The organism is Arthrobacter sp. P2b (assembly GCF_900168295.1).
GTDB lineage: Bacteria > Actinomycetota > Actinomycetes > Actinomycetales > Micrococcaceae > Arthrobacter.
In genome coordinates this window covers 57,672-115,084 of the sequence record NZ_FVZL01000003.1, presented here as the reverse complement: position 1 = coordinate 115,084, position 57,413 = coordinate 57,672, and the positions used below count along the sequence as shown (strand labels likewise).

Annotated in this window: 52 protein-coding genes and 1 pseudogene (1 of these 53 only partly in view); 30 read left to right on the top strand and 23 right to left on the bottom strand. The window is 65.4% G+C overall.

Annotation, left to right across the window (positions count from 1 at the left end):
• From B5520_RS07785 to B5520_RS07720, 14 genes are all read right to left on the bottom strand, one after another.
• Positions 1 to 121, bottom strand: the beginning of a protein-coding gene (locus B5520_RS07785) for a M20/M25/M40 family metallo-hydrolase (RefSeq protein ID WP_079596513.1). It extends 1,253 nt beyond the left edge of the window; the window shows 121 of its 1,374 coding nt (coding positions 1-121); the start codon lies at positions 119 to 121; its stop codon lies off the left edge, out of view.
• Entirely contained in the window at positions 121 to 1,899 is a 1,779-nt protein-coding gene (locus B5520_RS07780) for an N-acetylglutaminylglutamine amidotransferase (RefSeq protein ID WP_079596512.1), read from the bottom strand. Before B5520_RS07780 ends, B5520_RS07785 begins: the two co-directional genes overlap by 1 nt.
• Positions 1,900 to 1,920: 21 nt before the next feature.
• The gene (locus B5520_RS23165; protein WP_079596511.1) at positions 1,921 to 3,399 is read right to left on the bottom strand and encodes an aminotransferase class I/II-fold pyridoxal phosphate-dependent enzyme; all 1,479 of its coding nucleotides are present in this window, start codon (positions 3,397 to 3,399) and stop codon (positions 1,921 to 1,923) included.
• Positions 3,400 to 3,433: 34 nt separating this feature from the next.
• Positions 3,434 to 4,549 (bottom strand): glutamate--cysteine ligase, encoded by a 1,116-nt coding sequence (locus B5520_RS07770; protein ID WP_104443457.1) that lies wholly within the window; start codon positions 4,547 to 4,549, stop codon positions 3,434 to 3,436.
• Positions 4,550 to 4,767: 218 nt separating this feature from the next.
• The gene (locus B5520_RS07765; RefSeq protein ID WP_079596509.1) at positions 4,768 to 5,604 is read right to left on the bottom strand and encodes a gamma-glutamyl-gamma-aminobutyrate hydrolase family protein; all 837 of its coding nucleotides are present in this window, start codon (positions 5,602 to 5,604) and stop codon (positions 4,768 to 4,770) included.
• A gap of 77 nt (positions 5,605 to 5,681) precedes the next feature.
• Complete coding sequence (locus B5520_RS07760) at positions 5,682 to 5,978, bottom strand: hypothetical protein (RefSeq protein WP_079596508.1); 297 nt, start codon at positions 5,976 to 5,978, stop codon at positions 5,682 to 5,684.
• 74 nt (positions 5,979 to 6,052) lie between these two features.
• A complete protein-coding gene (locus B5520_RS07755) occupies positions 6,053 to 6,703 on the bottom strand; it encodes a PglD-related sugar-binding protein (RefSeq protein ID WP_079596507.1) in 651 nt (216 codons plus the stop codon).
• 600 nt (positions 6,704 to 7,303) lie between these two features.
• Positions 7,304 to 7,825: a hypothetical protein gene (locus B5520_RS07750; RefSeq protein WP_079596506.1), complete on the bottom strand. Its 522-nt coding sequence runs from the start codon at positions 7,823 to 7,825 to the stop codon at positions 7,304 to 7,306.
• Positions 7,825 to 8,334 (bottom strand): signal peptidase I, encoded by a 510-nt coding sequence (locus tag B5520_RS07745; RefSeq protein ID WP_368483721.1) that lies wholly within the window; start codon positions 8,332 to 8,334, stop codon positions 7,825 to 7,827. Before B5520_RS07745 ends, B5520_RS07750 begins: the two co-directional genes overlap by 1 nt.
• A gap of 124 nt (positions 8,335 to 8,458) precedes the next feature.
• Positions 8,459 to 9,070, bottom strand: coding sequence for a hypothetical protein (locus B5520_RS07740; RefSeq protein WP_079596504.1), 612 nt, complete (start codon positions 9,068 to 9,070; stop codon positions 8,459 to 8,461).
• 70 nt (positions 9,071 to 9,140) lie between these two features.
• A complete protein-coding gene (locus B5520_RS07735) occupies positions 9,141 to 9,698 on the bottom strand; it encodes an alternate-type signal peptide domain-containing protein (protein WP_079596503.1) in 558 nt (185 codons plus the stop codon).
• Between the two features lie 153 nt (positions 9,699 to 9,851).
• Positions 9,852 to 10,772 (bottom strand): LssY C-terminal domain-containing protein, encoded by a 921-nt coding sequence (locus B5520_RS07730; protein ID WP_079596502.1) that lies wholly within the window; start codon positions 10,770 to 10,772, stop codon positions 9,852 to 9,854.
• Positions 10,769 to 11,473: an esterase/lipase family protein gene (locus B5520_RS07725; protein WP_079596501.1), complete on the bottom strand. Its 705-nt coding sequence runs from the start codon at positions 11,471 to 11,473 to the stop codon at positions 10,769 to 10,771. The genes B5520_RS07730 and B5520_RS07725 overlap by 4 nt, the downstream gene beginning before the upstream one ends.
• Before the next feature lie 17 nt (positions 11,474 to 11,490).
• Positions 11,491 to 12,708, bottom strand: coding sequence for an MFS transporter (locus tag B5520_RS07720; protein WP_079596500.1), 1,218 nt, complete (start codon positions 12,706 to 12,708; stop codon positions 11,491 to 11,493).
• 153 nt (positions 12,709 to 12,861) lie between these two features.
• Between B5520_RS07720 and B5520_RS07715 the strand changes: the two genes are divergently transcribed.
• Positions 12,862 to 13,203, top strand: a complete 342-nt coding sequence (locus tag B5520_RS07715; protein ID WP_079596499.1) for a hypothetical protein — start codon at positions 12,862 to 12,864, stop codon at positions 13,201 to 13,203.
• On the opposite strand, the gene B5520_RS07710 is transcribed toward B5520_RS07715, so the two are convergent.
• On the bottom strand, positions 13,196 to 15,076 hold the full coding sequence (locus B5520_RS07710; protein ID WP_079596498.1) for a hypothetical protein: 1,881 nt from the start codon (positions 15,074 to 15,076) through the stop codon (positions 13,196 to 13,198). The two genes, B5520_RS07715 and B5520_RS07710, sit on opposite strands and share 8 nt — an antisense overlap.
• Before the next feature lie 213 nt (positions 15,077 to 15,289).
• Here B5520_RS07710 and B5520_RS07705 point away from each other — a divergent pair, with 213 nt between their 5' ends.
• A complete protein-coding gene (locus B5520_RS07705) occupies positions 15,290 to 15,613 on the top strand; it encodes a hypothetical protein (RefSeq protein ID WP_079596497.1) in 324 nt (107 codons plus the stop codon).
• Between the two features lie 145 nt (positions 15,614 to 15,758).
• Here B5520_RS07705 and B5520_RS07700 read toward each other — a convergent pair whose 3' ends face one another.
• On the bottom strand, positions 15,759 to 17,549 hold the full coding sequence (locus B5520_RS07700) for a sensor domain-containing protein (RefSeq protein ID WP_079596496.1): 1,791 nt from the start codon (positions 17,547 to 17,549) through the stop codon (positions 15,759 to 15,761).
• Positions 17,546 to 18,382, bottom strand: coding sequence for an alpha/beta fold hydrolase (locus B5520_RS07695; RefSeq protein ID WP_079596717.1), 837 nt, complete (start codon positions 18,380 to 18,382; stop codon positions 17,546 to 17,548). Before B5520_RS07695 ends, B5520_RS07700 begins: the two co-directional genes overlap by 4 nt.
• 229 nt (positions 18,383 to 18,611) lie before the next feature.
• Here B5520_RS07695 and B5520_RS07690 point away from each other — a divergent pair, with 229 nt between their 5' ends.
• Positions 18,612 to 20,294, top strand: coding sequence for a sensor histidine kinase (locus B5520_RS07690; protein WP_254865517.1), 1,683 nt, complete (start codon positions 18,612 to 18,614; stop codon positions 20,292 to 20,294).
• A 408-nt stretch (positions 20,295 to 20,702) separates the two neighbouring features.
• Positions 20,703 to 21,446, top strand: a complete 744-nt coding sequence (locus B5520_RS07685; RefSeq protein WP_079596494.1) for an SDR family oxidoreductase — start codon at positions 20,703 to 20,705, stop codon at positions 21,444 to 21,446.
• Between the two features lie 22 nt (positions 21,447 to 21,468).
• On the opposite strand, the gene B5520_RS07680 is transcribed toward B5520_RS07685, so the two are convergent.
• Together B5520_RS07680 and B5520_RS07675 are read right to left on the bottom strand one after the other, a co-directional pair.
• Entirely contained in the window at positions 21,469 to 21,795 is a 327-nt protein-coding gene (locus B5520_RS07680; protein WP_079596493.1) for a hypothetical protein, read from the bottom strand.
• Between the two features lie 133 nt (positions 21,796 to 21,928).
• On the bottom strand, positions 21,929 to 22,330 hold the full coding sequence (locus tag B5520_RS07675; RefSeq protein ID WP_079596492.1) for a VOC family protein: 402 nt from the start codon (positions 22,328 to 22,330) through the stop codon (positions 21,929 to 21,931).
• 176 nt (positions 22,331 to 22,506) lie between these two features.
• On the opposite strand from B5520_RS07675, the gene B5520_RS07670 reads away from it, so the two are divergent.
• The 5 genes from B5520_RS07670 (at position 22,507) to B5520_RS07650 (ending at position 30,411) form a co-directional block, all read left to right on the top strand.
• Positions 22,507 to 24,027 (top strand): SulP family inorganic anion transporter, encoded by a 1,521-nt coding sequence (locus B5520_RS07670; protein WP_079596491.1) that lies wholly within the window; start codon positions 22,507 to 22,509, stop codon positions 24,025 to 24,027.
• A gap of 93 nt (positions 24,028 to 24,120) precedes the next feature.
• Positions 24,121 to 26,088, top strand: a complete 1,968-nt coding sequence (locus B5520_RS07665) for a helix-turn-helix domain-containing protein (protein ID WP_176156815.1) — start codon at positions 24,121 to 24,123, stop codon at positions 26,086 to 26,088.
• 164 nt (positions 26,089 to 26,252) lie between these two features.
• Positions 26,253 to 27,503: an iron-containing alcohol dehydrogenase gene (locus B5520_RS07660; RefSeq protein ID WP_079596489.1), complete on the top strand. Its 1,251-nt coding sequence runs from the start codon at positions 26,253 to 26,255 to the stop codon at positions 27,501 to 27,503.
• A 20-nt stretch (positions 27,504 to 27,523) separates the two neighbouring features.
• Positions 27,524 to 28,999 carry an NAD-dependent succinate-semialdehyde dehydrogenase gene (locus tag B5520_RS07655; RefSeq protein ID WP_079596488.1) on the top strand — a complete coding sequence of 492 codons (1,476 nt, stop codon included), beginning with the start codon at positions 27,524 to 27,526 and terminating at the stop codon, positions 28,997 to 28,999.
• A gap of 38 nt (positions 29,000 to 29,037) precedes the next feature.
• Positions 29,038 to 30,411, top strand: a complete 1,374-nt coding sequence (locus B5520_RS07650) for an MFS transporter (protein WP_079596487.1) — start codon at positions 29,038 to 29,040, stop codon at positions 30,409 to 30,411.
• A 63-nt stretch (positions 30,412 to 30,474) separates the two neighbouring features.
• Here B5520_RS07650 and B5520_RS07645 read toward each other — a convergent pair whose 3' ends face one another.
• Positions 30,475 to 31,722: a cation:proton antiporter gene (locus tag B5520_RS07645; protein ID WP_079596486.1), complete on the bottom strand. Its 1,248-nt coding sequence runs from the start codon at positions 31,720 to 31,722 to the stop codon at positions 30,475 to 30,477.
• Between the two features lie 199 nt (positions 31,723 to 31,921).
• Between B5520_RS07645 and B5520_RS07640 the strand changes: the two genes are divergently transcribed.
• The 12 genes and pseudogenes from B5520_RS07640 to B5520_RS07585 all read left to right on the top strand — a co-directional run bounded on the left by B5520_RS07640 (position 31,922) and on the right by B5520_RS07585 (position 43,869).
• Complete coding sequence (locus B5520_RS07640) at positions 31,922 to 32,305, top strand: hypothetical protein (protein WP_079596485.1); 384 nt, start codon at positions 31,922 to 31,924, stop codon at positions 32,303 to 32,305.
• On the top strand, positions 32,298 to 34,355 hold the full coding sequence (locus B5520_RS07635) for a matrixin family metalloprotease (RefSeq protein ID WP_079596484.1): 2,058 nt from the start codon (positions 32,298 to 32,300) through the stop codon (positions 34,353 to 34,355). The genes B5520_RS07640 and B5520_RS07635 overlap by 8 nt, the downstream gene beginning before the upstream one ends.
• 230 nt (positions 34,356 to 34,585) lie before the next feature.
• Positions 34,586 to 34,984, top strand: a complete 399-nt coding sequence (locus tag B5520_RS07630; RefSeq protein ID WP_079596483.1) for a DUF7793 family protein — start codon at positions 34,586 to 34,588, stop codon at positions 34,982 to 34,984.
• Positions 34,981 to 35,628, top strand: coding sequence for a LysE family translocator (locus tag B5520_RS07625; protein ID WP_079596482.1), 648 nt, complete (start codon positions 34,981 to 34,983; stop codon positions 35,626 to 35,628). The genes B5520_RS07630 and B5520_RS07625 overlap by 4 nt, the downstream gene beginning before the upstream one ends.
• A gap of 311 nt (positions 35,629 to 35,939) precedes the next feature.
• A complete protein-coding gene (locus B5520_RS07620) occupies positions 35,940 to 37,373 on the top strand; it encodes a GH32 C-terminal domain-containing protein (protein WP_079596481.1) in 1,434 nt (477 codons plus the stop codon).
• Between the two features lie 43 nt (positions 37,374 to 37,416).
• Positions 37,417 to 38,751, top strand: coding sequence for an ABC transporter substrate-binding protein (locus B5520_RS07615; protein WP_079596480.1), 1,335 nt, complete (start codon positions 37,417 to 37,419; stop codon positions 38,749 to 38,751).
• 80 nt (positions 38,752 to 38,831) lie between these two features.
• Positions 38,832 to 39,710 carry a carbohydrate ABC transporter permease gene (locus B5520_RS07610; protein ID WP_079596716.1) on the top strand — a complete coding sequence of 293 codons (879 nt, stop codon included), beginning with the start codon at positions 38,832 to 38,834 and terminating at the stop codon, positions 39,708 to 39,710.
• Positions 39,710 to 40,615 (top strand): carbohydrate ABC transporter permease, encoded by a 906-nt coding sequence (locus tag B5520_RS07605; protein WP_079596479.1) that lies wholly within the window; start codon positions 39,710 to 39,712, stop codon positions 40,613 to 40,615. The genes B5520_RS07610 and B5520_RS07605 overlap by 1 nt, the downstream gene beginning before the upstream one ends.
• Positions 40,616 to 40,653: 38 nt before the next feature.
• Positions 40,654 to 41,730 (top strand): LacI family DNA-binding transcriptional regulator, encoded by a 1,077-nt coding sequence (locus tag B5520_RS07600; protein ID WP_079596478.1) that lies wholly within the window; start codon positions 40,654 to 40,656, stop codon positions 41,728 to 41,730.
• Positions 41,731 to 41,838: 108 nt separating this feature from the next.
• Positions 41,839 to 43,113, top strand: coding sequence for a glycoside hydrolase family 26 protein (locus B5520_RS07595; protein ID WP_104443456.1), 1,275 nt, complete (start codon positions 41,839 to 41,841; stop codon positions 43,111 to 43,113).
• Between the two features lie 16 nt (positions 43,114 to 43,129).
• A pseudogene (locus tag B5520_RS07590) lies at positions 43,130 to 43,441 on the top strand (cation transporter); the annotation flags it as partial.
• An 83-nt stretch (positions 43,442 to 43,524) separates the two neighbouring features.
• Positions 43,525 to 43,869, top strand: a complete 345-nt coding sequence (locus tag B5520_RS07585; RefSeq protein WP_079596477.1) for a hypothetical protein — start codon at positions 43,525 to 43,527, stop codon at positions 43,867 to 43,869.
• A gap of 9 nt (positions 43,870 to 43,878) precedes the next feature.
• Here the strand turns inward: B5520_RS07585 and B5520_RS07580 are convergent, their stop codons facing one another.
• The gene (locus B5520_RS07580; RefSeq protein ID WP_176156814.1) at positions 43,879 to 45,672 is read right to left on the bottom strand and encodes a glycoside hydrolase family 5 protein; all 1,794 of its coding nucleotides are present in this window, start codon (positions 45,670 to 45,672) and stop codon (positions 43,879 to 43,881) included.
• A 179-nt stretch (positions 45,673 to 45,851) separates the two neighbouring features.
• Here B5520_RS07580 and B5520_RS22715 point away from each other — a divergent pair, with 179 nt between their 5' ends.
• The 9 genes from B5520_RS22715 to B5520_RS07540 all read left to right on the top strand — a co-directional run bounded on the left by B5520_RS22715 (position 45,852) and on the right by B5520_RS07540 (position 55,698).
• Positions 45,852 to 46,019: a hypothetical protein gene (locus B5520_RS22715; RefSeq protein ID WP_176156813.1), complete on the top strand. Its 168-nt coding sequence runs from the start codon at positions 45,852 to 45,854 to the stop codon at positions 46,017 to 46,019.
• A 405-nt stretch (positions 46,020 to 46,424) separates the two neighbouring features.
• The gene (locus tag B5520_RS07575) at positions 46,425 to 47,765 is read left to right on the top strand and encodes an ABC transporter substrate-binding protein (RefSeq protein WP_079596475.1); all 1,341 of its coding nucleotides are present in this window, start codon (positions 46,425 to 46,427) and stop codon (positions 47,763 to 47,765) included.
• The gene (locus B5520_RS07570; RefSeq protein ID WP_079596474.1) at positions 47,765 to 48,658 is read left to right on the top strand and encodes a carbohydrate ABC transporter permease; all 894 of its coding nucleotides are present in this window, start codon (positions 47,765 to 47,767) and stop codon (positions 48,656 to 48,658) included. Before B5520_RS07575 ends, B5520_RS07570 begins: the two co-directional genes overlap by 1 nt.
• Positions 48,655 to 49,497 (top strand): carbohydrate ABC transporter permease, encoded by an 843-nt coding sequence (locus B5520_RS07565; RefSeq protein WP_079596473.1) that lies wholly within the window; start codon positions 48,655 to 48,657, stop codon positions 49,495 to 49,497. The genes B5520_RS07570 and B5520_RS07565 overlap by 4 nt, the downstream gene beginning before the upstream one ends.
• A gap of 56 nt (positions 49,498 to 49,553) precedes the next feature.
• Positions 49,554 to 50,633, top strand: a complete 1,080-nt coding sequence (locus B5520_RS07560) for an ABC transporter ATP-binding protein (protein WP_079596713.1) — start codon at positions 49,554 to 49,556, stop codon at positions 50,631 to 50,633.
• Entirely contained in the window at positions 50,634 to 51,965 is a 1,332-nt protein-coding gene (locus B5520_RS07555; protein WP_079596472.1) for a glucosylglycerate hydrolase, read from the top strand.
• Positions 51,962 to 53,122, top strand: coding sequence for a glycerate kinase (locus tag B5520_RS07550; RefSeq protein WP_254865516.1), 1,161 nt, complete (start codon positions 51,962 to 51,964; stop codon positions 53,120 to 53,122). Before B5520_RS07555 ends, B5520_RS07550 begins: the two co-directional genes overlap by 4 nt.
• A 31-nt stretch (positions 53,123 to 53,153) precedes the next feature.
• Positions 53,154 to 54,329 carry an ROK family transcriptional regulator gene (locus B5520_RS07545; protein ID WP_176156812.1) on the top strand — a complete coding sequence of 392 codons (1,176 nt, stop codon included), beginning with the start codon at positions 53,154 to 53,156 and terminating at the stop codon, positions 54,327 to 54,329.
• A 142-nt stretch (positions 54,330 to 54,471) separates the two neighbouring features.
• Positions 54,472 to 55,698, top strand: a complete 1,227-nt coding sequence (locus B5520_RS07540; RefSeq protein ID WP_254865515.1) for a glycosyl hydrolase — start codon at positions 54,472 to 54,474, stop codon at positions 55,696 to 55,698.
• Between the two features lie 13 nt (positions 55,699 to 55,711).
• On the opposite strand, the gene B5520_RS22710 is transcribed toward B5520_RS07540, so the two are convergent.
• Positions 55,712 to 55,858, bottom strand: coding sequence for a hypothetical protein (locus B5520_RS22710; RefSeq protein ID WP_176156811.1), 147 nt, complete (start codon positions 55,856 to 55,858; stop codon positions 55,712 to 55,714).
• A gap of 11 nt (positions 55,859 to 55,869) precedes the next feature.
• Positions 55,870 to 57,003, bottom strand: coding sequence for a glycosyltransferase family 2 protein (locus B5520_RS07535; protein WP_079596469.1), 1,134 nt, complete (start codon positions 57,001 to 57,003; stop codon positions 55,870 to 55,872).
• Positions 57,004 to 57,413 lie beyond the last annotated feature (410 nt).

The following is a 57,413-nucleotide window of genomic DNA, read 5'->3' as shown; positions in this document are numbered from 1 at the left end:
GCTGCGACGGGTCGAAGGCCTCCCACGCCATCGCCGGGATCCGCACCAGTGAGGACAGTTCGTCGACGACGGCGGGAAAGTCGGCCGCGACGGCCTGCCGCAGGCCGGGCAGCAGGGACATCAGCCCACCCCGTGGCGCTGCAGCCACATTTCCAGCAGGGCGAACTGCCACAGGACGTTGCTGTTCACCGGGGTCCGCTGGATATTGGGATCCGCGAGCAAACCGTCGATGTAGGCGGGCCGGAAGAGTCCGCGCTGTTTGGCCTCCGGGGCATGCAGGGCATCCCGCACCATGGAGATGAACGGTTCTTCAAGGTGCCGCAGGGCCGGAACGGGGAAGTATCCCTTGGGCCGGTCGATGATGGCTGCGGGCAGCATCTGCCGGCCCAGGTCCTTCAGGATTCCCTTCCCGTCCTGCGAGGCCTTGAGTCCGGGCGGGCAGGCGGCGGCGAGCTCCACCAGCTCATGGTCAAGGAACGGCACACGGGCCTCGATGCCCCACGCCATGGACATGTTGTCCAGCCGCTTTACGGGGTCGTCCACCATCAGCAGGTGGGTGTCCAGCCGAAGGACGGCGTCCAGTGCGGTATCGGCTCCGGGTGTTTCCAGATGGGCGGCCAGGACCTTGCGGCTTACATCGGACCCGCAGAACCATTCAGGTTCAAGGATCCCCATGAGATCCTCGTGGCTGTGGTCCACGAAGGATGCCGAGAAGGTCCGGAGGGCGTCCTGTCGGCCCGCCGCGGCGAGAGGCTGATGGTAGGCGTAGCCGGCAAAGACTTCATCGGCGCCCTGTCCGCACTGCACCACCTTCACCTGCTCCGAGACCGTCCTGCAGAGCAGGTGGAAAGCGGTCACATCGTGGCTGGCCATTGGCTCGGACATCGCACCCACCGCGCCATCGATGGACGGGGCGAACTCGGACGTGCTGACGTGGAGCCGTTCATGGCGGGTACCGAATTCCCGTGCAACCAGGTCGGAGTAGGCAAACTCATTGCCGGCATCCCCGCCGGCGCCGTCGAACCCGATGCTGAAGGTGGACAGGCCGTGCTGTCCCTCCTCGGCCAGGAGCGCAACCAGCAGGCTCGAATCCAGGCCCCCGGAGAGGAGGACACCCACCGGCACGTCGGCGACCATCCGCCGTCGTACTGCCGTCCTTAACGCATCCCGGACGGCGTCCTGCCAGTCCGCAGCCGACCACCCGGACCGTGAAGCGTCGCGCGTGTAATCAGGGCGCCAGTACTCGCGGTCCTGCCAGGTTCCGTCGGCGCGGACAGTACGGATGGTCGCCGCCGGCAGCTTCTGGACCCCGCGCAGGATGGTCCGCGGCGCCGGAACGATCGAGTGCCAGCTGAGGTAGTGGTGCAGCGCAACCTCGTCCAGGGACGTGTCCACGCCGCCGGACGCCACCAGCGCGGGGAGCGTGGAGGCGAAGCGCAGCTTACCGGGCAGGTGGGAAACGTAGACCGGTTTGATGCCCAGCCGGTCGCGGACCAGGAGGACCTCCTGCCGCCGCGGATCGAACAACGCGATGGCGAACATGCCCACCAGGTGGTGGACAAAGTCGCCCCACTTCCGGTAGGCCTTGAGGATCACCTCGGTGTCGCTGGTTGTCCGGAAGGTAAACTCCGGCTCGAGCTCCCTCCGCAGTTCCTTGTAGTTGTAGATGCAGCCGTTGAAGGTGAGGGCCAGGCCGCCGTCGTCCAGCATCGGCTGCGCCCCCGCAGAAGACAGGTCGATGATGCTCAGCCGCTGATGCCCCAACGCAACCCAGCCGGCCTCGTCCCAGATCCCCCTTCCGTCGGGTCCGCGGGAGGTCATGGCCCCCATCATTGCGAGGACAGGCTCCCGGGAGGCCGTCCTACCGTTGAAGGCGATTTCGCCTGCTATTCCGCACATAACTTCCTCGTTTCCTGCGGCCTACAGCGATCTATGCTGCTCTTCGCGGACTACCCTGATGGTGTTCAGGGACGGGTCGGCGGGATCGGGCAGGACCATTCCGGCCTCCACCCCGCTGCGAAGGTAATCGATGGCGGCTTTGTTGATCCTTTCGCCGGGCAGCAACAGCGGAATGCCAGGCGGGTAAGGGGTGGCCATTTCGGCGGCTATGCGGCCGGGTGCTTCCTCCGCGGGGACGTTCTCCACCGGCCCAAAGAAGGCATCCCGTGGCAGCATCACCATCTCGAGGAAAAGGTCCTCCTCATCAGGAATAACGACGGCGGGCGGCCGGGGCAGGTCCGGGGCCGCCGCGGTGAGTGCACGGAGCGCGTCGAGGAGCCGCTGTGCGGTCCCGCTGTCATCGGAGACAGAGATGACGGCTTCGGTCCGGCGGTGGTCTGTGGTGCCCATGTCCACCCGGCAGTTTTCACGCAGCCAGTCGGTGGCCTGGAAACCGCTGATTCCGAGTTCTGAAACGTCGATCATGATGTGCAGGATGTCCAGGTCGTGGGAGGCCTCGGCGTGGACCAGTTCGTCTTCCAGGACATGCAGACCGGGCAGTGCATCGATGTCCCGGCGGAGTCCTCGGGCCAGTTCGAGGGCTTTGTCGATCATCGATTTGCCCTCCTGCACCATCTGCCGGCGCCACCCGTCCATGGCGGCATACAGCATGACGTTGGCGCTGGTGGTGGAGAGGACGTCGGCGCACTGGTTCAGCCGGACCGGGTCCACCAGGTTTCCCTGCAAATGGAAAATGGAGCCTTGCTCAAAGCCGAGCCCCATCTTGTGCACGCTGACCACGCAGATGTCCGCGCCCGCATTCATCGCCCAGGTTGGTGTATTCGGGTGGAACGGCAGTTGGGCGCCCCACGCCTCATCGACGATCAGCGGCTTGCCCCGCTTGTGGCAGATCTCCGCAATGGCTTCGATGTCCGCGCAGGTGCCGTAGAGAGTAGGGCTGACAATCAGCGCGGCGGAGGCATCCGGGTACCGCTGCCACATCTCCTCCACCGTCTCCGGCGCCGGCGGATGGGAGAGCTTGAGCTCGTTGTCCCACTTGGGTTTGATCCACCGCGGCTGCAGCCCGGAGAGCACCAGCCCCGAGACCACGGATTTGTGCGCGTCGCGGCTTATCAGGAGCTCGCCTTCCCCGCGGGTGACGGCCAGGATGGCTGCCTTCACGGACAGGGAGCTTCCGCAGGTCGAGAAGAAGGCCATGTCAGCATTGACGGCCTCGGCCATTAGCTGCTCCGCCTTCTGCAGGTAGCCGTTGGAGGACTTCCTGTCGTCCAGGCCCGAGGAGGCAACGACGTCGGACTTGAAGCTCTGCTCGCCCAGCACCTCCAGCACACGCGGATCGACGCCGCGGCCCTGGCGGTGCGCGGGCGGCGTGAAGCCGTACCTGTCGAGTTTCTGGTGTTCGGCCAGTGCATCGAGCACCGGTGTTTCACTCTGGTCCATCTGCCCTCCCGGGTAGTTCGCCTAAATTCCCTGTTCAGCCGTGAGCAGGGATGTCTGTGAGCTTTCGGATAGGTGTGGCAGGCAGGCAGGTGACGTCGGCGGCGTCGGCGATGACGCCGCAAAGGCTGCCGGTGGTGGCGTGGACGGCCCGCTGCCTGGCGGCCCCTGTTCCCCTGTTCAGGACCTGGAACAGCAAACCCTCCACTGTGCCGAATTCGCCCTGGTCCCGCAGCACGGGCTGGATATGGTCCAGCAGGGACATCGCGACCTCGAAGGCAGCGCGGGGCTTGCCGGTCAGCGGATCCAACAGCTGCCCGTCCAGCCCGTAGCGGCCCGCCTGCCAGGCAGCGAGCCGAAGCTGCGCGGCGGAGGCAGGCACGGGCGGCACGCCGGAGCGCCATTGCCGGGCTGCCGTCTCCGCCAGGGCCCGCACCAGGCCGGCCAGCAGGACGGCGTCGTCGGCAAACAGGCACACGTCGCCCACCCGGATCTCCACGGTGGGATGGCGGTGGCTGAGCCTCGCGTCAAAGTAGATTTGCCCCTTGTCCAACGGAACCCCCGAGGTGAGGATCTCCTGCACCTGCGCGTGGTAGGCCTGCGCGGAGCCGAAAATCTCGCAGGGCCCCGCGGTGGGCCACCTGTTCCAGGCCTGGGAGCGGTAGCTTGCGTAGCCGGAATCCACGCCGTTCCAGAACGGGGAGTTGGCGGTGATGGCCGTCAGGACCGGGAGCCAGATCCGGATCCGGTCAAGGATGGCCACGCCTTCCTCGTCCGACTCGACCTCCACATGCACGTGGCAGCCGCAGGTCAGCTGTTCCACCGCCGTTAGGCCGAACCGCTCCATCATCCGCTGGTACCGCAGGCCCGGCGTAGTGGTGGACTGCACGGGCAGGGGTGACGTCGCCAAGGCAACGGAACGCGCTCCGGCCGCTCGGGCTGTGGCGTCTGCACTCATCCGCCGAGCAGTGATGTCCTGTGCGAGTTCCTCCAGGGTGATCCTGGGAAGGGTGCAGGTTTCAATCTGTTCCTGCTTCATCTCGCTGCTGAGGCCGTCGTCGGCCAGGCTCTCCAGCACTTGGCCCAAAGGAACAGCGTGGCCGTCGGTGAAGTCGAGGATCAGGAACTCTTCCTCGACACCCACGCGGCGCATCAGCGCAGCTCCTTGGAACCGGCGCTTCCCCTGCGGCGGACGTGCCCGGCAGCAGGACGACAGATGGGGACAAGATAAGCCATGACTACTCCTCGGTTGAAACCGTGGGGCGTTGGCTTAACCTCCGTTGGTCACCACATCGTAAGCATGCTTAGTTCCTGTCCGCAAGTCGTGGGGAGTCAACTGCCCCCCAAAGAGGGGCAGTTATGCAGGGCAGGTTAGAAGGCTTCGGGCTGGATGGAGATCGTCGCCGTGGCGGCGGACGTTGCCATCGACGCGGACGACAGCGACGACGGCGTGGCCGGCAGCAGGCGGGACAGGTACTTCGCCCGGGCTGCTTCGACGAACCCGCGGAACAGCCCGAAGTCCTCGGGAAGTTCCTCGGGGTGCCACTGGATGCCGAGCGTGAAGGTGTTGGCCGGGTACTCGATGGCTTCCACCACCTGGTCCTCGCTCCAGGCTGCGGCAATGAGCCCCTCGCCGAGCCGGTCCACCGCCTGGTGGTGCGCCACGGGGACAATTTGGGTGTCAGGGCCAATCAGGCGGGCAAGCTGCGAGTCAGGCCGGACATCGACAGGGATCTGGTTGAAGGCGTAGCCGCCCAACTGGTACTGCCCGTTCCCCACGACGTCGGGCAGGTGCTGGTGCAGGGTGCCGCCCAGCATGACGTTGAGCAGCTGCTCCCCGCGGCAGATGCACAGCAGCGGCACGTCCTGTCGGAGTGCTTCCCGGATCAGGGCCTGTTCCCAAGCGTCCCGCTCACGCCGGGGCTCCCCGGTTTCGGGATGGGCTTCCTGGCCGTAGAGGGCGGGATCAACATCCCAGCCTCCTGGGATGAGCAAGCCGTCCAGCCTGCCCACCAGGGCTTCGACCACGCCGGGGGCCACAGGCTGGGGCGGCAGGAGGGTGGGCACGCCGCCCGCTGCAATGATGGGGGCAAGGTACGTCTCGGGAAGGAACGCCGCGCTGACTGTGCCGCAGCCGGCGGTGCCGGCAGGCTCAAGGTAGGTGCTGAGGCCGATGATGGGCTTCACGGCGGCGTCGGTCGTTTCCAAGGTTTTCCTTCCAGGCGAATTCTCTGCCTTTAAGGATATGAGAGCGCGGGCCCTGCTTTGTTTCAAGCGGATGAAGATCACATCTCAGTTCCGCTGTCGGGCGTTTCATCCATGGCGGCGGCAAGCTCAACATCGTCCAGGTATTTGGCAGCCGGCCATCCGGTGGCGGCGGCGAGCCTGTCCAGGGATGCCAGGTGCTGGCGCGCCAGTTCGATGGCGAGTTGCTCCATGATTGCCGGCCCGTTCCGGACGATCAGGTCGCTGAGGAAGACCTGGAGGCGGCCTGCCAGACGGCCTCCAGCTTCTGCGTCTGCCGCCGCGAGCCGGGTCAGGGCGGCGGCAGCCATGGCGGGCCTGTCGCTGAAGAGTTCCATGAACTGTCCTCCGCATGTGTGTGGATGGGAATCACCGGGACCGGCAATACCCGGCGCAGCTTCTTCGCGGCCCGCTAAAAGGCAAGGCCCCCGCCCGGGAGGGAGGTGCGCGCCGGCACTCCCACCCACGTCTCGTACTCAGGCACGTCCTGCACAACCGCCGAACCCATCCCCACTGACGAATAATCACCCACGGACAAGCCGTCGGCGACGCCGGCGTTCACGCCTATGTGGACGCCACGGCCCACCCGCACGCCCTCTCCCAGCGAGGACCCGACGGAGAACGTGGTGAAGTCCCCAGCCTGCAGGGCCCAGCCCAAGGTCACGGACGGCATCACCACCGTGTGGCTCCCCAGTGACACCTGCGGTCCAACCGCAGCGTGCCGCAGCAGGATGCTTCCCGGGCCGATCCGGCAGTCGTCCGGCAGGCGGATGTCCGGATCCAGCACTGTGCCATACCGGTTGCCTTCCACACCCGACTGGGCAAGCCGCTCCACCACCGCTTCCCTGTCCCGTCCCACGGGCAGGCACACCGCGAAGAGCGCCTTCGGGAACATGGCGGCGTCCTCGAGGGCGCCGAGCACGGGGGCGCCGTCGATCAGGACGTCGAGGAGTTGGGGGTCGTCGTCAAGGATCCCCAGGACGTCGTACTGGCCGCTGGCGCGCACGGTCAGCAGCACTTCGCGCGCCAGTCCAGTGGCGGCCAGCAACAGCAATTCGCTCAAGGGGTGTCGCTTCCGGGCCCGGGGAGGCGGGCGGCAGGTCTGTGGCTTGCCCGGACACCGCTTCTTGGCTCCTGGCTGTTGGTCAGGGCCTCGGCGATTCGAGGATCAATCCGCCAGCGTGCCCAAATACAAGTTAACGCCGCAACAGGTCCCCGGGAAGACGGCACGGGAAACACGGTTGGTTTATGGGGTTTTCCTGCGGATTTAGGGGATTGCCGCTGATGACTCAATCCTGTTGAGAACTTGAAGGTTTCTTGAGTGATTCAGCGCCATATTTTGATCAGTGCAGTGGATAGTTGCTCTTGCCGGGCCCCTGGGCCTCGGCCGGATGGCTCTCCTGAAGCCATAGACTCCTGGCGGCGTCTTGAAGTAGGCGCCGCCAGGTACCCGCCCTGGTCCGAATTACGACGGCGGACGCGCACCGAGTGCCTGGCCTCGGCCCCACCGGAAGGCCCGATACAAATACCGGCTTAGCTCCGCCAAAACTTTCCCAAACTGGCTGAGTATTTCCCGTTTGAACTCACGCCAGCTCGGCAGAAGCTGGTGCCACTATGTGGGGGGGGACATAGCGGCACCTGCTTCCGCCGAGCTGGCTTGTGATTACCCGCGGGAGGGCACGGGAGCCACGGGGCAGATGATCTTCCCGTTGGACATGTGGTTGTTCAAGGTGATGTCCATGGATGCCGTCGTCTGGTCGAGGTAAGTTGCTGTGACCCGCAGCGTCAAGGGACCGGCAGGATTGTCACGCAGGATCGGGGATGCCAGAAGCGGGTTGGTGTTTGACGTCAGAACAATAGTTCCGGGAGTCAACGCAAGGAGGCTAAGCAGGCCCGAGTAGCTTGGCCCGTAGGTACCGGTGGCCTGCAGGGCCGCGTACGTGATGGTGGCGGTGGCCGGGACCGTAACCCTTAGCGTGGCGACCTTCTCCGGCGCATCGTTGGTGCAGGTGAGTGATGCAATTGCCGGACCGGGCCAGGCAGCCGCAGCCGTGACCGTCATGGTCGCCGTGGCGCTCTGCTGCCATAATGCTGACGCGGATGCACCACCCAGGCCCAGCAGCACAGTCAGCACAAATGCACCGACGGCCGTTGCCGCACCTGGAAGATTCCGAATCCGGGCCATTACTTTCCCTCAGCAGCCCGGCTGCGACGCGATGCGCGCACGGACTTGAAAACCAGGATGGCGCCATAACCGATGAGCCCGACAGCGGCGACGATGGTCCATGCGTCACGGTCGGAGTTCCCAAGGGCATTGGCCAGGAAACCAACATACGGAACCGCGTAGAACAGCTTGCCCTTCATCTGGATCTCACGGACAGGGTCGGCGTCGTTGGCACCGTTGTTGTCGCCCTTGGTGATGAGGGTTTTCTCACCCTGTTGGGTGGCACCGAAGCCCACCACCCGGTGCGTTTCGACCTCGGGCCGCCCCGAGTGCAGCTGGAACGTGACCACGTCACCGTACTGAATTTCATCGAATGGCACGGGCTTCATCACCAGGAACGTTCCTGGTGGGAACTTCGGTGCCATGGAGTTGGTGAGCACCGTGTAGGTGTGCGAGCCCGTCACGACGGGGATGACAATCAGGATCATCGCGGCGAACAATGCGATGATCATGGCAGCCATGCTCAGGATCCGTCCGACGGCGGTCCATGCACCAGAGCCGGTGCCCCCAGTTTTTTCGGCGCCCGACGGCGCTTGCACCAAGTGCCTCGCTTCCCCCTGGGGAATTGCGTTGGCAACGGGCCGTTCCGTCAAGTCAGCAGCCACCTGGCACCCCACAGAGCTGACGTGCGGTGAGCTGAAGAGAGATGTTCACTGCTTGTCCTTTCACTGACGACGGGGCATTAGAGCTGAGACTTGCTTGGAAGCAGAAGACGGTGGATCCGCCCTTGCCCACTGCGGGGGATGACAATCCGGCTGAACCGATGGGTGCGTAGCCCGCGATGGTGCTGCACTCTGCGGAGGAGGTGGCAGTTTTGGCGTAGAAGCTGACGTAGGATCGCAAGCTTCCACTGGCAACGTTTGTCACCGTACCCTGGCTGGCTGTGATGACCGTGTCGAAGGATCCGCCTGCATTGGTGTTGTTCGTGACCAGGACTCCCCCATAAACCGAGGTCCCGGGCGTCAAAGTGGCGGTAGGTGTGATTGCCAGGTTTGCGGACGTTGTGCCGTCGGCCAGGGTCATGTTGGTTGCCTGGCCAGATGGCACCGCGCTAAGTGCAACGTCGAACGATGCGGAGGCAACAGTCCCGGGTGCAGCTGACGCGCTGGCACTCCATAGCGCATACGTCCCCTGCACCGTCAGGAGTCCCAGGACCACTGCTGCGGCGACGAGTGCCGTTGCCTGCAGTGAGCGCTTGATGCGCACCGGTTCCTCCCCTGGTCCTGTTTCCGATTGCTGAGGGCGGGTGGCGGTTCAGCCACCCGCCCGCGTCAGACTAGGACAGGCCGTCGCCTGTCGAGTTCACCTGAGTCAGCTTGAATGCGACATCCTTGAAGTCATAGCTTGCATTCACGCTGTCGCGCTCAGTGGTGCTGGCAAGGAAATCAAACGTGATGGTGGCGGTTACCGTCTGGGTGCTGCCGGTCGGCGTCAAGGGGTTCTTGATCTCAGCGGTGCCAACGGTCAGAACGGGCTCGGAGACGCTGACATTATTTGCCAAGAAACCGCTGGTCTCATCAATGCCGTCGGTCGTTATTTCCGCTGCCATCTTGTTACCCGAGAGCGTTACAGCCAGCTCCTGCTTAAACGTGAGCTTGTCACCCGGGACAACTAGGTAGGTGCCGGCGTCAATCTGAGCGGTGATATCTTTGCCGAGTCCGTCAGTCCAGACACCGGCTACCTTGTTCTCAACGTTGAGGTCACCGGAAACGATGGTGCCCGGCGTCGCGGAAGCTTCGGCATTCCAGTTGGCCAACGTTCCGCCGCCGCCCAGCAGCAGTGCTGCGCCTACGGCGATGGCTGCGGTTCCCTTGATCAGGGTGCTGTTCTTCATGATGTGTCCCCTCAGACTTTTGTATGTCTACGTGGTCTAGCTGGGAACAACATTGCACGGTCATTATCAGGAAATTTGGGGGGAAAGCGTCAAAGTTCGCTCAAGAAATTGAAGGCAAAATGGCCTCTGACCTGCACGTTTAGAAGCCACCTTTTAGGCTGCCGAACTCCCCGGCCGGCCCGGCTCGTACAGGTCGATGATCGGAAGGTGCCCGTCGGTGCGGATGGCGTCGCCGCCGCCGTTGCGGTGGTGGTAGCCGCTGGAGTAGTTGAGGATCACGTGCACCGACTCCACGGCGCGGGCCGCGCGGAGGGTCTCGATGATGAAGTCGCGTTCCTCGTCTGTCCGGTCGGCGATCTTGTGCGTGATCTGGAATGTAAAGAGGGACAGTCCAACGCTCCTGTCGTACGTGCCCGCGCCAACCCAGTCCACGGACAGCCCGCCGGGCAGCATCCAGCCGGCCGGGCATTTCCAGAACCGGACGTGGTGGCGCTTGCGCGGGTTGCCGTCGATCTCGCGCTGGAACGCCAGGTCCTGCTTGTTGCCGAAGACGTACAGCGAACTGACGGGCGCCGCCGGGTAGCTCCTGCCCAACAGGGTGGATGTCAGGGTGCGCCACGCCGTTGCGAGGGTAATCGGGTCGGCCTCCACCCAGCCCGCAGTCAGCATGGCACGCCGCAGCTCCTCCCCCGTCCCCACCACGGCCAGGTTCACGGGGTCGCCCAGGACCCCGTCGCCTGTCCGGGTCCTGCCGATGAAGTAGTCCGGGATGTACAGGCTGCTCAGGATTTTGTGGATGCGCGGCAGCAGCGCGTACGCAAGAATCAGCCACACCGGAAGGAACACCCAGGCCTGCTCCGGCCCGCGGGAGAGCCGCGACAGCAGGAAAAACCACACCGCCCAGCCCACCGCGACGGTGACCACCAGATAGAGCAGCCGCTGCAGCACGGCCAGGACCGTGGCCCACCGGCTCTGCCGCCGCTCCACGCGGCTCGGGGAACGCGAATGGTCCGGCTCATGCGGAACTGGCCGCCCGCCGTCGTTCCTTCCGCCGGGATCAGGAACGCGGCTCACGGCTCGTCGGGGGTCAGCTGCTCCACGATAATCCGGGCCGTTTCGTGATCCCCAAGGATCCGGAAGTGCCCGGCCGTGGGCAGCTCGATGTTGGTGGCACCCGGAAGGACGCTGCCCTCCGGGATGTGCGGGTCGAACGGGCCGTAAATGGAGGTGATCCGGCTGTTGATGGCTTCCTCACGCGCCAGCTGGAGGGTCAGCGCGTTGCTGGGCGAGAAGATCCGCAGGCTCGGCAGCAGCATGTACTTCGCGTAGCGCGACCCGGAAAACGGCGTGCACACCGTGATCATCCGCGAGATCCGGCCCTCGGGGTCCAGGTTCAGCATGGCGTACTTGCCGATCAGCCCGCCCTTGCTGTGCGCCACGATCGCCGCGTCCCGCAACCCGGCCTCCTCAAGGTGCTGGGCCACCAGCCGCGCCGCCACGGGGACGTCCAGCTTGTTGCGCTGCAGCACCGTGACCACGTGGACGGGATGGCCGGCGTCGTGGATCGACCGGATCAGCGGCATCATGAACTGCCAGTTTTCGTACACGCCCGGGATGATCAGCACAGGACTCAGGTGGCCCTTGTGGAAGGAGCCCGGCTGCACCCGGGACAGCATGCCCTGGACCTGGCAGACCGCGGCATAGACGTAGTCCTGCGCCCACCACACGGCCTTCTGCAGCGGACTGCTCCGGGCAGGTGCCCCCGTTTCACTCATCTGTCGAGGATAACGGGTCAGTAGTTGCGGCGGTGCTTCAGCCGTGGAATGACGACGGCGAACACGGCCGCCGCCGCGAACCCCAGGACGCCCGTGGCTGAGATCCCCGCGCCCAGGGAGGCCAGCGCCGTCACCCCCGAGAGCAGGACCGGCCCGCCGGTGGACCCGGCATCGGCCATAAACCGCCACAGCCCCAGGAACTGGCCCCGCCCGCGGTCCGGCGAGAAGTCCGCGCCGAGCGTCATCACCAGCCCTGAGCTGATGCCGTTGCCGAACCCGATCAGCAGCGCCGCCAGCAGCAGCCCCACAAAGGACCCGGTCAGCGGAATCAGCAGCAGCGCCGTGCCCATCAGCAGCGTGGACGGGACGGCGACAAACTGCCGGCCCTTGCGGTCCATGAGCTTGCCGGCGGGATAGAACACCAGCATGTCGATCGCCCCGGACAGGCCGTAAATCAGCGAGGCGGAGGTGGCGTCGAAGCCCAGGTGGTCGGCCCACAGCGGGATCACCACCTGCCGTGAGGATCGCAGTGCGCTCAGCAGCAGGATGCCCACACCCAGCGAGAGGAACACGCCCGCATGGGACACCGCGACGCTCCGGAGGGTGGGCTCGGGACCCTTGTGTCCGCCGGCGGGCACGCCCACCGCGGCAAGGTCCGGGATGGTGAGGGACAACAGCGCGGCGGCCGCCATGGCCATCACACCCACCCAGTAGGCACCGCCGATGCCGGAGAACTGCATCACGGCTGCACCCAGGAACGGGCCGATGAACACGCCGATCCGGTTCACGCCGCCCAGCGTGGACAGCGCCCGCGCCCGGAACTGCACGGGCACAGCCTCTGTGAGGTACTTCTGGCGGGCCAGGCCAAAAACGCTTCCGGACATACCGACGACGGCCATCGCCGCCGCGAGCAGCCAGAGCCCGTCGGGCACCAGCGAGGTCAGTCCCGCTGCCGCCAGCGCTACAGCTGCAGCGACGGCGGCACCCACGATGGACCACCGCTCACCGAACTTGAGGGTCACCAGGGATGCCGGCAGGTTGAAGAACCAGGATCCCAGCCCCATCAGCGTGACGATCAGCGCCGCGACGGCCACCGAGGCACCCAGGTCCCGGGCGGTCAGCGCCACCACCGGCAAGATGGCCCCGGTGCCGATTCCGTAGAGCAAAGTGGGCCCGAACGCGGCCACGGCGATGCTGCGCAGGCTGAAGGGCTGCTGGTTTTGGGGGGAAGTCATCAGATTTATTTTATGGCCGGGAGCAGCAGGCAATTCCCACGTATGGCCCCGGACACATCAGCGCAAATTCGGGGGTCACAAATGGCCCGCGGAGGAGTAGCGTTCGACTTATGGGGCGTTGTTCCGCGCCCACAGCCAAGGGGAGGTCATTCGATGGGTGAAGTGTGGATCCGCACGCTCGGCAACGGGCTGGTCCGGGCAGACAGAGTCACCGAAATTTCATCCACCCGGGGATCCCTCCATGAGGACCAGGGGTATTCGCTGAAGGTCATCGTGGACGGCAAGGGCCATGTGCTGATTGACGACGCCGACCTCCAGGGCACCCTGGCCGAACGGCTCGAGTATGCGCGGCACATGGAGGACGCCCTGCTGCTCGCCATCGACGAGGCAAAGGAAAGCGACGTCTCGATGGTGATCTCCTACGAGCCGGAACGCGAGCGCTGGTCGTCCGCCCCGGTGACAGTCTTAACCGGCAGCATCCCCGTCATCAGTTAGGCGGCAGGCTCGCTGCCGTCCGCGGCGGTTCCGGCCGCACTTCCTGCGTGTCCGGGGCTTCCTGGGTGTCCCGGGCTTCCTTCGTGTCCCGCAGTTCACCAGTGCGCGCCGGCAGCCCGCTGATGCTCGTACGGGTAAAGCAGAGCGCCCACAGCGCAACCACCAGCACCACCACCAGCACCCAGGGCAGGTCCGGCCATGCCAGCATGAAGGGCACGGCCACAGCCACCGCGGTGACGATCAGCAGGTACCAGGTGACGTACCACCACGGGTTGGCGGGCGGATTGCGGGTGGGGTCGCTGGATTGCCGGAAGGACGGCTTCCGCATGCGCTGCAGCCGGTTGTGCAGCACACCCCACACCGGCCCGTTGAGCAGTCCGATGAGAACAGCCGCAAACACGGCGGTGGTCGCCGCCAGCACCCCCCAGTTTTCCCAGCGCCCCCAGTGGTAGGACGGGCCCGAGCACAGCCAGGAGGACCACCACGGATCCTGGCCACCTCCGGGCGGGCCGCACTGGACCAGGTTCCGCGCCCAGTCCTGCGAGCCCAGCCAGGCGAGCGCGGCCGGGGCGCTCAGCGCAGCGGTGAGGATCGAGAGGAGCCGGGTCACCCCCAGGCTCTTGACCATCACACGGTGCGGCCGGAGCCGCCGGTCGCCGTCGAGCCCGCGCAGCACGAGGCCGTGCGGGTCTGCCGGCGGGTCCAGGATCAGCCGGGCCAGCGGATCGAGCACCTCCACCCGGTTGCTGGAGTAGACGATGTGGTCGTAGATGAGCCCGGACCTGTTGTACACCGGGTGCTCCTCCGGGCCGGGCCCGCCATCGCCGGCGGTATCCCGGGCATAGAGCTTTCCGAACACGGGAAGCGGCCCATTCTCGTGAGTGGAAATGGGCCCGGCGGGGACGAAGTCGAACTTGCCCCACACGTTGATCCAGCGGGGCCGGTCCGGGTTGGCCAGCCAGTCCGTCACCGGGTCCTCCCCCGTTCCGCCGCCCCACTGCGCGTAGCCCAGCAGGTCCAGGCCGCTGCCCACGCTGACGAAGTTGGTGGCCCGCGCCTGGTTCTGGAACAGGACCTGCCCGGTGATCGCGGCACCCTGGCTGTGCGCCACCACCGTCACCTCCGTCCCGCCGTCGTGGTCCCAGCGCTGGAGCGTGTCCACCACGCGCTGCCGCATCGCGGCCGCCTGCAGCGGCTTCCGCTTCCACACCTGCGGGTCGCCCAGGAAGTCCGCGAACAGGGACACGATATTCCCGATCCACCGGCCCGGCCCCGGAATCCACGCCAGGAGGATGATCAGCAGCAGCACCACCAGCACGGCCAGCAGGATGAAGAACCCGGCAGACGCCGCGATCAGGGTGAGCAGCATCTGCCGCAGCCGGGCCGCGAGCCATGCGGGGCTTGCCCGCCGGCGGCCGGGATAGAGGTTCCACCGGATCAGCTGAACGGACCGTTTATAGACGCGCAGGGCGGTGCGCAGTGCCCAGGAGTAGGTGGACGCGGCCGACGCCGGCTCGAAGTCCCTGCCCCAGGACGCCTCTGTCATGAGGACAGTGAGGTAGTCCGGCCTGCCGTCTGCATAGCCGCGCAGCACTTTCACCCACACCTCGGGTGCGTCCCCCACCGCGTTGGCCTTGGTGATGACCAGGTGCGGGCACGGGACGTCTCCGGGAACCATGTCCAGGGACAGATCGTGCAGGCTGAGCATCAGAGGCTGGGCCCACTCCTGCAGGGTGCCGCCTTTGAGGGCCCGGCCCATGCCATGGACAAACACCACGGCGTGGTCCGGGGGCCTGCCCGGCACTTCCGCAGCGTCACCGCCGTCGTTGTCCTTGGTGGCATCCCCCAGGCCATCGCTCACGCGCTTGCCCATGGCTACATGATCCACCCGGGCCGGACGGAAGCGGAAGGCTGCAAGCCCCCTTCTTTCGCCGCCCGGCGTGGGGTAACGAAAAGACCATCCGATGTAATAAACGTCACCATGTTGCGTGGGTCACATTCGCCCCCTACTCTGGATGAGGCTGATGCAAACGGCCATAGCAAGAAGCTGCAGCGTCGCAGCCAATGCCGGGGAAGGCTTTACAACTTGAACTCTAAGCTGAACATTGTTGTCCGTATCGATCTCGACCACGCACGTGCAAAGGTGATTGCAAAGGGGCATATCACCGTCCACAGCGTCAACGCCCTATATGTAGTAGCAAAGCGGGCCAATTCCCTCAGGGAAGGCCTTGATTTGGAACTCGATATCTCCCACGCGTGGGTGGATGAAGCAGCCCTGGAAATGCTCCGGGCCTGTTCCGAAACCCACCATCTGCCAGCCAAAATCGATCCGCAGCAGGCGCCCTGCACCATCAGCGTCCTGGCACCGCGGCGGAAGGCTCCGGCAGCAGCCACCCGCCTGGCCGCATAGGCCAAGGCAACTGCAACCCATAGCGCCCAGCATCGGGCCCCGGGTTTGCCACCCAAAACTTTTTTTGACCCAAACCCTTGAGCGCAGCTGTACCTGAATAGACGGGTGGCTGTGCTTTTGGGTTTAAAGGGACCTTCCCAGAGGTTCAGCTCAGCACCGGGCTGGAATCCGGGCGCTGCCCTTGGGAGTTGGCCTTCAGCCATTCCCTGAGGAGCGGAGCCGGCAGCGGGCGTGCGAAATGGTAGCCCTGGGCGTAGTCGCAGCCCATTGCCCTGAGCACCTGGACCTGGCCGGGGGTCTCCACGCCTTCGGCCACGGCCCGGATGCCGACCGCGTGCGCCAGGTCGATGCAGCTGGTCACAATCGCCGCGTCGCCGGTGTCGGTTCCCAACCCCATGATGAAAGACTGGTCGATCTTCAACTCATCGATGGGAAATTTCTTAAGGTAGGTGAGGCTGGAGTAGCCGACGCCGAAGTCATCAACGGCGAGGCTGACGCCGAGGTCCTTGAGGGCCATGAGCTGGTCGAGGGCGCCGCCGGGATCGTCCATCAGGGCGGTCTCGGTGATTTCCAGGACCAGGAGCGAAGGATCCGTCCTCCGCAGCCGGAGGGCGTGTTCGACCATGGGCACCAGCCCGGGGTCGTTCAACTGGCGGGCTGACAGGTTGACCGCCACCTCAAGCCTGGACCCGCCGGCGTCTTCGATCCGCCAGTCTTCGGCCTGCCGCAGCGTTTCCTCCAGGACCCATGCGCCCAGCGGCCGCACCAGTCCGGATTCCTCGGCCATCCCGATGAACTCCGACGGCGCGAGAAGTCCCCGCGAGGGGTGCTGCCAGCGGACCAGCGCCTCCACGCCAACGGCAAGGCCGGTGCGCAGATCGACGCGCGGCTGGTAGTGCAGCCGGAGTGCGCCGTCGCTGATGCCGTGGCGCAGCTCTGCGAGGGCCCGGAGCCGGTCCGCCGTGGGGTCGGATTCTGCCGGCTGGTGCAGTTCCCAGCGGCTCCGCCCCAGCGATTTCGCCCGGTACATCGCGATGTCGGCGCGGCGGACCAGATCGTCCATGGTCTCGCCGTCCTCGCCGGCAACCGCGACGCCGATGCTTGCGGACGTCACGATCTCCAGCCCCTCGATCAGCATCGGGGCCCGGAGGACGTCCAGGAGCCGCGCGGCCCGTGCCGTTGCTTCATCCGTCCCGGCAAAAATGTCCACAACGATGAACTCGTCGCCGGACAGCCGGGCAACGGTGGCCTGCTTCCCCGCGGCAGGGACCAGGCGCCGCGCCACGGCGACCAACAGCTCGTCCCCCGCTGCGTGCCCCAGGCTGTCATTGACCGCCTTGAAGTGGTCAAGGTCGATGCACAAAGCCGCCAGCGTTCCCTGCCCGGCACGCCTGGCTGCAAGGAATCCGTCCAGCTTTGCCTTCAGCCCGGCCCTGTTGGGAAGGCCGGTCAGGTGGTCCTGCAGGGCGAGCCGCTGCAGTTCATGCTCAGCTTCGGCGCGGCGGGCTTCGGATTCCTCCGCATTCCGCAGCGCTGAGACCAGTTCTTTTTCGTACATGCGGCGTTCGTGTGCACTGAAGATGATGATGCGCACGGTGGCCGGTTGCTGCCCGGATGCCGGACTGCGTGATGCCGAGAGCAGGGCAGCGCGGCGGCTGCCGTCAGCGCAGATTATTTCGACCGCAACCTCGGACACCGCACCGGCAATACCAAGCTGCGGGATGCAGTGGGTGGAATACAGGATCTGGTCCCCCACCGGCATCAGTGACTGGATGGCGGAACCGACCAGGTCCGGAAGGCTGTAACCGGACCAGTGCAGGAAGGTGCCGTTGACCGCGGTGATGCGGCCGCCGTCGTCGGTTACCAGGTAACCGCAGGGTGCCTGGTGGAAGAGCGCCTCGAAGTCAACAGGCTCCGGGCCAGGCACGCTTGTCATGGGCTCGCAGCAAGATATTGCTGGATGGCGCGGGCGGTTGCTTCGGGGGCGCTGACGTGGGGGCAGTGGCCGGTGGCCTGCAGGTGCACCAGCGTGCTGTGCCCGAGGTGCCGGTTCAGGTAGTCGCCCACCTCCGGCGGGGCAAGCAGATCGTCGGAGCACTGCAGGATCAGGCTGCTGGTGCCTACCTCGTCCAGCACTTGGCGTGTGTCGGACAGGAACGTGACCCTGGCAAAGTGGCGGGCGATGGACGGGTTGGTCCGGCAGAAGCTGCTCCGCAGGTCCTCGGCGAGCCCGGGCTGCTCGGGGTTCGCCATCGCCATCGGCGCCAAAGCCTCGGCCCAGGCGAAGTAGTTGCTGTCCAGTGAGTCCAGCAGGCCCTCGATGTCAGCGTGCGAGAACCCGCCCACATAGCCGTCGTCGGGATCGTCCGTGTAGCGGGGGGACGGGGCAACCAGCACCAGGCGGGAGAACAGGCCGGGTTCCTGCACCGCCGCGATCGCGGCGATCATTGCGCTGACGCTGTGCCCAACAAGGATGACGTCCTGGAGTTCCAGGGCGGCGCAGATCTCCAGCAGGTCCGCTGCGTAGCCGTCCAGCGTCCCGTACTTGGCACGGTTGTAGGCCGCGGCGTCGGAGCGGCCGGCACCTACATGGTCGAACAGCACCACCCGGTAGTCGTCGGTGAAGTACGGCAGCAGCCGCCGCCACATGTCCTGGTCGCAGCCGAAACCGTGCGCGAACAGCATCACCGGCCCCTCCGCATTGCCCGTCACCGTGACGTTGTTCCGGCGGATCACCGATGAAACGGCGGCGGTTGCTGCTTCGACCATGTTCACTCGCCCTTAAATAAGGTGACTGTGCTTTTCCTGATATTAGCGGCGGGAAGATGCGGAATCCTAGGACTCGGTTCGGCTTGCGCGAATCTTGCCGGTAACCGCAGCCAACGAACGGTGGGCTTCCTTTTTGGCCGGACGCCGGCAGGTAGGCTGTGGGCAGCAGCACTTCAAGTAGCCGGAGGCTGTCTATTTTAGTCTGTGCCGGGGGGAACAGATGAGTCGGATGCAGGATATTAAAGGCGGGACTGTCTTCGAGTGGCGGCAGCGACTGGGGCAAACAGCCGGGGGTTCGTGGGCAGGAGCGGCTGAACCCCTGTTGGGCACTGGTGGCGGCCGGTGGCAGGCCGCGGCCGGGCAGCTACCGCTGGCCATCATGCTGGTCCTTTTGGTGGCAGCAGCCGGGGTGTTCAGCCCGGCAACGTTGCAGGACCCTGCCTTCCAGGCAGCCGTGGCAGGCCACGCCTTACTGTTCGCACTGGCCGCCATTGTTCCGTGGCATCGCCTGCCGTCCGCCGTCTTCTCAGTAGTTCCCGTCCTTGACTGCGTGGCCATCGGGTTCACCCGGCAGGCCGGCGGCCCGGAATTCAGTGTCCTGAGCCTGCTCCTGGTCTTTCCTGTGATCCGGCTTTCCGTTAATCGCGGGCGTCCCGGCGTGCTGCTGGCGATCCTCGGCGTGCTGCTGAGCGCCACCGTTCCGGCATTCGCCATGGGCCGGGACGACGCGCAGGATTCCGCCATCCGCATCATCTTCCTTCCGCTGATCATGGCCGGCGTCGCCCTCACCGCCCACTTCGTGGCGCGCGCCCTTATCAACCAGCATCAGACGCTGACCCAAAAGGACCGGGAGCTGGCAGACACGTTGGCCGAAAGCATCCGCCGCCAGCAGCTCCTCGATGCGGTCCTGTCCTCGATCAACGTCGGTGTCTGGGTTATCGATCAGGACGGACGCGGCGTGCTCACGAACAAGGCCCTGGAGGTGGATCCTGCCTTGGCCGGACTGGCAACAGGGCGGCGGCCGCTGTTCCTCCCCGACCGCACAAGCGAAGCCCCCACGGAACGCCTGCCGAATATCAGGGCGGCAAAGGGCGAAGAGTTCAATGACGAGTTGTATTACGCCGGCAGCGGCAATGACCAGCGCGCCTATTCCGTGAGCGCCTCCCCCATTCGTTCAGCGGAAGGCGTGTGTACGGGCGCCGTGGTTACCTTTGCGGACGTCACTCAACTCATTAACGCGCTGAAAGCCAAGGACAACTTCGTGGCCACGGTTTCACACGAGCTGCGCACCCCGCTGACCTCCATCCTCGGTTACCTGGAAATCGTGCTTGACGAGCCGGACCACAAGGAAATTGAGCCGGAGCTGCTCATCATCCACAGGAACGCGAAGCATCTGCTGGCGCTCGTGAACGATCTGATCGCCGTCGCATCCGACCGCGTGGAACTCTCCGTGCAGGAGGCTGACATCACCCACCTGCTGGCTCAAGTGGTGGAATCCCTGCGGCCGCGGGCGGCCAGCTCGGGGCTCCGCCTGGTGATGGAGGCCGGCCAGCCGCTCATTGCAAGGGTGGATCCGGGCCGGATCCGCCACGTGTTCAAGCACCTGCTGTCCAACGCCATCAAGTACTCCCCGGAGGGCGGAACAGTCACCGCCAGTCTCCGAAGCAACGGCCAGGGCCTCGTTTGCTCGATCACCGACCCCGGCATCGGCATGACCGAGGATGAGGCCGCACACGCCTTTTCAAAGTTCTTCCGCTCCGACCGGTCACGGGACACGGCCATCCCCGGAGCCGGCCTGGGACTGCCCATCAGCAAGACCATCGTTGAGGGCCATGGCGGGTCCATCAGCATCAACACCGCACCCGGGAAGGGAACCACGGTCACCCTTTCCCTGCCGTACAGCCCCGCGTAGGAGGCGCAAGAGGTGCCAGCGTCCGACGGCGGCACGGACTTTTGGCTGCACCGTTACCACCGGCGCCTTCCGCGGGCAGGATTTGAGGAACTCTTGAGGGCTTCTTGAGCGAACGTGCCGAGGTCCTTGAGCTACGGCATGCACAGTAGTTGGTGAAAGGCGTGGAGCGCATGGGGGTGCACCTGGGAATTGGGCCCAGCAGTCCACAGGCCTTGAGTCGGGCAACCGATGGTCTCAGCGCTTGGCGGTGTCACGAAGCCGGCACCGCCAAGCAGCCCCGAAAGTCGCCATAAGGTTGCCAACAAACACCACAACAGCGTTTATCAGAAATATGTTGCTGCTTTCATCGGCGCCATCAACCCAAGCGACGTCCCAGCACCGGCCGGGAAGAGTCCTAGGATTTCTTGTATGAGGATTGCCGTTGCAGGGGGAACCGGAACCGTTGGCCGCTATGTCGTGGAGCAGGCCAGCGCGCGCGGCCATGAGGTGGTGAGCCTGAGCCGCTCCGAGGGCATTGACCTGGTGACCGGAAAGGGCCTGGAGCAGGCCCTCCAGGGCGTGGACACGGTCATCGACGTGTCGGGCATCAAGTCCATGTCCACCAAGAAGAACGTGGACTACTTCACCAACAGCACCCAGAACCTGCTCGCCGCGGAAAAGAAGGCCGGTGTAGGGCACCACCTGGCACTCTCGATCGTGGGAATCGACCATGCGACGTCCGGCCTGTACGCCGGGAAGCTGGCGCAGGAGGACGCGGTGCGGCACGGGGACGTGCCCTGGACCCTCCTGCGCTGTACCCAGTTCCATGAGTTTGTACCGCTGACGGTGGACGTCGCCTCCGTAGGCCCGGTGGTGCTGGTTCCCAAAATGTTCACCCAGCCCGTGGCGGCCAGCGAGGTGGCGGAAGCCCTGGTTGCGGCAGCCGAGGCGGGGCCGCAGGGACGCATCGCCGACCTGGGCGGCCCCCGCACCGAGGAGCTCGCCCGCCTGGTCCGCGCTTATCTGGATAAGACGGGCCGGCGCAAGAGGATCGTCGAGGTCCCGTTCCCGGGACCCATGGGAAAAGCCATGCGCCATGGCGCGCTGGTCCCGGCGGAGGGTGCCGCCATCGGACGCCAGACGTTCCTGGAGTGGCTGGAAGGCGCCGCCTAAAAGGGCCCTGCACGCCAAGAAATTAGGCGTGCCTCCGGATCCGGCTGAACAGCAGGCCCACCAGGGCCAGGGAGAGCATGGCGGCGATCAGGCTCAGCGTGGGGTTCACCCAGTCCGGGACGAGGTCCGATATGGCATTGCATCTGTTGTGGAGCGGGAAGACGGCACTGCCGTCGCGCGGATGCCGGAGCCGGTAGTTCAGGTCCAGTTCCTGGCCGGCGGCGAGGCAGGCATCGCTGAGGTCGCCGCTGGCAATGAACGTGGACTGGGTGTAGTAGACTGCGCCCAGCACGACCGCGGTAACCAGGGCGGCGGTGAGCCAGATTCGCGTTGCTTTGCGCTGTGGCATGGGGAGCTGCTCCCGATGCAGTTTTCGAACGGTCCGGATGCTTGAACCCGTAAATTCACCATAGCCATGCCGCTGCCACAGGTCAGCGCGGTTTGCTCAAGATACAGGCAATTTTGCTCCGCGGCAGAGCCGCTTAGGCCTGGTCCTGCAGATGCGCATCCCTGATGCCGGGAGGAATCGCGCCCTGGATGACCCAGCGGTTGCCGTCCGGGTCCGAGAAGTAGGCGAAGAGCACGCCGCCCATGTCCTGGACCTCGCTGATGCCTGCACCCCTGGCCAGGAGTTCAGTCCGCGTGGCGTCCATGTCCGGAACAACCAGCTGCAGCCCCTCGAGGCTGCCCGGCACCATGGAGGTCATGCCCGTCCCGATGACGATCGACGCCGCCGAGCCCGGCGGGGTCAGCTGCACCACCCGCATTCCTGGAATATGCTCCACGTCGTGGTCAAGCACGAAACCCAGCTTCTCCGTATAGAAGGCCTTGGCCCTGTCCACGTCAGCCACCGGTACCTGCACTACTTCAAGGCGCATCTCCATCCGGCCACAGTACCCCGCAAAGGGCCCGTTCCGGCCACGTAGAATTGACCGGGAGCGGCGCACCACACGGGCCGCCCCGGCGCGGTGCCGCGCCCCTTCAATCTTCGAACAGACGATTTCTTCGAACAGTGCGAGGGCGCTGCCGTGCGTCCTCCAGACCACGAACGGAGCCAGCAATGGCCGCCACCGCCGGGAATGCCCCTGCCTCTACGCCCGAACAGCTCCAGTCGGTGCGGGAAACACTCAGGTCCCCCAGGAGGCTGAAGACCGAGGTCCTGGGTGGCCTCGTCGTCGCCCTAGCCCTGATCCCGGAAGCCATCGCGTTCTCGGTCATCGCCGGAGTGGACCCCCGGCTGGGCCTCTTCGCGTCCTTCACCATGGCCGTGACAATCGCTGTTGTGGGCGGCCGCCCGGCCATGATCTCCGCGGCCACCGGCGCCGTGGCCCTGGTGATCGCCCCGCTCGTGAAGACCCACGGCGTGGACTACTTGGTGGCCACCGTCATCCTGGCCGGGATCTTCCAGGTCATCCTGGGACTTGCCGGAGTCGCGAAGCTGATGCGCTTCATCCCCCGCTCGGTGATGGTGGGCTTCGTCAACGCCCTGGCCATCCTGGTCTTCATGGCCCAGGTCCCCGAACTCCTGGGCGTCCCGTGGATGGTCTACCCTCTCACCGCCCTTGCTCTGCTCATCGTCTTCGGGCTGCCCAGGCTGACCACAGCGGTCCCGGCCCCGCTGGTCGCCATCGTCGTCCTGACGCTCATTACGGTGTTCGCGTCCATCACGGTCCCCACCGTCGGGGACAAGGGCGACCTGCCTGAATCCCTGCCGTCCCTGTTCATCCCCAACGTCCCGATCACCCTCGAGACGCTGCAGGTCATCTTCCCGTACGCGCTGGCCATGGCCTTCGTCGGGCTCCTGGAATCCCTGATGACCGCCAAGCTGGTGGACGACGTCACGGACACCCGCTCCTCGAAGACCCGCGAGGCATGGGGCCAGGGCGTGGCCAACATCGTCACCGGCTTCACCGGCGGCATGGGCGGCTGCGCGATGATCGGCCAGACCATGATCAACGTCAAGGCCTCGGGTGCCCGCACCCGCATCTCCACGTTCCTGGCCGGCGTCTTCCTGCTGATCCTGGTGGTGGCCCTCGGCGGGGTGGTCTCGGTGATCCCGATGGCCGCACTGGTGGCCGTGATGATCTTCGTCTGCTGGGCCACGTTCGACTGGCACAGCATCCACCCCCGGACCCTGAAGATGATGCCCAAAAGCGAAACCACGGTCATGGTGGCCACGGTCATCGCGGTGGTGGCCACGCACAACCTCGCCATCGGAGTCGGCGCCGGCGTGCTGGTGGCCATGGTGCTGTTCGCACGCCGCGTGGCGCACTTCGTCACCGTCGAGCGGACCGTCAAGGACATCGAGGGCCAGGAGACCGCCACTTATACGGTGAACGGCGAGCTGTTCTTCGCCTCCTCCAATGACCTCTTCACCCAGTTCGAATACGCCCTTGACCCGGAGCGCGTGGTCATCGACATGCACGCCTCCCACCTCTGGGACGCCTCCACCGTCGCCGCCCTGGACGCCATCACCGAGAAGTACCGCCACCACGGCAAAGAGGTCAGGATCATCGGCCTCAACGACGCCAGCATGCTCATGCGCGAACGCCTCGCCGGCAAGCTGGGCGCAGGGAACTAAAGGCAACAAGCCACTAAGGCGGGACGGACGACGGCGGCACGCGGCCGCCGTCGTCCGCTTTCCTGCGCGGTTGCCGCGGCTAGCATTATGTTCATGCGCGACGATGACAGTTCTGCCATCCACGCCGGAGGAGGACCGTCAGCCGGCGCCAGGAGCGCGGGCCAGCTTATGGCCATGCTGGACAGCGGTATTTCCGCGGCCGAGCTCGAGACAACACTGTCCGCCTGGCTGGACGACGGAGCCATCGACCAGTCCACCGCCGCGGCCGCACGCCGGCTGAATGCCCGGCTGTGGGAGGCGAGCCGCCGGGAGGGCCTGCTGCGCGTCCTCTACGACACAGCCACCGACCTCACCGGCATACGCGACGTCGAGGCGGTCCTCAAAGCCATCGTCCGGCGCACCAGGTCACTGATCGGCAGCGACATTGCCTACCTGAGCCTGAACGACTACGACAGCGGCGAGTCCTACGTCCGCGTGACCGACGGTGCAACCACAGCGCTGTTCCGCAACATCCGCATGCCGCTTGGCGAAGGCGTGCTGGGCGCCGTGGCCACCGGTGAGGCACCGGCTCAAAGCGCGGACTATCTCCTGGACGAAACCAAATCCCACCTGGAGTCCAGCGACAGGGCCGTTGCCGCGGAGGGTGTCCGGGCCATCATGGGTGTTCCGCTGCGCGCCGAAGGGAAAGTCATCGGCGCGCTGCTGGTGGCCGACAGGCACCCGCACCAGTTCAGCAGCGACGACGTCGCCCTGATGGAATCCATCGGCACGCACGCCGCCGTCGCACTGGAGAACGCCCGCTACTTCAGTGAAATGGCCCATGCCCTCGCCCGGCTGGACCAGGCACAGCAGCAGAACCTGGCCCATGTCCGGGACCTGGAAGAGCTTTCATCCCTTGACCGGCGGCTCATGGAGACCCTTGCCTCCACCGGCAGCCTCCCGCACCTGCTCACCCTGCTGGCCGAATCGCTGGGCGCCCCTGTTTTCCTGGTCTCCCCCATGGGCGAGCCGCTGGCGGGAATCGCGGCGGACAGTGACTTCACCAGTCTTCCGGCCCTGGGCGCGGCTGAGGAATCGGTGGCGACGAGCTCGGCAGTGCAGTTCGAGGTCACGGGCAGGAAATACACGGTGATGTCCGCGGTCGCGGGAGACCAGCACCTCGCCTCCCTCATCGTCGGAGAGCAACTCAGCCCGGCCCGTCTTGCTGTCCTGGAGCGCAGCGCCCTGGTGCTCAGCGTGTCCCTGCTCTTCGAGCGCACCTTCCAGGACGCGCAGTACCGGCTGCAGCTCGAACTCATCGACGACCTGCTCAGCCCGCGGTCGGAACATGCCGAGGCGCTGTCACGCAGGGCCGGGCAGTTCGGCCTCGCAAACCACCTTCAGCTGGTGGTGCGCGTGGTGGGGGTCGCTGACGACCAGCGCCAGCGGGCGCTGTCCGTGCTGAGGCTCCGGGCAGAGGGCACCCCTGGAATCATTGCCCTGCACGAGTCGCACCTGTGCATCATCGAACCCTTCGAACGGCGCACCGGACGAGCTGATGGAACCGGCGGCGCCGGGGACAACGGCCGGTCCATCGTCGAAGAGCTCAAGCGGCGCCGCATCACTGCCAGCGTGGGGACATCGGAACCGGTCACCGGCTTTGCAGGCCTGTCGGCGGCGCACACCGAGGCCCACACCGTGCTGCGGGCACTTCAGGCCCTCTCGCGTGACGGCGAGGCAGCGGACCGCGCCGCCCTGGGCACCGCAGGAATGTTGCTCGGAGCCATGGACAGCCCCTTCGCCGGACAACTGCTGACAGCACAGCTGGGCCAGCTCCTTAGCTACGACGAGCGGCGGGGAACACAGCTGGTCCTCACAGCATGGATGTTCCAGGAAAAAGGCGGCGCCATGCAGGAGACGGCCGACGCGCTCCACATCCACGCCAACACCCTCCGGCAGCGGCTGGACCGGATAGACGCCCTGATCGGTGCCACGTGGCGCCGGGGAAGCCGTTCCCTCGACGTCCAGGTGGCGCTGCGTCTCTGGAGGATGAAGACGTCCGGGGTCACGTCCGGCGCCTGACCAGCTGTTCTGCCCTCCACCGGGACACACATGGCGCCCGCGCACATAAGCGCGCTTTTTGTGTGGCGCACATCTACATGGTGACCATCACGCGGCTCTGGAATGCTGGTTTCTGCGGCACCTGTCAGGCAGCCCGCCAACCCCATCTTTAGGAGTCATTCACAATGTCGTGTGCGCATGCAGCGGGCATCCGTCCCGCAACTTTCGGCGTCCTGCGCCTGCCCCGGAGCGTCGTCGTCGGCGCCGGGCAGCGTTTCGCAATTGCCGGCATCGCAGCCGAATTCGGCACCAATATCCTCATCTGCACCGATCCGCGGCTGGCCGCCTCGGACGAGCTCAAGGCCCTGGTCCGCAGCCTCGAGGACCGGCACCTGACCGTAACGGTCTACGGAGACACCCAGGCCGAGCTGCCCACGCCAGGCATCCTGGCCTGCGTTGAGGAGCTCAAAGGCCAGGAGATCGACGTCATCATCGGCTTTGGCGGCGGCAGCTGCATGGACATGGCCAAGGTTGTGTCCGTACTGCTCACCCATGGCGGCAAGCCCAGCGACTACTACGGCGAATTTGCCGTTCCCGGGCCCACCAAGCCGGTTATCGCCCTGCCCACCACAGCGGGCACCGGTTCCGAAGCGACGGCCATCGCCGTCGTCTCCGACCCTGACCTGGGCATGAAGATGGGCATCTCGAGTCCGCACATCATCCCGTTCGCCGCCGTCTGCGATCCCGAACTCACCTACTCCTGCCCCGCGCCCCTGACGGCCGCCACCGGCGCTGACACCCTGGTCCACCTGGTGGAGTCCTTCACCGCCATCACCCGGGAACCCACCCCCGAGCTCGCCGCTGAGCGGGTCTTCGTCGGCAAGAACATCCTGACCGATTCCATTGCCCTGAACGGCATTGGACTGGTGGGCCGCAGCCTCGTCACTGCCTACAAGGACCCGGAAAACATCGAGGCCCGCGCCGGAATGATGCTCGCGGCACTCTACGGCGGCGTCGTCCTGAGCAATGCCGGAACCGCTGCCGCACACGCCATCCAGTACCCGGTGGGGGCACTGACCCACACTCCCCACGGCGTCGGCGTCGGCCTGCTGCTCCCCTACGTTGTCCGCCACAACTTCCAGGCCATCCAGCCGCAGCTGGCGCAGATTGCCGAAGCCCTGGGCCGCGACACCAAGGGCCTGGACCCGCGCGCCGCCGCCGTTGCAGGCGTGGAGGCCATCGATGAAGTCATCGCCGCGATCGAGCTGCCCCCCACCCTGAAGGACCTCGGCCTGCAGGAAAGCGACCTCGCACAGGTGGCCAAGCTGTCTCTGAACTCCAAGCGGCTCATCGACAACAACCCTGTGCCCCTCGACCTCGAAGCCGTAACCTCCATCGTCCACGCCGCCTTTACCGGCGACCGCACCATCCGCTGACCAGCACCAAGGACTTCCACATGACACTTCTTTCCACCCTCGAACCCCTCGACATTGACGGCCTGACGGTGCCCCGCGAGCTGCTGATCGCCGGCAACTGGCAGCACGCGGCCGGCGGTGGCCTCGTCGAGGTGATCAACCCCTCCGATGCCTCCATCATCACCGGCATCGCCGACGCCGACGTCGAAGACGGCCTCGCAGCCGTGGACGCCGCGGCAGCAGCCTTCCCCGAATGGGCGGCAACTCCCCCGCGCCGCCGCGCCGAGATCCTGCGCCGCTGCTTCGAACTGATGACCGAGCGCAGCGAGCAGCTCGCCCACCTCATCTCCCTCGAGAACGGCAAGGCCCTTGCAGATGCCCGCGGCGAAGTGGCCTATGCCGCCGAATTCTTCCGCTGGTACTCGGAGGAAGCGGTCCGCATCATCGGGGATGTGTCCGTCTCGCCGTCGGGCTCGAACCGGATCCTTGTCCAGCACCCGCCCATCGGCGTCTGCGTGCTGATCACTCCGTGGAACTTCCCGGCGGCAATGGCCACCCGAAAGCTGGCACCCGCGCTGGCCGCCGGCTGCACGGCCGTGCTCAAGCCGGCCACGCTCACGCCGCTGACCGCCCTCGCGATCGCCCAGCTGATGCTCGACGCCGGAACCCCCGCCGGCGTGGTCAACGTCATCACCACGAGCAAGACAAGCGAGGTCATGACCCCGATCCTCGCCGACCCCCGGGTCCGCAAGCTGTCCTTCACCGGCTCCACCGGCGTCGGGCGCCACCTGCTGCACCAGGCGGCCGACAATGTCCTTAAGTGCTCCATGGAACTTGGCGGCAACGCCCCGTTCCTCGTCTTCGATGACGCGGACCTCGACCTGGCCATCGAGGGCGCCATGGTCGCCAAGATGCGCAACGGCGGCCAGGCCTGCACCGCCGCCAACCGCATCTACGTCCAGCGCGGCATCCACGACGAGTTCGCCCGCCGGCTGGCCGAACGGATGAGCGCACTGCGCGTGGGTCCGGGTACCGACGCCGATACCGAGGTGGGGCCGCTGGTGGATGAGGCCAGCGTCCGCAAAGTCGATTCGCTGGTCCGCGACGCGGTCAGCCAGGGAGCACGGCTCCTTGCCGGCGGCAAGGCCGTGGACGGGGCCGGGTACTACTACCCGCCCACTGTCGTCACCAACGTGCCGCTCCAGGCCCGCATGGTCAGTGAGGAAATCTTCGGGCCGGTAGCCTCGGTCATCCCCTTCGACACCGAGGACGAAGCCATCACCGCCGCCAACGATTCCGAGTACGGTCTCGCCGCCTACGTGTTCACGGAGGACCTCCGCCGCGGACTGAGGGTCTGCGAGCGCATCGAGAGCGGCATGGTGGCCCTGAACCGCGGCCTGGTTTCCGACCCCGCAGCACCCTTTGGGGGCGTCAAGCAGAGCGGCCTTGGCCGCGAAGGGGCCCATCAGGGCCTGCTGGACTTCACCGAAACCAAATACATCGCGCTCGACTGGTAGCCGCTGCTCCCTTCGTTTCCCTCCGAAAGAAAAGACCAATGACGATCTCCAACACCACAGCCAAGCCCAAGGCGGCCTGGCGCGTACCGCTGGCCAGCTTCGCCGGCACCACCATTGAGTGGTACGACTACTACATCTTCGGCCTGCTCGCCGCCACCGGCGTGTTCAGCCGGCTCTACTTCCCCGAACAGGACCCGGCGACTGGGCTCCTCCTTGCGTTCGTCACCTACGCCGTCGGCTTCGTCGCCCGTCCCTTCGGCGGCATGTTCGCCGGCCACTTCGGCGACAAAATCGGCCGCAAGCCCATGCTCGTGCTGTCCCTGCTCATCATGGGCTTCGCCACCCTGGCGATGGGGCTGCTGCCCACCTACGCCCAGATCGGTGTCTGGGCTCCCATCCTGCTGACTGTGCTGCGCCTGCTCCAGGGCTTCGGCGCCGGAGCGGAATGGGCCGGCGCAGCCGTCATCTCCATCGAACACGCCCCACCGGGGCGCAGCGGCTTCTTCGGCAGCTTCACCCAGATGGGCGTCCCGGCAGGCATGCTGCTCGCCAACGCCAGCGTCCTGATCGTCAAGTCTTCCGTGCCCGCGGAGGTCTTTGATGCGTGGGCGTGGCGGGTGCCGTTCCTGCTCAGCGTGGTCCTGATCGTCATCGGCCTGGTGGTCCGCGCCAAGCTCGAGGACTCCGACGACTTCAAGGACCTTGTTGCCACCAAGCAGACGTCCAAGAAGCCGCTGGGCGAAGCAATGAAGAAGGAAACCAAGGGAATCTGGCTTGTTGTGGGCATGCGTCTGGCAGAAAACTCCGCCTTCTACCTGTACACAACGTTCTCGGTGGTCTACATCATGAGGACGTTCGGACCCGATCGTGCCAACCAGGGAACCCTGTCCGTCCTGATCGCCTCTGCCATCGGAGTCTTCGCCGTCCCGCTCTGGGCCATCCTCTCGGACAAAATCGGCCGCAAGCCGCTCTACCTGTTCGGCTCGATCGGCGGACTCCTGTTCTTCCCGCTCTACTTCGTGATGACCGACACCGGCAGCGCCCTGCTGGCAACACTGGCCATCATCATCGGGCTCGCCGTCTTCCACAACTCCATGTACGGCCCCCAGGCTGCCTTCTTCTCTGAGCTGTTCTCCACCAAGCTGCGCTACAGCGGTGCCTCCATGGGCTACCAGTTCGGCTCGGTTCTTGCCGGCGGCGTCGCTCCGCTGGTTGCCGTGGCGCTCCTGAACGCCGGAAACGGCGAGCCCGGCTGGGTGATCCTCTACTTCAGCGTGATCGGCGTCATCACCGTTGGGGCCACACTGCTGGCACCGGAAACCCTCGGAAAGCTGGACCGGCGCATCACCGCCGCCCAGGAACTGGACGACAACAACGCACGGATCGCCGAGCAAGGCATCAGCACCAAGTAACACCCCCCTTAAAGAGGGACGTACGACGGCGGCACGGCCCGCCGTCGTACGTCCCGTTAACCGTCATTCACTGACGTGCTTCACCGGGGCATCAACCCGGGCCACCTTCCGCCGGGAGTTCTTTGGTCCGCGGAGGCGTGCCGACGGCTTGCGGTGCTGCTGGCGTAGTGCGAGCAGCGGAAACAGCAGCACAGAGAGCATTCCTGCCCCTACGAGTGCCGACGCGATCCCGCTGGAAATCAGACCCTCGTTCCGGCCGATGGCGGTCACCGCCACGATGATCGGCAGCCCTGTTGCCCCGAACAGGACGATGGCCCGCTTGTCCGCGGGCGTGGACTTGGGCGGGACTGCCAGAAGCGACGGCAGGCCGCGGACCACCAGCAGGAGGAGCAGGAACAGCGGGATCAGCGCCAGGGCGGCCGGGCTGGCGGTGAGGGCGCGCAGGTCGAAGTCGATGCCCGTGTCGATGAAGAAAATGGGCACCAGGAACCCGAAGGCGACCGCGTCGATCTTGGTCTCGATGACGTGCCGGTCCTGTTCGGGGGCCCTGGCGATGGCCACCTTCCAGAGGACGCCGGCGGCGAAGGCACCCAGCAGCATGTCCAGTCCCACCACCATGCTCAGCACCACCAGCACGGTCAGGATGAACATGATGGAGCGGACGGCGAACTGGCCGCTGGTGTGCAGGGTCCGGGTGACCTGGGAGTGGAGCAGCGTATGCCGTGCCCGGGAGGCGAGGAAGATCGCCAGGCCGGTCAGGAGGACAAACCCGAGCAGCACGGCCGTGGCCGGCCCCAGCTCCCTGCCGCTGAAGAACAGCGAGATCGCCACCAGGGGGCCAAACTCCCCCGCCGCACCCAGTGCCGTGACCGCGATGCCCATCGGGGATCTCAATTCGCCGGCGTCGCGGAGGATCGGCAGCAGCGCGCCGAGCGCCGTGGAGCACAGCGCGACGCCGATGATCACGGCAGCAGCCGGTGACGGGCCCAGGACAAACCCCGCGCCGATGCCTGCCGCCAACGAGATGACCCAGCCGGCGGCGGCACGGTTGACCGGCCTTCCCCGGATCACGGCGAAATCAATCTCATTGCCGGCCACGAAGAAGAGCATGGCCAGCCCGAACTGCGCCAGCGTGTCGATGAACTCCGTGGGCTGGATCCACCCCAACAGGCTGGGACCTAGCATGATGCCGAGGACAATCTCGAAGACCACAATCGGTACCTTGACCACCCGGTCCAGGAAGCGCGCCGCAAGGGGCGCTGCGATAGCAAGCAGGGCGATCAGAACCAATGACGTGGACAAGCCCTGCATCGGCGGTACCTCCGGCACCTCGGCTGCTTCGAGGAAAAGTACTCCAAAGCTACCGCCGCCGCTGGGTTGGCGCTAGAACAGCCAACCCCCGGCCTTGCCCCGGTTTCCCTGGTCCGCCGGCCTCTTGGGACGGTAACGGCACAGTAACGCGCGTGTGATCAACTCATTCCTGGGTTCCCCCGCACATGAGGAGGGCGTTATGGGACCGCCGTGGGCTTCCCTGCGGGTGGCCGGTGTGGCTTTGGACGTCCCGGACCAGCTTGCACCCTCAGGTGAGCGCAGCATCGACGGCAGCGCTGCCGTCCTTGAGGGCGCCGGCATGCGATTGACCGTCGATGCCAGCCCCTTCGCTGACACCCTTACCCGCTATACGGACAAGCCAGGCTATGAGCATTGGCGGGAAACGGTGGGCAGCCACACCGCGGATTTCGTCCTGTTCGAGGAAGAGGGAATCCGCACCGTTGCCATGAATATCCCCGGCCGCGCCACCGCCGTCGTCCATCTGCCCGCCGGCGCGGAACGGGACGTGGCACTGCAGATCCTGCGAAGCATTCGAACTGATCAAGGAGAGTCCAATGACTGAAGAGCAATACCGCGCCGCCCCGTATCTGGCCGCGGTGGAAAACACCTCCCCGGGTGAGCGCAGCCCGGGCTTCAGCAAGGTGCAAACGTACCTCGAGCGGTTCGGTTACCTGGCAGAATCCACCTCCAGGGAAATCGGCCTCCTGGATGACCCCACAGCAGGGGCCCTCCGGAATTTCCAGGAGTTTTTCCACCTGCCGGTCACCGGCGTCTTCGACGACGCCACCCGGGAAGCCATGATGCAGGCGCGCTGCGGTCTCCCGGACATGCGGGCCGGGGACCTCGCCTTCTCCACACAGTGCGCATGGGCCGACCGGACGCTGACGTATGCCTTTGACACCGGCACCAACGATGTGGCCGGCACCGCCGAGTTCGACGCCATCAGGCGTGCCATCCAGACCTGGCAGAACGTGGGCGGATTGACGTTCACGGAGGTTGCCGTCGGGTCCAGTCCGGACATCCGGATCGGCTGGCGCCCTGCAGCGGACCCGGACCATTCGATGGTGGGCGGCGTCCTGGCCCACGCCGATTTCCCGCCGGGCTGCAGCGTGGTCACCAACACGCTGCCCAAGCCGGTGCACTTCGACGACAGCGAGCACGTGTGGAGCGTGGGTGCTGTGGCCAGCGCCTTTGATATCGAAACGGTTGCACTGCACGAGTTCGGCCATATCGTGGGCCTCGCGCACTCCAGCGTTGCGAACGCCGTCATGGCGCCCACTGTGGCAGCCAACTTCACTAAACGTGCACTCACTCAGGATGACATTGACGGCTTCCGGTCGCTGTACCCGGCCGCGCCGCAGGCCTGGTCCGGCTGGAATTCCCTGGGCGGCACCATCACCTCGGACATCGCCGTCGGCAACAACAAGGACGGCCGGCTTGAGGCTTTTGCCCGGGGCACCGACGGGGCTGTGTGGCACCGGTGGCAGACCACACCCAACGGGAACTGGGCAGGCTGGGCTTCGCTGGGCGGGGTCATCACCACCGAGATCGCCGTCGCCACTAACTTGGACGGCCGGCTGGAGATCTTCGCCAGGGGCACGGACAACGCCCTGTGGCACAAGTGGCAGACCACACCCAACGGGAACTGGTCCGGCTGGAACTCCCTGGGCGGCGTGATCACCGGACCGCCTGCCACGGGGCGCAACGCGGATGGCCGCCTCGAGGTCTTCGCCCGGGGCACCGACGGCGCCGTGTGGCATCGCTGGCAGACCGCCCCGAACGGCAACTGGGCCGGCTGGCAGTCCCTGGGCGGCGTGATCACCTCAGAGATCGCGGTGGGCAAGAATGCCGACGGCCGCCTCGAAGTATTCGCCCGCGGCACCGACAATGCCCTCTGGCACAGGTGGCAAACGGCACCCAACGGCAACTGGGCCGGCTGGCAGTCCCTGGGCGGCATCCTCACCTCCAACATCGCCGTCGGCAGCAACGCCAACGGCCGCCTCGAGGTCTTCGTCCGGGGCACGGACAACGCCCTCTGGCACAAGTGGCAGACAGCACCCAACAGCGGATGGTCCGGCTGGCAGTCGCTGGGGGGCCTGCTCACGTCCGACATTGCGGTGGGCAGGAACGCGAGCGGCCGCCTTGAGGCCTTTGTCCGGGGCACCGACAACGCCCTGTGGCACATGTGGCAAACCGCTCCTAACAGCGGATGGTCCGGCTGGCACTCCCTGGGCGGCCTGCTCACCTCCAACATCACCGTGGGCAGCAACGCCGACGGCCGCATGGAGGTGTTCGTCCGCGGCACCGACAACGCCCTATGGCACATGTGGCAGACCAGGCCGTTCCTGACGGAAGAGCCCACCGGTTCCGCCGGCGCCACCACGACGTCGGAGGAGAAGGGCGGGGACATGCCGACCGGCGGCGCGCTCCCGCAGACAGTCGAAATGCCGCTCGGCGCAATGGGCGAAAGCGTGACCACTAACGGCCATCAACCGGCGATGCCCCTGGGTGCCATGGACGCCTCGAAAGAGGAGTCCGCGGGCGTCCGCGACAAGGCGTCCAAGGAAACAGCGTTGAGCAAGATGCCGGCGGGCATGGCCGCCACGGTCTGACCCGGTTGCTACAAACAACGCGGGGTCACTCCCGGCCCCATAAACGCCCGGAAAGAGGGCAGGGAGTGACCCCGCGTTGGTGTTTGAAGGGGACGTACGGCCCGCTGGGGCAGGACGCCACAAAGCTCCAGCTGATTCCTCCTGATCACCTGGTCCGGCAGGCAGCTCTGTGCGGTAGTTTGAGGCATGCCGCTAAACGTGGCTGATCAGTTTCTTGGGGGAGCAGAAAAATGGAACCAATCGTTATTGAGGGTGGCAAGGGCACGATAGAACTCGGTGCCGACGGAATTATCCACCTTTCGTGGAGGCCGGGCATCGTTCTGGACAGCGACGACGTGCACGCGGGCATGGCCACGCTCAACGAAATCTGCGACGGGTCCGAATACCCGATGCTGGTGGACATGGGGACCACAAAAGCCGTGACCCGCCAGGCCAAGTCTGCCTTCCAGATCCCGTGTGCCGCGTCCCGGATTGCCTTGCTGGGCTCCAGCCCGGTGGACCGCATCATTGCCAACTTCACCATTGAACGGCAGACGATGCCGTGTCCTACCCGCTTCTTCACGTCCCGCGACGGCGCCCTGGACTGGCTCCGCCAAGGGGACTCCCCCACCCCTATCCTTGACGAGTGACCCTTCTTCAGGCCCTCCTTTCCTTTGCCCTGGTTGCCGGACTCCTCACGGTGGTTCCCGGCCTGGACACCGCCCTTGTCCTGCGCTCGTCCATCGCCAAGTCACGCCGCTACGCCTTCGCCACCGCGGCGGGCATCAGCACGGGAGCGATAATCTGGGGCGTCGCGGCGGCCGTGGGCGTATCGGCGCTCCTGGCAGCGTCGGAGTTCGCCTACCGCATGCTGACCATCGCCGGTGCGGCCTACATGGTGTGGCTGGGACTGTCCCTGCTCTGGAAAAGACTGCGGAAGACCGGGGTGCCCGCCGCGGGTGGGACAATGGCCGCCGCGGAAGGCCGGGACAACCTTGTCCAGGGCTGGCTGACGGGGACCGGAACCAACCTGCTCAATCCCAAGGTCGGCGTGTTTTACATCGCCACCATCCCGCAGTTCATTCCCGCCGGGGTGTCGCCCCTGCTGGTGGGCATCCTGCTGGCGGGTGTCCACTGCCTGCTGGCCATGGCCTGGTTCACCCTGCTGATCTTCGGCACCGGGTACGCCGCCCGCTGGCTCAAGGGAGCCCGCAGCATCCGCATCATCGACAGCATCACGGGAACAGTCCTGGTGGGCTTCGGCCTCAAGCTCGCCCTCGAACCAGCCCACTAGTTCCGGCGGGGCACCTCAGGCAACACGTACGACGGCGGCACGCGCCGCCGTCGTAGGCGTCACCGCAGTCAGCGCAGAACGGTCATTTCGTCATTGGTTCCGCGCGACCTCTTCCTCGTGGTAAATCGCTTAGGCAGAAGATAATGTGGTTTCGGCCTGCTGGTCAAGCGCTTTATCAGGCACCCGCTGATGCCAGGCCCGATCGACAGAAGCGGTTGAAAGAAATTTTGCTAAAACGCTTGATCAGCTAGAAGCGATGGGTCTAGCCTGTGAGTGATCAAACGCTTTAGCAGAAATGGACATCAACGCCGATGAGCTACCCAATCTTCTTCCAGCCCGCCGATGGATGGGTGGGAGACCTCATCCCCTTCCAGAAGGACGGGGAGTTCTGGCTCTATTACCTTCACGAGATCCGTTCCGACCCGAAACCGGGAACGTCATGGAACCTGGTCACCACAAAGGACCTCATCCAGTTCCAGGACCACGGGGTCGCCCTCCCCCACGGAACCGGGACCGACCTGGACTTCAACGCCTACACGGGCAGCGTCGTCGTTGACGAAGCCGGCCTCCACCACCTCTTCTACACCGGGCACAATCCGAACAACCTGGGACCGGACGGGCTGCCGCTGCAACTGGTCATGCACGCCACCAGCTCTGACGGAATGCGCACCTGGGTCAAGCACCCGGGGCACACCTTCGGCGCACCCGGCGGCTACGAGTCCGGGGACTGGCGGGACCCCTTCGTTTTTCGGGACGAGGCCGCCGGCCAGTGGCGGATGCTCATCGCGGCCCGGCACTCCGCGGGACCCGAACGGCGCCGCGGCGTCATCGCCCAGTGCGTCTCCACTGACCTGATCACCTGGCAGTACACGGACCCGTTCTGGGACCCCCGCCGGTACATCACCCACGAATGCCCGGATGTGTTCGCCTGGGGCGACTGGTGGTACATGGTCTACTCCGAGTTCTCCGAAACGTTCACCACGCGGTACCGCATGGCCAAGAGCCCCGACGGCCCGTGGACGGTACCGGACCAGGACTCCATCGACGGGCGCGCCTTCTACGCGTCAAAGACCGCAGAGCGGGACGGGCGTCGCTTCTTCTTCGGATGGATCGCCACTAAGGAAGGAAAGCACGACGGCGGCGCCTGGCAGTGGGCGGGCACCATGTCCATCCTGGAGGCGCGGCAGAACGCCGACGGGACCCTCGGGTTCGGCTTCGCGGACGAACTGGTGGACAGCTTCTGGGACGAGGTCCCCGTGAGCTTCGACCGGGCACTCCCTGCCCGGCTGGAGGCACCCGACGGCTACGCCGCCGCGGTCTCCAACGAGGACCTCCCCGCGCAGTTCTATGCGAAGGCGGTGCTGGACATCGAACCGGGCACCACCGAATGCGGACTGCTGCTGCGGTCATCCCCCGACGGGGACCACTCCTACGTCCTCCGGCTGGAACCGAAGCGCGGGCGCCTGGTGTTCGACCGGTGGCCGCGCACCATTACCGGTGACGCCCAATGGCACGTCTCCGGCGACGTCCCGTTCGCCATTGAACTCGAACGCCCCTGCGACCTCCGCCCTGGAAAGCACACCCTGGAAGTCGTGGTGGACGGGGACCTGTGCGTCGCCGTCGTGGATCGGCAGGTGGCCCTGAGCACCCGGATTTACGACCTGGCGGCGGGGCGGATCGGCGTGTTCGCCGGTGAAGGATCCGCCACCGCAGACCTTGAAGTACGCAAGCGCACCGACAACTGAATATTCCCGTTTCCCTCCGTTCCAATCAAGGAAGATTGCCGCAATGAAAAACGCGTTCCGCGCTGCCGCAGCCGCAGCTGTTGCCGCCCTGGCCCTGACCGCCTGTGGCGGCGGAAGCTCCACCGACCCCTCCAACGTCAGCCCCACCGGGGAGATCAAGCCCCGCGAAATCTCGTGGCTGCTCTCCCGCCCGGCAGATGGCGCCGTCATCAACATCATGAAAAAGATCGCTGACGACTACGCCAAGGACCACCCGGGCTTCGAACTGAACCTGATCACCACCCCGGACCGGCCCTCCTATATCCAGAAGCTCGAAACCCTGGCCGCGGCCAACAAGCTTCCCGAGCTGTTCGATACCGACGCCACGCCCTTCGCCCAGCAGCTGGCCAAGCAGGGCAAGATGGTGGACGCCGAGAAGCTGCTGAAGACCCTGGACGTCTACGACGACTACCGCCCCGGCGCACTGGACTACCAGCGGTTCGACGACGGGTCCCTCTACATGATCCCGTTCCAGTTCGAGCTGGAATTCATCTGGTACAACAAGGCACTGCTGGAAAAGGCCGGGGTTGCGGTACCCACGTCCCTCGATGACATTCCCGCCATGTGCACCGCCCTGCGGAACGCAGGCATCACCCCCATCGCCATCGACGGCCAGGACCAGTGGCCGCTGGAACGTTATGTGGCGTACCAGCCGTTCCGCGAAGCCGGGCCGGACTTCGTCCAGAAGCTGAAGAAGGGCGAAGCGAAGTTCGCCGACCCGGCAGGCCAAAAGACCGTCACATGGCTGGCGGAGCTCGGCAAGGCCAAGTGCTTCCAGGAAGGGTTCTCCGCCCAGGGCTACTCCGATGCGCAGAACCAGTTCACCTCCGGCCAGGCCGCGATGTACAACATCGGAACCTGGGAGCTGCCCAGCCTTGCCACGGACAAGCTGAACCCCGACGTCCGGGATGACATCGACTTCTTCACGCTTCCCACCACGGAAGGGTCCGTGACGGCGGCCAACGAGTTCGTCTCCCCCTCCGGCATCGGCATGGCAGTGAACGCCAAAACCTATGACCCCCTGGTGAGCGACTTCCTGAAGTTCGCCCTGGACAAGTACCCGGCCGAATACGCCGCCACCGGTGCGCTCTCCCCCACCACCGACGTCGAAACCGCCATCCCCGCTAACGCCACTCCCCTGTACCAAAAAGCCCTTGACCAGGCCGACAACCTCGGATCCAAACAGGCCATGCCGTGGGACACCCAGCTTGACCCCACCACCAACGGCCGGCTGCAGCAGGAGCTGGTCCTCCTGGTCCAGGGCAACATCACGCCCGAGCAGTTCACCAGCACCATGGACAACGCCATCGCCCAGAACGCCCCCAAGTTCTTCAAGTAAGCACAGCTTCTTCAAGCAACCGCGGCGGGGGGGCCACACCGGTCCCCCGCCCGAAAGGCCCCGCCATGCAACCCAACAGGATGCTTCCCAACCGGTCACGGACCTCGGTCCTGGTCTTCCTGCTCCCGCCCCTGCTGCTCTACTGCGCCGCAGTCCTCTTCCCCATCTTCCAGTCCCTGTTCCTGAGCTTCTTCTCCTGGAACGGCATCAGCGACATGGAATTCGTCGGCCTCGACAACTACGTCCGGATGTTCGTTGCCGACGACATCTTCTGGCGCGCGTTCCTGAACGCCCTGATCTACCTGGCCATCTGCCTGGTCCTGCAGCTCGGCGGCGCCCTGGTGGTGGCCAGCCTGCTCACGTCCCTCCGCCGCGGACGGGAGCTCATCAAGACTCTCTACCTACTGCCGGCCGTCATCTCCACCGTCGCCATCGCCTTCCTGTTCGTGCGGATCTACTCCATCGACCCGGCCGGCCTGCTCAACCAACTGCTGCACTGGATCGGTTTGGGAAGCCTGGAGCGGCCCTGGCTCTCAGACGTCAACACCGTCCTGGCGGCAGTGTCCGCACCGGAAGGCTGGCGCTTCACCGGGCTCTACATGCTCATCATCTACGCGGCACTGATCGCCGTGCCCAAGGAGCTGGAGGAAGCCGCGGTCCTGGACGGCGCGTCCCGGTGGACCTTGTTCACCAAGATTCGGTTCCCGTACATCCGCCCGGTGTGGATCACCACCACCATCATGGCCACCACCTACGGACTGCGCGGTTTCGACATCCCCTACCTGATGACCAACGGCGGCCCGGGACAGTCCTCCGAACTGCTGACCACTTACATGTACAAGACCGCGTTCACCAGCACGGACTTCGGGTACGCCAGCACCATCTCAGTGTTCATCGTCATTGAGTGCCTCGTTGCCGTCGGCCTCATCCTGTTCCTGCTCAAGCGGAAGGCAGATTAATGATCGCCCAGGCAGCCCCGTCTACCCCTCCCACCACCGTCCCGCCCGCTCCCCACAAAGCCGCTCGCCGCCGTCGTAAGCCCAACCTGTTCCGGACGCTTTCGCGGGTCCTGATCATGCTCATCGTGATCGTGCAGGTGTATCCGCTGGCTTGGCTGTTCCTCACCAGCCTGCGCACCGAACAGGACTTCGCCACCGGCGACCCCTTCGCCCTGCCCAGTGCCCTGACGTGGGAGAACTACGCCAGAGCCTTCGAGACCGGCGACCTGGGCCGGAACATCCTGAACAGCTTCATCGTGACCATGGGCGCCAACATCCTCATTGTCCTGTTCGGCATGATGGCCGCCTACGCCATCCAGGTGCTCGGGTTCCGCCTCAGCAAGCTGGTCCGCGGGCTGTTCCTGATCGGCATCATCGTGCCGGTCCAGATCGCCCTCGTCCCGCTGTTCATCGACTACTCGGCCGTGAACCTGCTGGACACGTACCAGTCGATGATCATCCCGCTGGCCGGGTTCTCCCTGCCCATGTCCGTGTACCTGTTCTCGTCGTTCTTCGAATACATCCCGCGGGAAACGTACGAGGCCGCATCATTGGACGGGGCCGGGCCCTACGGGATCTTCGGGCTGATCACCCTGCCGCTGTCCCTGAACACCGTTGTCACCGTGGTGCTGGTCAACAGCATCTTCATCTGGAACGACTTCATCTTCGCCAACACCTTCGTCCTGTCCGAGGACTTGAAGACCATTCCGCTGGGCCTGCAGAACTACATCGGCGCCATGGGCAAGGTGGACTGGACGGCGACCTTCGCCGCCGTGTGCGTCACTATCACCCCGCTGCTGCTGGTCTTCCTGGTGCTTAACAAGGCCATGATCCAGGGCCTTGAGAGCGGGGCGACCAAGGGATGACGGCCGCAGCGGATGGATATACTCCTGAAGGAGGACAGATGATTTCAATGGAGAAAGGTTCGGGAGAACCGGCCCGGACGCCCCGTGCCCGGCGGATTCCCGAGCGTGCCCACCCCGTCACCCTCCGCGACGTCGCGGAAGCGGCCGGGGTTTCCACCGCCACCGTCTCGCTGGTGGTCAACAAGAAAAAGGACGCCCGGATCGCGGAGGAAACGCGGCAGCGCGTGAAGGATGCCATCCGGTCTCTGGGCTACCGCCCCAACGCGATGGCCAAGACCCTGGTCAGCGGCACGTCCCGGTTCATCGGGTTGGTGGCCGACGGCGTTGCCACCACCCCCTTCGCCGGCCAGATCATCCACGGCGCCCAGGACGAGGCGTGGAAGCACGGCTATGCCCTCCTCATCGCCAACACCGAAGGCAACGGCGAGCTGGAGCAGGACGCCATCACCATGATGCTCGAGTACAAAGTGCGCGGCATCCTCTACTCCACGTGGTTCCACCGGCAGACAGACATTCCGGCGTCGCTGCGGGAAGCGGACTTCGTCCTGGTCAACTGTTTCTCCAACGAGCCGGGCACCCGGTCCGTGGTTCCGGACGAGGTGCAGGGCGGCCGCTCAGCCACGGAGGTCCTGCTGCGGCACGGCCACCGGCGCATCGCCTTTATCAATGCCACCATCCCCGCCCCCGCCAAGGACGGACGGCTCCTGGGGTACAGGGAAGCACTTGAGGACGCGGGAATCCCGTTCGATCCCGAGCTGGTCATGGAAGCCTATCCGAACCAGGAAGGCGGGTACGGGGTAACCGGGGAACTCCTCAAACGAGGCGCGACGGCCGTGTACTGCTACAACGACCGGATGGCCATGGGCCTCTACGACGGGCTGCGCGAGCACGGCCTGTCCATCCCGGACGACATCGCCGTGGTGGGCTTCGACAACCAGGAAGTCATCGCCGCGCACCTGCGTCCACCGCTGTCCACGGTGTCCCTCCCCCACTACGAGCTGGGCGCGGCCGGCGTCCGCATGCTGCTGGAGCTCGACGGCGCAACCGAGGGAATCTCGAAAATCCATTGCCCCACGGTGGAGCGCACGTCAGTACGGGCGCAAGCACACGCTTAACTGAAACGTACGACGACGGCGCGCGGCCGCCGTCGCCCGTTTCCATGGTGGTTCCAAGGTTCATACCTAGGATGGAGTCAGGGTCAGCCAGGGAGGGGGCCGCCACCGATGTCGGAGGAAGTTCCGGAGGAGAGCCGCGGTTCCCGGCGCGGGGATTTGTCCCGGCGGCTGAAGGGCCTCGCCCTTCCCCTGATCGTGGGGCTGTTCGTTGTGGGGATCGGTGGCGCCGTCACCTATTACGGGATCAACGCGAGGCCGCAGAATACTGATCAGTCCATCCGCCTTCCAACACCCGTCTCCCTGCGTCCGTGCGAAATCCTGGACAGGGCTGCGCTGGTCCCAGCCAGCGGTGCGCTGTTCGGCGTCAACCTCGATATGGAGGCCAGGACGCTGGCCGAATACTCCTTCAACCTGGGCCACACGCCCGCCGTGACCGTGGTTTCCACAGGTTTCCCCTACACCGACGAGGAGAAGGAGGACCTGCAACGCGCCGCCGATCAAATCCGCGCCCATGGCCAGGCGATGCTGCTGACCCTGGAGCCCGTGAACGGCCTGGACGCGGTGACGGAGGAATCCGCCGCCACCCTCGCCAGGGATCTCGCGGCGGTCAACAACGGCGGCGTCCCGGTCTTTGTACGGTTCGCGCCTGAGATGAATGGCAACTGGATCCCATGGGGTCAGCAGCCGGCCCGCTACATCGCAGCCTTCCGCACGCTTGCGTCAGCCGTCCACGCCCAGGCGCCGGGTTCGGCAATGATGTGGGCGCCGGACTACGGCGGCGGCTATCCATTCTCCGGCGGCCAGTACGATGCGAAGCCCGGAACAGCGGACTTCACCGCGCTGGATACCGACGCGGACGGGGCACTGACCGCGGATGATGACCCCTATGCCCCCTTCTATCCGGGCGATGACGCGGTGGACTGGGTGGGAATGTCCCTCTACCACTGGGGATCGGCCTTCCCCTGGGGTGAGAACGAACTGCCGGAAGCCAACAAGTTCGCGAGCCAGCTCACCGGCAACTACCTTGGCGCGAACGGGGACGACACCCCAGTGCCTGACTTCTACGAGGTCTACGGGGTGCAGCACGGCAAGCCGGTGGCCATCCCGGAAACTGCCGCGCTGTTCAATCCGGCGGCCGGCGGGGAAACCGAGCTGGCCATCAAGCAGGCCTGGTGGGGCCAGCTGTTCGATCCCGCGACGGCCGCGCGCTTCCCGCAGCTGAAGATGGTCAACTGGTTCGAGCGTGACGAGGACGAGGTGGAAGTCAACGGCCGGGTGGACTGGACCGTCACTAAGTCACCGCAGGTCCGGGAAGCCTTCACCGCCGCATTGCCGGACTGGCTGCACTACGGCCCGGCCGAGGCCTGCGCTCCCCGCAGGTAATCCGCTGCCGCACTGGGCGATCATGCCCGTCCTGTCCTGGCTCCAACGCCGGGCCGGCCGCGAACTCGGATCCAGGACTGCGGTGGCTGACTCCAAGCAGACCCTGCTGTGCACCTACCTCTCAGCCGTGCTGCTGGCTGGCCTGGTCCTGAACAGCACGCTGGGATGGTGGTGGGCCGACGCCGGTGCGGCACTGGTGATTGCCGGGATCGCCGTCCGTGAGGGGATCAACGCCTGGAAAGGGGACGTCTGCTGCACCGTCCCCCATGTGGAGGAAAGTCATGCTGGGGAACCCGATGACTGCTGCGCATCAGACGGGACAAAGTGAGGCGATGGAAACCTTTGCGAAACAAGGAAATCCCTAGCTGCGCCGTTAGGGTTCCCCAATGTCCGCTCTCTACCCTCTGATTCATGATTACTTGCTCGGTACTGCGGTGCACCAATGCCGGTTCCGCCTTCCTGGTGGGGAACCAGAACCTCGTTGCCGGTTATCACGAGGCCTTCGTCTGCGCTGAGCATAAAGCGTTGATCGAGGCCGGTTCCCCCTGGGACATGGAGGAGCGCTACGTGCTGTTGGGACAGGACATGGCACCTGTCCTGCAGACATGGTCCGCCCGCCCAAGCGCCGGGTCAGAGGGCTTCACGCTCACCCTCGAAATCGCGAACCAGGCCAAGCCCATTGAGGTCTTCCTGAGCTCCAGCGAGGCAAGGATGCTGGCCCAATTCATCAGCGCCGCCAACGGCGACGGCAGTTGAGCGTTGTTTCTAGCTGAGCTCGCGCCGGAGGGTTTCCTGGAGCGGCACGTTGGGTTCGCCCGGTTGGCCCTGGCCGCTAAGGTAGAGGCCCATTTGCGCACCGTGGTACTCCCAGTAGGCGAAGCTGAGGTTGTTCTCTTCCAGAAGGCTGAGCATGTCACTGACCCATTGCTGGCCGCCCTTGCCCTCCATCTCAAAAGCCTGCCGGACCGTCCCGAATTCCATCACGGACATGGGGACGTTGTTGTCGGCGCCGAACTTCAGGTGCTTCCCCATTTCGTGCGCCAGGTAGGTCTTGTCGCGCTGGAGGAAGCCGCTTCCGGCGGCTCCCGGCGACTGGGCGTAGACATCCAGCTGCAGGCCGACGCGGGGCGCGGTGCCGGCTGACGGTGCTATGTCCTGTCCCCGCATGAAGCCTTGGATGCGGTACTTGTTGCCGGGTGTCACCTTGAACAGGTGCCTATCGTTGCTCCACCCTGTGATGGCTGCGGGGTCTGTTGCATTGCTGATGGAGAGGCTGCCGTCATCCAAATGCCCGGTGGTTTCCCGTGCGAAGCCGGCCGGCGCCGCCGCGTCTCCGCCGAAACTCCACTGGTACCAGTCCAGGACGGCGTCCTTGTTCAGCTGTTCATCAACGATTTTGCGCAGTTCTGTCCCATCCGGGCCGTACTCGGTCACGGTGACGGCGTCGAAGCCGGCTGTTCCCTGCATGCCGCCCTGCACCGTCATGAGCGGCGCGGCCGCTACCGCACTGCGGTCGTCGATGGCGATGATGCCGCTGTCATAGGGAGCCCAGTCCGAGGTGCCGTTCGGCAGGCTCGGGGTGGTGATGCGGCTTCCTTGCAGCAGGGTCCTGTTGCCCGTGGGCAGGATGACGTTCGGGTCCGGATACCGTCCGCCATCCTGAATGGGGCCTTCCACCCAGGAGGCGTACTGGTGCGTGTATTTGATGGGCTCGTAGAAATGGAAGTCGTACACCGCGTTGTTGTCGTCCACCAGGAAGTGCTGGTCGATGCCGGCGGCTCCGTAGCGGCCGTTGACCCCGTAAATCCCGCCAATGACCAGAAGGTGGTTCTGGTCCACGGACCGCACCGAATCCACCAGCTGCTGCGCGAACTTTTTCCACTGCTCCCCGGTGGCATCAGTGGTCACCGGTTCGTTCAGCAGGTCGTAGGCGGCGATGGCCGGTTCGTCCTTGTACTTGTCGGCAATAACGCGCCACAAATCGGCGTTCTGCTGCTGGATCCGGGGGTTTTCCCAGATATCGAAACTTGCCTGGTCGCTGGTGGGGTCCAGCCAGAATCCCCCGATGGGTGTGTGCATGTCCAGGATCAGGCGCATCTGGTGCTGCCGCGCCCAGGTGACGTTTTGGTCCAGCCATTCCAAGAAAACCTTTGGCGAATCGACGAACCAGTCCCCGTCGAAGGCGAACCGGATGCTGTTGAATCCCAGCTCCTTCGCGCGCTCAAAATCCGTCTCGGAATGGTGTTGGGAATTGGGAAGCTCGGTTCCCTTCGGATTCCGGTGGTAGAGGTTGGAAAAGTTCACTGCCTTCAGCCTGGCGGGTTCCCCGTTGAGGACCAGGCCGCGGCCGGAGGCAGTAACAAAGCCTGTGAACGACGCCGGTCCGGCTGCAGGAGGGTCATCCTTGTCGCCCAAGACCGTGAAGCCGGCGATTATCAGCGCCGGGACCAGCACCAGCAGCGCACCGCCAATCCACCACGGCCACTTGCGCCGCCCGGCGATCCGCCAGGCCTTTGCCCCTGCTGGGCGATCCGATGATGAAGCGCTGCCGTCGGTCATGATGAGCTCCCCTTGCCTGGCCATAAAGCAGTTGCGCCCACTTTAGGGAGCTGACCTTGGATAAACCTTTGGTGTGGTTCCACCTGCGGAACAGACAGGATTCATCGCCGTCCAGGGGGCCGGGAACGGGGGCATCGGCGTACGCTGGGGAGATTACTGCGACCGTGAGGCGGAGACAGATGAGAGCTTTGGTGGTGGCGATCCTGCTTGTCGCCGTGGTCCTTTTCATCGTGGGACTGGCCGTCAAAACGCTGGGGTTCCTCCTTGGGGTGGCCCCGGTGCTGGTGATTGTCGCCTTGGTCCTTCTGCTGCTGAACCGGTTCAGGGGACGCCGCATTCCGCGCTGAATAAACGCCGCCCGGCCAATGCCAGCCGGCAAAGGGAAAGCCCCTCCTAGGAGGGGCTTTCAACGTAGTGGTCATTGGTCTTCTGGTAACGGTCAGCGGCGATGCACTCCCCCTTCCCGGACGCCCCACAGCGCCCATCCGGACTATGACAAGAACTGACTTTAATAAGCCAGGTCCGCCACGTAAAGGGTTCCAGCCGATTTGCTGGAAGTGATCTGGCTGACACGTACGACGGCGGCACGCGCCGCCGTCGTACATCCCACCTTCAGTGCGTGCTGGCACCGTGCCGGCCCCGACACACTTCCTCCGCCCCGCTTTTCACGGCGTGACCCTTGACACATCAAACCTTTTGTCTAATGATTAAACGAAAGTGGTGCAAAGCCGCACACCCGAATGGAGCAGTGCATGAATCACGAATTCCCCTCCCCATCCCACCTGCCCTCACGCCGCAGTATGTTGCTGGCGGGCCTGGGAACAGCCCTGTCGGCGCCCTTCCTGTCCGCCTGCGCCGGTTTCGACACCAGTGGAGCCGCAGCAGGCAGTGGGACCGTCAGCTTCCTGTCCACCCAGTTCACTCCCGTGGAGGAAAAACAGCGATACGAGCAGGTCCTGAAGAAGTCCCTCCGCCTGCCCGTGGCCTACAACTCCGTGGACCCTGGCGTCTTTGCATCAACGGTGAAATCGCAGACGGCCGCCGGGAACATCAAAACGTCCCTGCTGGGCGGACTGCACGGCGAACTCGCACCGCTGGCCGACTCCCTGGAAGACGTGGACAGCATTCTCACCGATCTGGCCGGCCGCGGCTTCACCAAGGAAATGCTGGAGCTGACCAAGGCCGGCACCTCCTCGGCAAAGTACGTCCCGTGGATGCAGGCAACCTACGTGGTTGCCGTCAACAAAAAGGCACTGGAATGGCTGCCCTCCGGAGTGGACGTCAATGACCTGAGCTACGAGGACTACCTGGCCTGGGCCAAGGCAGCCAAACAGGGTGCCGGACGGCCGGTGTTCGGCATGCCCGCCGGCCCCAAGGGCCTGCATCACCGCTTCTACCAGGGATTCCTGCTGCCAAGCTTCACCGGCGGCCAGATCACCACGTTCCGCAACCCGGACGCTGTTGAAGCCTGGAACTTCATGCAGGAACTGTGGGACAACATGGTGCCTGCCTCCACCAACTTCGACGCCATGCAGGAACCGCTGGCGCGCGGTGAAGTGCTGGTGGCATGGGACCACGTGGCCAGGCTCATCAACGCTCCTGCCGATAACCCCGACGAGTGGCTGATGGTGCCCGCCCCCAAGGGACCCAAGGGCCGCGGGTACATGCTCATCGTCGCAGGCCTGGCACTCCCTGCCGGTGGAACCGAGCGGGAACTTGCCGAGCAGGCCATCCGCGGCTTGTCAGAACCGCTGACCCAGGTCGAAACCCTGCGGCAGAACGCGTTCTTCCCTGTGGTGCAGACCGAGCTTCCCACCGATCTGGCAGGGGCCATCGCACTCGAAGCCGGGGCGGTCCGGCTTCAGCAGCGTTCCCAGGGCGCGCTGCTGGCGCTGCCTCCGGTGGGCCTGGGTGCGAAGGAAGGCGAAGTGTCCCAGATCTTCAAGAACGTCTTCCAGGAGATCTGCCTCAACAACCAGGACATCCAGCCGGTCCTGGACCGCCAGGCCAAGGAGCTGAACACCATCATGCAGTCGCTCAACGTACCGTGCTGGGCACCCGATCCCGTCTCCGCGAAATGCGAGGTAGCGTAATGACCGTCCAAGCGCCCCCGGCCCCGGCCAAAGCCGCCACCCCTGTCCGGCGCCGCAGCGTCCCGGCTGCGGTCTGGCTGATCGGACCGTCCGTTGTCTTTATGACCCTTCTGCTGGGTTGGCCCGTTATCGAAGGCGTGATGCAGGCCTTCCGGAATGAACAGGGCTTCACACTCGAATTCGTGACCCGCATGGTGCAGGATCCCTACTTCTGGCCGGCGGTGCGCAACACGTTGCTGCTGATCGCTGTGATGATTCCGATCCAGTTCGCCTTCGCCATTGGCATGGCCCTGCTGCTGCGTGCGAACCCGCGGCTGAACAAAGTCCACTTCTTCATCTGGGCCATTCCACTGGCCCTCAGCGACCTCGCCGCAGGCCTCGTCTGGCTCTCCATCTTCAATGACCGCGGCTACCTGAACTCGGCCCTGGCCTGGCTCGGCATTGAAGGCGTCTCCTGGCTGGCCTACGACAACCAGACAACGATGTTCATCTGCGTCCTCATCGCTGAACTGTGGCGTGCAACGTCGCTGGTACTGGTCATCGTCGTCGCCGGCCTGCAGGGCATCCCCAAGGACTACGACGAGGCCGCGCAGGTCTTCGGCGCATCGTTCTGGCAGCGCCTGCGCCACGTCACGCTGCCGCTGCTGAAGCCCAGCCTCCAGGTGGCCCTGATCCTCCGGACCATCCTGGCGTTCCAGACCTTTGCCGTTGCCCAGGCGCTGACCGGCCAGAACTTTCCCCTCGTCGTCGGGGAAACCTACCGCTGGTACACCGGCCTGCAAAACCCCAACGTTGCAGCTGCGCTGGCCCTGGTGATCCTGGCCGTGTCCATGCTGACGTCCATCTTCTACCTGCGGGCTCTCCGCGAAAAGACCCAGGGAGGCACCCGATGAGCCAGGCCACCGTTGATACCGCGCCGCTGAAACGCCAGAAGCGGAACAGGGTCCTGCTGCAGCTCACCTGCATCGCAGTGTCGCTGTTTATGCTGATCCCCATCTACCTGATCTCCCTTGCGGCCCTGTCCAGCAGGGAATCCCTCAACGCCTTCCCGCTGAGCCTGCTGCCCACCAGCTTCTCCTTCGAGACGCTGAACGCATTCCTCGGATCCACAGGCGTCTTCGGCGCACTGGGCAACTCGCTGATCGTGGGAGTGGGAACGCTGCTGCTCTCGGCACTGATCGGCGTTCCGGCAGGTTACGCCCTAGCCCGCTTCGCATTCCCGGGCAAGGAGCCATACCAGCTCTTCCTGCTCTTCGCCCGGGCCCTGCCCATTGTGGTGCTGTCCGTCCCGCTGGCCCGGCTCTTCCTCACCGTGGACATCTACGACACCACCTACGCCGTGATTCTGCTGCACACCGCACTGGCACTGCCCACCACCATCCTCATCTCGGCCAGCGTGTTCCTGGGTGTCCCCCACGACGTGGAGGAGGCCGCCAGGGTATTTGGCTGCAGCCCGTTCGGAGCCTTCATGCGGGTGGTCATGCCCATGGCCCTGCCCGGTATCGCCGCCGCCTCCATCTTCACGTTCGTGATGTCTTGGAACGAGGTCCTGGGCGCCTCCATCCTCACCCTGGACCACCGGACACTGCCGGCACAGGTCCTCACCTCGCTGGCCGATTCACCCTTGGCCTACCGGTTCGCCGGAGGCTTCGCGCTGGTGATCCCCTCCATCATCTTCATCGCGTTCATGCGCCGGTACCTCACCAACATGTGGGGCTCCACCATCCGCTGATCCCGGCATTCCCCCAAACCTCCAAGCTTCCAGAATCCTTCAAGGAGCCGATCCCCATGGCTGATATCTCCATTTCCAACCTCATCAAGACCTACCCCGGCGGCACCGAACGGGCCACCGACGACGTCTCGCTTCACATTGCCGACGGCAGCTTCACGGTGCTGCTTGGCCCGTCCGGCTGCGGGAAAACCACCCTGCTGCGCATGCTGGCCGGACTCGAACTTCCTGACTCCGGCTCCATCTCCATCGGCGGGCGGGACGTCACCTACCTGCCGCCCAACAAGCGGAACATCTCCATGGTGTTCCAGTCCTACGCGGTCTTCCCGCACCGCTCCGTCCGGTACAACATCGGGTTCGGACTCCAGATGGCCAAGGTCGCCAAGGAGCAGATCGACAAGAAGGTCCAGTGGGCCGCTGACCTGCTGCAGCTGACCCCCTACCTGGACCGGCTGCCGGCGCAGCTTTCCGGCGGCCAGCGCCAGAGGGTTGCCGTAGCCAGGGCCATCGTGGTGGACGCGGACGTGCTGCTGATGGACGAGCCGCTGTCCAACCTGGACGCCCTGCTGCGCCTGAATTTCCGGTCCGAGCTGAAGAAGATCGTGCAGGACCTGGGCACCACCACGGTGTATGTCACCCACGACCAAAGCGAGGCACTGTCCCTCGGGGACCAGGTGGCCGTGATGCGCAAGGGCCGGATTGCCCAACTGGGCGACCCGCTGGACGTCTATGACGCACCGAGTGACCGCTTCGTGGGCGGCTTCATCGGTTCCCCGCCGATGAACTTTGTTGACGCAGCAGTGACCCCGGACGGCGAGCTGGTGGTCGGGGACCAGAGGCTCATGGCACCGTCATTGCTCCAGTCGTTCGGGAACCACAGCATTGTCCTGGGCGTCCGCGCCGAAAACGTGTCCGTGGCAAAGGAACGCGCCTCCGGGCACATCGCCGCCACGGTCCTGGTGGTGGAGCCCATGGGCTCCACCATCCTGCTCACCGTGGATGTGGAAGGACAGACCCTCAAGGTCCAGGCCCCGCCCAGCTTCCGAACCGCTCCCCATCAGACCATCTGGCTGGGCTTCTCGCCCAACACCATGCGCTTCTATGACCGCGAAACCTCAATGGCACTGGAGGCCAACTAGATGACCCACCACGACGTCAGCAACGAAGAGCTCCGCAACGCCGCAATCGAAGTTCTGCGCCGCAATGACCTGGGCACCATGACGACGGCGGCGCCCGACCTTTATCCCCACATGTGGAGTTGGGATGCGGCGTTCGTTGCGATAGGCCTGGCCAGGGTGAGCGTGCCCCGCGCCATCACCGAGCTGCGTACCCTGTTGGACGCCCAGTGGTCCACCGGCATGATTCCGCACATTGTTTTCAGCGAGGATGAAAAGCGCTACTTTCCGGGCTTTGACCGCTGGGGCACGGCCACCGCCAAGGCACTCCCGGAGGGCGTCAAGAGCAGCGGCATCTGCCAACCGCCGGTGCACGTCATCGCGCTGCAGCACATCCTTGACCGCGGCCGGGAGAACGGCGGATCCGACCAGGCAGCGGCAGAGGAGTTTCTCCGCGAATCCTTCGATGGCTGGCTGGCCTGGCACCGCTGGCTGGCCACTGTCCGGGATCCCGAAGGCGTGGGCCTGGTGGAGATCCACCACGGCTGGGAATCGGGCTTTGACAACTCCCCCCGCTGGGACGGCCCGTACGCGGCCATCCACCCCGGCGAGCTGGAGCCGTTCACCCGCCGGGACGTCCTCCATGTGGCGGATGCCAGCGAAAGGCCGGACGACGCCGAATACGCGAAGTACCTCTGGCTCGTCCAGCAGATGGCATCCGTAGGCTTCGACGACCAGGCCGTGCAGGAGATTGTGGATTTCCGGGTCCGGGACGTCTTCTTCTCAGGAATTATGGCAGCCTCCACCGAGGTCCTGGCCAACCTGGCCGCTGAACTTGGACGCCCCGAGGAAGCGGAACTGCGGGGGCTGGCCGAACGCTTCCGCCGCGGGGTGGCCTCCACGGTGGACCCGGAGACGGGGCTGGCCCGGGACTACGACGTCCTGGCGGGCGAATGGATTTCCACCGAAACGGTGTCCGGTTTCGCGCCGCTGGTGGCCGGCGGCGATGCCGCACTCCTGTCGAGGCAGCGTGAACTGCTGCAGGGCAAGGACTGGATGGCATTCCCCGGAATGCGGTTTGCACTCCCGCCGTCCACCTCCCCCGCCAGTGCGGCCTTCAGGCCGAGGACCTACTGGCGCGGGCCGGTGTGGCCGTTCCTGAACCTGCTGCTGGGCTGGGCAAGCGATCGTGACGGGCAGGCTGACCTGGTCAAGACACTCCGCTCGGAGTCCCTGCAGCAGTTGGCCGACCTCACCTTCGCGGAGTACTACGAACCGTTTACGGCAGAGCCCTTGGGAAGCCTCGCCCAGGCATGGACGGCAGCCGCTGCCCTGGAATGGCTCGGGAACCCGTGACTGCAGTGCTGATTGCCTGCGACAAGTTCAAGGGCAGCCTTACGTCCGCTGAAGTCTGCGCTGCGGTGGAGGCGGGCATCCGGAGGGTACGTCCGGACACAGCCGTGGCTGCCATGCCGATGGCCGACGGCGGCGAGGGCTCCGTTGCCGCTGCCCTCAGCGCGGGTTTCGCGGAAATCACGACGACGGTCACTGGGCCGGGAGGGCAGCCGGTAGCGGCGTCGTTTGCGCTGCGCCGCAGCGACGGCACGGCCGTGGTGGAAATGGCTAAGGCATCCGGGCTCCTCCAGCTCCCCGGCGGCCTTCCCGATCCCCTGGGGGCAACGAGTTTCGGCACCGGCGAACTGGTCCGGGCTGCTCTGGACGCCGGTGCCCGCACCATCATCCTGGCCGTCGGCGGCAGTGCATCCACCGACGGCGGGGCCGGTTTCCTGCAGGCGCTCGGCGCCACCCTTTCGACGGCAGACGGAACACCGCTGGGACGGGGCGGGAAGGCACTCGGTGATCTCGCCGTCGTCGACCTTAAAACGCTGGATTCGCGGCTGACCGATTGCCGGATCATCCTGGCCGCCGACGTCGATAATCCGCTCCTGGGACCTCGGGGGGCTGCCGCCGTCTACGCTCCACAGAAGGGCGCTGACGAATCCCACGTGCGGCTGCTGGAGGAAGGCCTCGGCCATTACGTGCGGACGCTGCGTGCCGCCGGGCTGCCCGCCGGTGCTGAAGACCTGCCCGGCGCAGGTGCCGCCGGCGGCCTGGGCTTTGCCGCCCAAAGCGTACTTGGCGCCACCATGCGGCCCGGGATTGACGTCATGATGGACCTTGCCGGGTTCGGTGAGGCCCTGGCAACCCTCACCAGCGCCGACCTGGTCATTACGGGCGAGGGATCTTTGGATAGACAGACCCTGAACGGCAAGGCCGTCGCGGGAGTGGCCAGGGCGGCCTGGGACGCCGGAGTGCCCGCTGTTGCCGTCTGCGGGCGGGGACTTTTGGAACGCGGCGAGCTGGCCGGCCTCGGCATCAGTCAGGCCTATGCCCTCACGGACCACGAACCGGACGTGGCCCGCTGTATCTCCAATGCCGCTGCGCTGCTGGAATCGGCGGCGGAACAGCTCGCCCGGGAATGGATCAGGGCGGAAGCCTCGCTCCCCGGATGAAGTAAGTTGTTTGAGGGAACGGGAGGATGACATGGCGGTGGAACGAGTGCCGGCGAGCCTTGGCGGGGCGACGTCGCACGGGCGGCTGCTGGAGTTGATCCGCTCCACCGGCGGGCTGTCGCGCCAACAGCTCCTGGCTGCGACGGGCATGTCCCGGGCCACCCTGTATGAGCGGCTCGAGAGCCTCCTGCGCCGCGGTTATATCTACGAGGCGGAGTCCCTGGAGGCCACGGGTGGGCGCCGCTCACGCAAGATCCGGTTCGATGACCGGGGCAGGGTGGTGCTGACCATCGCCCTGGGCCAGACACACGCCACTGTAAGTGTCACCAATACCCGCGGAAAGACGTTGCGCTCACTCACCAGCAGCCAGGCGATCGGTGGACAAGCCCAGTCCGTGCTGATGCCCCTTGTCGAAGCCGGGAAGAGACTGCTGGCACAGGGAACCGGTGAGGTTCTTATTGGGGTCGGGGTCAGTGTGCCAACCCCGGTGGAAGCGGAAACAGGCTATGTTGCCCATGCCACCACCATTCCCGATTGGCCCCGGGATGCCGTAGCGCGTGCCATATCAGAGGCCTGGGAGGTCCCCTTCGTCGTCGAAAACGATGCCCGGGCTGCCGCGCTGGGAGAACGTGTCAGCGACGACGAAACCATTGTCTACGTCAAAGTGGGAACGGGCATCGGCTGCGGCATTGTGGTGGAAGGGACCATCTTGCGCGGCGCCCGCGGCGCGGCCGGGGACATCGGCCATATCCGGATGGCCGAGGACGGTCCGTTGTGCCGGTGCGGACGCCATGGCTGCCTTGCCGCCTACAGCTCGGGCCGTGCCATCGCCGACCGCCTTGGCGGGCCGGGGCCGGATCCGCTCCAGGCCATCAGCGACGCTGCCCGCGCCGGCGACCCGGTTGTGGAGCCGATCGTGGAAGCGGCAGCGGGTGTGCTGGGCAGGGCACTCTCCGCAACCATCACCACCCTGAACCCGGACCGGCTGGTAATCGGCGGAATCATCGGGGCGGTTCCGGCATATGTGGAACAGGTCAGGAGCACTGTGATGGCAACCGTGGTGGAACGGATTGCAGACGGACTCGCCATTGAAGCCGGCGATCCAGGCGACCAGTCCGCCTCCCGGGGACTGGTCACGCTGGTGATGCGGAAGGTATTCTCCCCGGCAGCCATAGACGCGGTGGCTAACGAGGCCGTCCTGGCCTGAGCCGCACGAAAGAAACTTGAGCGGATCTTGAGACACAGGCAATAGGTGGCCTTTAGGATCAGGGAAGTGCCTGCTGGCACGGAACTGGCGGCTGCTGGGGCAGCCTTATCGATTGCGGGGACCGATCTCTGTGTTCAAGTTCGTGAAGATACTTACGGCCACTCTTGGCGTCGGCCTGGGCCTCACATTTGCGGGAGTGCAGCCTGTGCAGGCAGCACCGGCAACCGCCCAGATTACGCTTAGTCCAACCACCGGTCCTGCGGGGTCCGCCGTCACGGTCAGCGGGACCGGGTTCAGGGTCTCCACCTCAGGAACGGTCATCGCGGGCTCCACCACGTTTGGCTTCCGGACCACCTCAACAGGTGCTTTCAGCACAGCAATCACCATTCCTTCAACCGCAACAGGAAGGCTGACCATCTCGGCAAAAACATCTTCGGTCCAGGCGTCCTCGGTGTTCACTGTGGCAGCGCCGGTGGCGGTGCTGCCCCCGGCACTGCCACCGGTCAGCACTGCTGCCCTGAAGTTTGGGGTCGCCACCACGGGCGGGCCGCTGGCAAGTGCAGAACTGGACGAGGTGTCACGGCTGGCCGGGGAAAGCCCGTCCAGCGTCCTGTTCTACAAGGATTTCCTCCAGGCGCCGCCGATCAATGAGATGAACGCCGTGCGGGCGCGTGGCGCCGTGCCCCTGGTGACCTGGGAGCCGTGGGCCTGGGGCGGCGGGCTCGACCAGCCCGCCTACTCCCTGGACAGGATTGCCGCCGGAGACTTCGATGCCCGCATCACCCAGTGGGGACAGGCATTGGCCGCCTGGGGCTACCCGATGCAGCTGAGGTTCGCCCACGAGATGAACGGCGACTGGTACCCGTGGGCTGAAGGGGTCAACGGCAACGAGGCCGGGGACTACGTCCAGGCGTGGCGCCACGTGCACGATGTGATGGCGGCCACCGGGGCGTCGAACGTCTCGTGGGTGTGGAGCCCGAATGTTCCCTACTGGGGCTCCACCGACCTGTCCGGCCTTTTTCCGGGTGCCGGCTACGTGGATATTGTCGCGCTGGACGGGTACAACTGGGGCACGTCCGCCTCGTGGAGCGGCTGGATTTCGCCGCAGGATCTCTTCGCGCCCGGAATCGCCCAGCTGCGGTCGCTGGCTCCGGGAGTTCCGATTTTGATCGCCGAGACGGCCTCCAGTGAGGCGGGCGGGTCCAAGGCCGCGTGGAACACGGACTTGGTGTCCTACCTTGCGGCCCAGCCGGATGTGATGGGCTTCGTCTGGTTCCATATGCAGAAGGAAGCCGACTGGCGCATTAACAGCAGCGACGCCTCGGCGTCCGCCTTCAATTCTGCGTTGGCGGCGCGCCGGGCGTCGTAGTCCCTGCTGCTGGTTAGGGCCGGGCTGCGGGGTTGCGGCGGACCAGGGCGATCAGGGCCACGCCAATCAGCATGATGCCCAGCGCTGTGAGCAGTCCGGCCCCTACGTTGAGTCCGGTGTAGGCCAGGGCTGCCCCGGACGCGGGGATGGAGGTGTTCATTCCGTACATTGTTAGTTGATGTCCTCTGCTGTGTATTGTGCTTCCCAGCGGTCGATGCGCCGCCGGGTGATTTTGGTGGTGAGTACTGCTGACCAGGACGCCAGGAACCATCCGGAGCGCAGCCACATGAACAGTTCCTGCGGGAAGAAGGTGGCCGCAATGAGGACGTCTTTCCAGTCCCAGTGCGGTATCCGCAGTGCTCGCTTGATGTCCAGCGCCACGAACAGGATGGGCACCAGCCACCAGAACAGGACCACCTGGAACACGCCGAGGGTCAGCGACAGCACCATGACGGCGATCCACAGGATTTTGAGGAAGACGCCCAGCAGGCCCATGGCCTGCTGGGCCCAGTCCCGGAGTGTCAGGCGGTTGAGCCCCAGGTCCAGCAGGTCCTCCACCGTGCCCACCTGCCATTTCATCCGCTGGCCCCAGAGGGCCTTGATGGACTTCATGGAATCCGTGTAGGCCCGCACGTCCGTCGAGACCTGGCATACGTAGCCGAGTTCCCGGATCCGGTAGGTCAGCTCGAAGTCTTCAACCTGCGAGGTATAGACCCAGGGCCCCTCCCGGTCGTCCCGGGCAGCAATCTGCCGTAGGACCGCGTTGTTGATCGCACAGCCGGTACCGGCAAGCACGCTCGTCCGTCCCCGCCGCAGCGCCGTATCGGTCCACGTGGCAAACTCCGCTTTTTGTAGCCGGCTCAGCAGCCCGGGATCCTGCATGGTGAATTTCGAGGAGGACCCTCCCAGGAAGACGCGTTCCCCGCCACTGAATTCAGCTTCCCAGGCTGCCAGCGCATTAGGCGGCAGCACGGTGTCCGCGTCCAGGCAGACCAGCACGTCCGCGTCATAGGCATACTCCGCCCACGCGCGGTTCAGTGCCTCGGACTTGCGGTGTTCCAGCCGGGGCAGCTCCATCACGGTGACCGGATACTTCCGCGCTTCCCTCGCTGTCGAATCGGTGCAGCCGTTGGGAACCACCACGATCAGGTCCGCAGGACGGTCCTGGCGCATCAGCCCGTCAAGCGTCGCCCCGATGGACGCGGCCTCGTTGTACGCGGGGACCAGCACCACCACGCGCAGCCCGGAAACAGGGACACCTGAGTGCACCGTGGTGTCAGCTGCCGAGGGCAAAACCGTGGACAAGGAGGCCTCCTACTGGACGTCGAAAAGTCCGGCCGGACCTTCCAATCCAGCTAATAGCCCCTATCTCAGATTTCGCCCGCACCCGGCATCAAGCTTCAATCAATTAGTCTCAATTCTTCCTCAATGCATTTTCTTGAGACTCACAATTCACAACTAATCTAAAAAACACATGCAAAAAACCACTAGCGCGCATTGATTCCATTTGTGCTTCTGGTCACAATTTCAGGCTAAATGGGCAAATTAGAATTGAATTTTATTTATGGGCCGGCTGCAGGGCGGCCCTTCACGTGCTCCCCGGCTGCCCGACCCATCCTCCAGGGACGCCATCGGAGCAAAAATAGAGTACACACTACTCGTGTGCTCCCCTTTGGCCTCCGGGTACTGTCGCCAGAAGTATTGCTGAGGGCATT

Coding starts and splice junctions, on each gene's coding strand:
- B5520_RS07780 (WP_079596512.1), bottom strand. CDS start 1,899: ATGTGCGGAATAGCAGGCGAAATCGCCTTCAACGGTAGGACGGCCTCC.
- B5520_RS23165 (WP_079596511.1), bottom strand. CDS start 3,399: ATGGACCAGAGTGAAACACCGGTGCTCGATGCACTGGCCGAACACCAG.
- B5520_RS07770 (WP_104443457.1), bottom strand. CDS start 4,549: ATGCGCCGCGTGGGTGTCGAGGAAGAGTTCCTGATCCTCGACTTCACC.
- B5520_RS07760 (WP_079596508.1), bottom strand. CDS start 5,978: ATGGAACTCTTCAGCGACAGGCCCGCCATGGCTGCCGCCGCCCTGACC.
- B5520_RS07750 (WP_079596506.1), bottom strand. CDS start 7,825: ATGGCCCGGATTCGGAATCTTCCAGGTGCGGCAACGGCCGTCGGTGCA.
- B5520_RS07735 (WP_079596503.1), bottom strand. CDS start 9,698: ATGAAGAACAGCACCCTGATCAAGGGAACCGCAGCCATCGCCGTAGGC.
- B5520_RS07725 (WP_079596501.1), bottom strand. CDS start 11,473: ATGAGTGAAACGGGGGCACCTGCCCGGAGCAGTCCGCTGCAGAAGGCC.
- B5520_RS07720 (WP_079596500.1), bottom strand. CDS start 12,708: ATGACTTCCCCCCAAAACCAGCAGCCCTTCAGCCTGCGCAGCATCGCC.
- B5520_RS07715 (WP_079596499.1), top strand. CDS start 12,862: ATGGGTGAAGTGTGGATCCGCACGCTCGGCAACGGGCTGGTCCGGGCA.
- B5520_RS07710 (WP_079596498.1), bottom strand. CDS start 15,076: ATGGGCAAGCGCGTGAGCGATGGCCTGGGGGATGCCACCAAGGACAAC.
- B5520_RS07700 (WP_079596496.1), bottom strand. CDS start 17,549: ATGACAAGCGTGCCTGGCCCGGAGCCTGTTGACTTCGAGGCGCTCTTC.
- B5520_RS07695 (WP_079596717.1), bottom strand. CDS start 18,382: ATGGTCGAAGCAGCAACCGCCGCCGTTTCATCGGTGATCCGCCGGAAC.
- B5520_RS07690 (WP_254865517.1), top strand. CDS start 18,612: ATGCAGGATATTAAAGGCGGGACTGTCTTCGAGTGGCGGCAGCGACTG.
- B5520_RS07685 (WP_079596494.1), top strand. CDS start 20,703: ATGAGGATTGCCGTTGCAGGGGGAACCGGAACCGTTGGCCGCTATGTC.
- B5520_RS07680 (WP_079596493.1), bottom strand. CDS start 21,795: ATGCCACAGCGCAAAGCAACGCGAATCTGGCTCACCGCCGCCCTGGTT.
- B5520_RS07675 (WP_079596492.1), bottom strand. CDS start 22,330: ATGGAGATGCGCCTTGAAGTAGTGCAGGTACCGGTGGCTGACGTGGAC.
- B5520_RS07670 (WP_079596491.1), top strand. CDS start 22,507: ATGGCCGCCACCGCCGGGAATGCCCCTGCCTCTACGCCCGAACAGCTC.
- B5520_RS07665 (WP_176156815.1), top strand. CDS start 24,121: ATGCGCGACGATGACAGTTCTGCCATCCACGCCGGAGGAGGACCGTCA.
- B5520_RS07660 (WP_079596489.1), top strand. CDS start 26,253: ATGTCGTGTGCGCATGCAGCGGGCATCCGTCCCGCAACTTTCGGCGTC.
- B5520_RS07655 (WP_079596488.1), top strand. CDS start 27,524: ATGACACTTCTTTCCACCCTCGAACCCCTCGACATTGACGGCCTGACG.
- B5520_RS07650 (WP_079596487.1), top strand. CDS start 29,038: ATGACGATCTCCAACACCACAGCCAAGCCCAAGGCGGCCTGGCGCGTA.
- B5520_RS07645 (WP_079596486.1), bottom strand. CDS start 31,722: ATGCAGGGCTTGTCCACGTCATTGGTTCTGATCGCCCTGCTTGCTATC.
- B5520_RS07640 (WP_079596485.1), top strand. CDS start 31,922: ATGGGACCGCCGTGGGCTTCCCTGCGGGTGGCCGGTGTGGCTTTGGAC.
- B5520_RS07635 (WP_079596484.1), top strand. CDS start 32,298: ATGACTGAAGAGCAATACCGCGCCGCCCCGTATCTGGCCGCGGTGGAA.
- B5520_RS07630 (WP_079596483.1), top strand. CDS start 34,586: ATGGAACCAATCGTTATTGAGGGTGGCAAGGGCACGATAGAACTCGGT.
- B5520_RS07620 (WP_079596481.1), top strand. CDS start 35,940: ATGAGCTACCCAATCTTCTTCCAGCCCGCCGATGGATGGGTGGGAGAC.
- B5520_RS07615 (WP_079596480.1), top strand. CDS start 37,417: ATGAAAAACGCGTTCCGCGCTGCCGCAGCCGCAGCTGTTGCCGCCCTG.
- B5520_RS07610 (WP_079596716.1), top strand. CDS start 38,832: ATGCTTCCCAACCGGTCACGGACCTCGGTCCTGGTCTTCCTGCTCCCG.
- B5520_RS07605 (WP_079596479.1), top strand. CDS start 39,710: ATGATCGCCCAGGCAGCCCCGTCTACCCCTCCCACCACCGTCCCGCCC.
- B5520_RS07600 (WP_079596478.1), top strand. CDS start 40,654: ATGATTTCAATGGAGAAAGGTTCGGGAGAACCGGCCCGGACGCCCCGT.
- B5520_RS07595 (WP_104443456.1), top strand. CDS start 41,839: ATGTCGGAGGAAGTTCCGGAGGAGAGCCGCGGTTCCCGGCGCGGGGAT.
- B5520_RS07585 (WP_079596477.1), top strand. CDS start 43,525: ATGATTACTTGCTCGGTACTGCGGTGCACCAATGCCGGTTCCGCCTTC.
- B5520_RS07580 (WP_176156814.1), bottom strand. CDS start 45,672: ATGACCGACGGCAGCGCTTCATCATCGGATCGCCCAGCAGGGGCAAAG.
- B5520_RS22715 (WP_176156813.1), top strand. CDS start 45,852: ATGAGAGCTTTGGTGGTGGCGATCCTGCTTGTCGCCGTGGTCCTTTTC.
- B5520_RS07575 (WP_079596475.1), top strand. CDS start 46,425: ATGAATCACGAATTCCCCTCCCCATCCCACCTGCCCTCACGCCGCAGT.
- B5520_RS07570 (WP_079596474.1), top strand. CDS start 47,765: ATGACCGTCCAAGCGCCCCCGGCCCCGGCCAAAGCCGCCACCCCTGTC.
- B5520_RS07565 (WP_079596473.1), top strand. CDS start 48,655: ATGAGCCAGGCCACCGTTGATACCGCGCCGCTGAAACGCCAGAAGCGG.
- B5520_RS07560 (WP_079596713.1), top strand. CDS start 49,554: ATGGCTGATATCTCCATTTCCAACCTCATCAAGACCTACCCCGGCGGC.
- B5520_RS07555 (WP_079596472.1), top strand. CDS start 50,634: ATGACCCACCACGACGTCAGCAACGAAGAGCTCCGCAACGCCGCAATC.
- B5520_RS07545 (WP_176156812.1), top strand. CDS start 53,154: ATGGCGGTGGAACGAGTGCCGGCGAGCCTTGGCGGGGCGACGTCGCAC.
- B5520_RS22710 (WP_176156811.1), bottom strand. CDS start 55,858: ATGAACACCTCCATCCCCGCGTCCGGGGCAGCCCTGGCCTACACCGGA.